This is a genomic window from Pseudomonas chlororaphis (genome assembly GCF_001921865.1).
GTDB classification, from domain to species: Bacteria; Pseudomonadota; Gammaproteobacteria; order Pseudomonadales; family Pseudomonadaceae; genus Aquipseudomonas; species Aquipseudomonas chlororaphis_D.
Genome location: NZ_MSCT01000017.1, coordinates 1 through 56630 on the forward strand (window position 1 = coordinate 1; position 56630 = coordinate 56630).

Annotated in this window: 50 protein-coding genes (1 of these 50 running past the window's edge); 23 read left to right on the forward strand and 27 right to left on the reverse strand. The window is 64.2% G+C overall.

The window, feature by feature from the left end; translation table 11 throughout:
- Together cysS and BTN82_RS18585 are read right to left on the reverse strand one after the other, a co-directional pair.
- Positions 1–1090, reverse strand: a 1090-nt coding sequence (gene cysS, locus BTN82_RS18580; protein WP_075120577.1) for a cysteine--tRNA ligase, incomplete at its 3' end; no start/stop codon positions are given.
- A gap of 18 nt (positions 1091–1108) precedes the next feature.
- On the reverse strand, positions 1109–2809 hold the full coding sequence (locus tag BTN82_RS18585; protein WP_075120578.1) for a glutamine--tRNA ligase/YqeY domain fusion protein: 1701 nt from the start codon (positions 2807–2809) through the stop codon (positions 1109–1111).
- Positions 2810–3078: 269 nt separating this feature from the next.
- On the opposite strand from BTN82_RS18585, the gene BTN82_RS18590 reads away from it, so the two are divergent.
- Together BTN82_RS18590 and lpxH are read left to right on the forward strand one after the other, a co-directional pair.
- Entirely contained in the window at positions 3079–3582 is a 504-nt protein-coding gene (locus tag BTN82_RS18590; protein ID WP_075120579.1) for a peptidylprolyl isomerase, read from the forward strand.
- Positions 3579–4325 carry a UDP-2,3-diacylglucosamine diphosphatase gene (gene lpxH / locus BTN82_RS18595; protein WP_075120580.1) on the forward strand — a complete coding sequence of 249 codons (747 nt, stop codon included), beginning with the start codon at positions 3579–3581 and terminating at the stop codon, positions 4323–4325. Before BTN82_RS18590 ends, lpxH begins: the two co-directional genes overlap by 4 nt.
- 120 nt (positions 4326–4445) lie before the next feature.
- On the opposite strand, the gene BTN82_RS18600 is transcribed toward lpxH, so the two are convergent.
- The 7 genes from BTN82_RS18600 to BTN82_RS18630 all read right to left on the reverse strand — a co-directional run bounded on the left by BTN82_RS18600 (position 4446) and on the right by BTN82_RS18630 (position 15519).
- Positions 4446–5975, reverse strand: coding sequence for a DHA2 family efflux MFS transporter permease subunit (locus BTN82_RS18600; RefSeq protein ID WP_075120581.1), 1530 nt, complete (start codon positions 5973–5975; stop codon positions 4446–4448).
- A gap of 65 nt (positions 5976–6040) precedes the next feature.
- Positions 6041–7243 (reverse strand): efflux RND transporter periplasmic adaptor subunit, encoded by a 1203-nt coding sequence (locus tag BTN82_RS18605; RefSeq protein WP_075120582.1) that lies wholly within the window; start codon positions 7241–7243, stop codon positions 6041–6043.
- A 15-nt stretch (positions 7244–7258) separates the two neighbouring features.
- Positions 7259–8728: an efflux transporter outer membrane subunit gene (locus BTN82_RS18610; protein ID WP_075120583.1), complete on the reverse strand. Its 1470-nt coding sequence runs from the start codon at positions 8726–8728 to the stop codon at positions 7259–7261.
- A complete protein-coding gene (locus BTN82_RS18615) occupies positions 8729–9202 on the reverse strand; it encodes a MarR family winged helix-turn-helix transcriptional regulator (RefSeq protein WP_075120584.1) in 474 nt (157 codons plus the stop codon).
- 204 nt (positions 9203–9406) lie between these two features.
- A complete protein-coding gene (locus tag BTN82_RS18620; protein ID WP_075120585.1) occupies positions 9407–13081 on the reverse strand; it encodes a translocation/assembly module TamB domain-containing protein in 3675 nt (1224 codons plus the stop codon).
- A complete protein-coding gene (locus BTN82_RS18625; RefSeq protein WP_075120586.1) occupies positions 13078–14805 on the reverse strand; it encodes an autotransporter assembly complex protein TamA in 1728 nt (575 codons plus the stop codon). Before BTN82_RS18625 ends, BTN82_RS18620 begins: the two co-directional genes overlap by 4 nt.
- A gap of 63 nt (positions 14806–14868) precedes the next feature.
- The gene (locus BTN82_RS18630) at positions 14869–15519 is read right to left on the reverse strand and encodes a GNAT family N-acetyltransferase (RefSeq protein WP_075120587.1); all 651 of its coding nucleotides are present in this window, start codon (positions 15517–15519) and stop codon (positions 14869–14871) included.
- Positions 15520–15932: 413 nt separating this feature from the next.
- On the opposite strand from BTN82_RS18630, the gene BTN82_RS18635 reads away from it, so the two are divergent.
- From BTN82_RS18635 to xthA, 3 genes are all read left to right on the forward strand, one after another.
- Positions 15933–17051 (forward strand): polymorphic toxin type 44 domain-containing protein, encoded by a 1119-nt coding sequence (locus BTN82_RS18635; protein ID WP_075120588.1) that lies wholly within the window; start codon positions 15933–15935, stop codon positions 17049–17051.
- Positions 17038–17454: a hypothetical protein gene (locus BTN82_RS31610; protein WP_075120589.1), complete on the forward strand. Its 417-nt coding sequence runs from the start codon at positions 17038–17040 to the stop codon at positions 17452–17454. The genes BTN82_RS18635 and BTN82_RS31610 overlap by 14 nt, the downstream gene beginning before the upstream one ends.
- A 282-nt stretch (positions 17455–17736) precedes the next feature.
- Entirely contained in the window at positions 17737–18549 is an 813-nt protein-coding gene (xthA, locus tag BTN82_RS18645; protein ID WP_075120590.1) for an exodeoxyribonuclease III, read from the forward strand.
- Positions 18550–18605: 56 nt separating this feature from the next.
- Here xthA and BTN82_RS18650 read toward each other — a convergent pair whose 3' ends face one another.
- Positions 18606–18932 (reverse strand): DUF1508 domain-containing protein, encoded by a 327-nt coding sequence (locus BTN82_RS18650; RefSeq protein WP_075120591.1) that lies wholly within the window; start codon positions 18930–18932, stop codon positions 18606–18608.
- A gap of 249 nt (positions 18933–19181) precedes the next feature.
- Here BTN82_RS18650 and BTN82_RS18655 point away from each other — a divergent pair, with 249 nt between their 5' ends.
- Positions 19182–20561, forward strand: coding sequence for a substrate-binding domain-containing protein (locus BTN82_RS18655; protein WP_075120592.1), 1380 nt, complete (start codon positions 19182–19184; stop codon positions 20559–20561).
- Positions 20562–20636: 75 nt separating this feature from the next.
- On the opposite strand, the gene BTN82_RS18660 is transcribed toward BTN82_RS18655, so the two are convergent.
- The gene (locus BTN82_RS18660) at positions 20637–21866 is read right to left on the reverse strand and encodes an acyl-CoA dehydrogenase (protein ID WP_075120593.1); all 1230 of its coding nucleotides are present in this window, start codon (positions 21864–21866) and stop codon (positions 20637–20639) included.
- 187 nt (positions 21867–22053) lie between these two features.
- Between BTN82_RS18660 and BTN82_RS18665 the strand changes: the two genes are divergently transcribed.
- The 3 genes from BTN82_RS18665 (at position 22054) to BTN82_RS18675 (ending at position 24592) form a co-directional block, all read left to right on the forward strand.
- Positions 22054–22989 (forward strand): LysR family transcriptional regulator, encoded by a 936-nt coding sequence (locus BTN82_RS18665; protein WP_075120594.1) that lies wholly within the window; start codon positions 22054–22056, stop codon positions 22987–22989.
- A 155-nt stretch (positions 22990–23144) separates the two neighbouring features.
- Positions 23145–23549, forward strand: coding sequence for a MerR family transcriptional regulator (locus tag BTN82_RS18670; protein ID WP_075120595.1), 405 nt, complete (start codon positions 23145–23147; stop codon positions 23547–23549).
- 143 nt (positions 23550–23692) lie between these two features.
- On the forward strand, positions 23693–24592 hold the full coding sequence (locus BTN82_RS18675) for a hydroxymethylglutaryl-CoA lyase (protein ID WP_075120596.1): 900 nt from the start codon (positions 23693–23695) through the stop codon (positions 24590–24592).
- 671 nt (positions 24593–25263) lie between these two features.
- Here the strand turns inward: BTN82_RS18675 and BTN82_RS18685 are convergent.
- A complete protein-coding gene (locus tag BTN82_RS18685; RefSeq protein WP_075120598.1) occupies positions 25264–26958 on the reverse strand; it encodes an AMP-binding protein in 1695 nt (564 codons plus the stop codon).
- A 224-nt stretch (positions 26959–27182) separates the two neighbouring features.
- Here BTN82_RS18685 and BTN82_RS18690 point away from each other — a divergent pair, with 224 nt between their 5' ends.
- From BTN82_RS18690 to BTN82_RS18705, 4 genes are all read left to right on the forward strand, one after another.
- Positions 27183–28346 carry an isovaleryl-CoA dehydrogenase gene (locus BTN82_RS18690; protein ID WP_075120599.1) on the forward strand — a complete coding sequence of 388 codons (1164 nt, stop codon included), beginning with the start codon at positions 27183–27185 and terminating at the stop codon, positions 28344–28346.
- 106 nt (positions 28347–28452) lie between these two features.
- Positions 28453–30057 carry a carboxyl transferase domain-containing protein gene (locus BTN82_RS18695; protein ID WP_075120600.1) on the forward strand — a complete coding sequence of 535 codons (1605 nt, stop codon included), beginning with the start codon at positions 28453–28455 and terminating at the stop codon, positions 30055–30057.
- Positions 30058–30074: 17 nt separating this feature from the next.
- Positions 30075–30890, forward strand: coding sequence for a gamma-carboxygeranoyl-CoA hydratase (locus BTN82_RS18700; protein WP_075120601.1), 816 nt, complete (start codon positions 30075–30077; stop codon positions 30888–30890).
- Entirely contained in the window at positions 30890–32836 is a 1947-nt protein-coding gene (locus BTN82_RS18705; protein ID WP_075120602.1) for an acetyl/propionyl/methylcrotonyl-CoA carboxylase subunit alpha, read from the forward strand. Before BTN82_RS18700 ends, BTN82_RS18705 begins: the two co-directional genes overlap by 1 nt.
- A 56-nt stretch (positions 32837–32892) precedes the next feature.
- Here BTN82_RS18705 and BTN82_RS18710 read toward each other — a convergent pair whose 3' ends face one another.
- Positions 32893–33558: a LexA family protein gene (locus BTN82_RS18710; protein WP_075120603.1), complete on the reverse strand. Its 666-nt coding sequence runs from the start codon at positions 33556–33558 to the stop codon at positions 32893–32895.
- Positions 33559–33688: 130 nt separating this feature from the next.
- Here BTN82_RS18710 and BTN82_RS18715 point away from each other — a divergent pair, with 130 nt between their 5' ends.
- On the forward strand, positions 33689–34030 hold the full coding sequence (locus tag BTN82_RS18715; protein ID WP_075120604.1) for a DUF6124 family protein: 342 nt from the start codon (positions 33689–33691) through the stop codon (positions 34028–34030).
- Positions 34031–34534: 504 nt separating this feature from the next.
- Positions 34535–35686 carry a M14-type cytosolic carboxypeptidase gene (locus tag BTN82_RS18720; protein ID WP_075120605.1) on the forward strand — a complete coding sequence of 384 codons (1152 nt, stop codon included), beginning with the start codon at positions 34535–34537 and terminating at the stop codon, positions 35684–35686.
- Positions 35687–35725: 39 nt separating this feature from the next.
- On the opposite strand, the gene BTN82_RS18725 is transcribed toward BTN82_RS18720, so the two are convergent.
- Positions 35726–36172, reverse strand: coding sequence for a winged helix-turn-helix transcriptional regulator (locus BTN82_RS18725; RefSeq protein ID WP_075120606.1), 447 nt, complete (start codon positions 36170–36172; stop codon positions 35726–35728).
- Positions 36173–36269: 97 nt separating this feature from the next.
- Between BTN82_RS18725 and BTN82_RS18730 the strand changes: the two genes are divergently transcribed.
- Positions 36270–37457 carry an MFS transporter gene (locus BTN82_RS18730; protein ID WP_075120607.1) on the forward strand — a complete coding sequence of 396 codons (1188 nt, stop codon included), beginning with the start codon at positions 36270–36272 and terminating at the stop codon, positions 37455–37457.
- A 93-nt stretch (positions 37458–37550) separates the two neighbouring features.
- Here the strand turns inward: BTN82_RS18730 and BTN82_RS18735 are convergent, their stop codons facing one another.
- Both BTN82_RS18735 and BTN82_RS18740 read right to left on the reverse strand, forming a co-directional pair.
- On the reverse strand, positions 37551–38090 hold the full coding sequence (locus tag BTN82_RS18735) for a cytochrome b (RefSeq protein ID WP_075120608.1): 540 nt from the start codon (positions 38088–38090) through the stop codon (positions 37551–37553).
- A complete protein-coding gene (locus BTN82_RS18740) occupies positions 38087–39172 on the reverse strand; it encodes a catalase family peroxidase (protein WP_075120609.1) in 1086 nt (361 codons plus the stop codon). The genes BTN82_RS18735 and BTN82_RS18740 overlap by 4 nt, the downstream gene beginning before the upstream one ends.
- A gap of 195 nt (positions 39173–39367) precedes the next feature.
- On the opposite strand from BTN82_RS18740, the gene BTN82_RS18745 reads away from it, so the two are divergent.
- Together BTN82_RS18745 and BTN82_RS18750 are read left to right on the forward strand one after the other, a co-directional pair.
- Positions 39368–39874: a sigma-70 family RNA polymerase sigma factor gene (locus BTN82_RS18745; protein ID WP_075120610.1), complete on the forward strand. Its 507-nt coding sequence runs from the start codon at positions 39368–39370 to the stop codon at positions 39872–39874.
- Complete coding sequence (locus tag BTN82_RS18750; protein ID WP_075120611.1) at positions 39871–40623, forward strand: anti-sigma factor family protein; 753 nt, start codon at positions 39871–39873, stop codon at positions 40621–40623. The genes BTN82_RS18745 and BTN82_RS18750 overlap by 4 nt, the downstream gene beginning before the upstream one ends.
- 130 nt (positions 40624–40753) lie before the next feature.
- Here the strand turns inward: BTN82_RS18750 and BTN82_RS18755 are convergent, their stop codons facing one another.
- From BTN82_RS18755 to BTN82_RS18785, 7 genes are all read right to left on the reverse strand, one after another.
- The gene (locus tag BTN82_RS18755) at positions 40754–41740 is read right to left on the reverse strand and encodes a spore coat protein U domain-containing protein (protein WP_075120612.1); all 987 of its coding nucleotides are present in this window, start codon (positions 41738–41740) and stop codon (positions 40754–40756) included.
- Between the two features lie 29 nt (positions 41741–41769).
- Complete coding sequence (locus BTN82_RS18760) at positions 41770–44127, reverse strand: fimbria/pilus outer membrane usher protein (protein WP_075120613.1); 2358 nt, start codon at positions 44125–44127, stop codon at positions 41770–41772.
- A 129-nt stretch (positions 44128–44256) separates the two neighbouring features.
- Positions 44257–45048: a molecular chaperone gene (locus BTN82_RS18765; RefSeq protein WP_075120614.1), complete on the reverse strand. Its 792-nt coding sequence runs from the start codon at positions 45046–45048 to the stop codon at positions 44257–44259.
- 27 nt (positions 45049–45075) lie between these two features.
- On the reverse strand, positions 45076–45576 hold the full coding sequence (locus tag BTN82_RS18770; protein ID WP_075120615.1) for a spore coat U domain-containing protein: 501 nt from the start codon (positions 45574–45576) through the stop codon (positions 45076–45078).
- A 4-nt stretch (positions 45577–45580) separates the two neighbouring features.
- Entirely contained in the window at positions 45581–46117 is a 537-nt protein-coding gene (locus BTN82_RS18775) for a spore coat U domain-containing protein (protein WP_075120616.1), read from the reverse strand.
- Between the two features lie 20 nt (positions 46118–46137).
- Positions 46138–46668 (reverse strand): spore coat U domain-containing protein, encoded by a 531-nt coding sequence (locus BTN82_RS18780; RefSeq protein WP_075120617.1) that lies wholly within the window; start codon positions 46666–46668, stop codon positions 46138–46140.
- Between the two features lie 99 nt (positions 46669–46767).
- On the reverse strand, positions 46768–47268 hold the full coding sequence (locus BTN82_RS18785; RefSeq protein ID WP_410002830.1) for a spore coat U domain-containing protein: 501 nt from the start codon (positions 47266–47268) through the stop codon (positions 46768–46770).
- Between the two features lie 302 nt (positions 47269–47570).
- Here BTN82_RS18785 and zapE point away from each other — a divergent pair, with 302 nt between their 5' ends.
- Positions 47571–48716 carry a cell division protein ZapE gene (gene zapE, locus BTN82_RS18790; protein WP_075120634.1) on the forward strand — a complete coding sequence of 382 codons (1146 nt, stop codon included), beginning with the start codon at positions 47571–47573 and terminating at the stop codon, positions 48714–48716.
- 93 nt (positions 48717–48809) lie between these two features.
- Positions 48810–50123 carry a leucine-rich repeat-containing protein kinase family protein gene (locus tag BTN82_RS18795; RefSeq protein WP_075120619.1) on the forward strand — a complete coding sequence of 438 codons (1314 nt, stop codon included), beginning with the start codon at positions 48810–48812 and terminating at the stop codon, positions 50121–50123.
- Between the two features lie 71 nt (positions 50124–50194).
- Here BTN82_RS18795 and BTN82_RS18800 read toward each other — a convergent pair whose 3' ends face one another.
- Together BTN82_RS18800 and BTN82_RS18805 are read right to left on the reverse strand one after the other, a co-directional pair.
- Entirely contained in the window at positions 50195–50899 is a 705-nt protein-coding gene (locus BTN82_RS18800; RefSeq protein ID WP_060840179.1) for a YebC/PmpR family DNA-binding transcriptional regulator, read from the reverse strand.
- 230 nt (positions 50900–51129) lie between these two features.
- Positions 51130–51993 carry a LysR substrate-binding domain-containing protein gene (locus BTN82_RS18805; RefSeq protein WP_075120620.1) on the reverse strand — a complete coding sequence of 288 codons (864 nt, stop codon included), beginning with the start codon at positions 51991–51993 and terminating at the stop codon, positions 51130–51132.
- 127 nt (positions 51994–52120) lie between these two features.
- Here BTN82_RS18805 and BTN82_RS18810 point away from each other — a divergent pair, with 127 nt between their 5' ends.
- From BTN82_RS18810 to BTN82_RS18820, 3 genes are all read left to right on the forward strand, one after another.
- On the forward strand, positions 52121–53230 hold the full coding sequence (locus BTN82_RS18810; protein WP_075120621.1) for a 2-aminoethylphosphonate--pyruvate transaminase: 1110 nt from the start codon (positions 52121–52123) through the stop codon (positions 53228–53230).
- 121 nt (positions 53231–53351) lie between these two features.
- Entirely contained in the window at positions 53352–54179 is an 828-nt protein-coding gene (phnX, locus tag BTN82_RS18815) for a phosphonoacetaldehyde hydrolase (protein WP_075120622.1), read from the forward strand.
- A gap of 174 nt (positions 54180–54353) precedes the next feature.
- Positions 54354–54902 (forward strand): cytochrome b, encoded by a 549-nt coding sequence (locus tag BTN82_RS18820; RefSeq protein WP_075120623.1) that lies wholly within the window; start codon positions 54354–54356, stop codon positions 54900–54902.
- Here the strand turns inward: BTN82_RS18820 and BTN82_RS18825 are convergent.
- Together BTN82_RS18825 and BTN82_RS18830 are read right to left on the reverse strand one after the other, a co-directional pair.
- Positions 54899–55834, reverse strand: coding sequence for a 1-aminocyclopropane-1-carboxylate deaminase/D-cysteine desulfhydrase (locus BTN82_RS18825; protein WP_075120624.1), 936 nt, complete (start codon positions 55832–55834; stop codon positions 54899–54901). The genes BTN82_RS18820 and BTN82_RS18825 overlap by 4 nt on opposite strands.
- A 210-nt stretch (positions 55835–56044) precedes the next feature.
- Positions 56045–56630: the 3' end of an NADPH-dependent 2,4-dienoyl-CoA reductase gene (locus BTN82_RS18830; RefSeq protein ID WP_075120625.1), read on the reverse strand. The gene runs 1454 nt beyond the window's last position; 586 of the gene's 2040 nt are visible here — the last part of the coding sequence; its start codon lies off the right edge, out of view; the stop codon is at positions 56045–56047.

Sequence of the window (56630 nt, forward strand, 5' to 3'; positions counted from 1 at the left end):
CGCGCACCATCTCGAACAGCACCGCGCAGGCTTCCGGAGTGCCGAAGTCGTCGTTCATCACTTCGGTGAACCGCGCGACGAAGGCTTCGCCACCGGCCGGCGCCACGTTCGGCAGGCCTTTCAACGCGTGGTAGAAACGCTCGAGGGCGCCTTTGGCGTCCTTGAGGTTGTCTTCCGAATAGTTGATCGCGCTGCGGTAGTGGCTCGATACCAGCAGGTAACGCACCACTTCCGGATGGTACTTGTCGAGCACGTCGCGGATGGTGAAGAAGTTGTTCAAGGACTTGGACATCTTCTCGCCATTGATGCGGATCATGCCGCAATGCATCCAGGCATTGGCGTAGGTCTTGCCGGTGGCTGCTTCGCTCTGGGCGATTTCGTTTTCATGGTGCGGGAACTCGAGGTCGCTGCCGCCGCCGTGAATGTCGAAGGTTTCGCCCAGGCAGCAGGTGGACATCACCGAGCATTCGATGTGCCAACCCGGACGCCCGGCGCCCCATGGCGACTCCCAGCTCGGCTCGCCCGGCTTGGCGGCTTTCCAGAGCACGAAGTCCAGCGGGTCCTGTTTCGACTCGTCGACCTCGATCCGCGCGCCGATGCGCAGGTCTTCGATCTTCTTGCGCGACAGCTTGCCGTAACCCATGAACTTGCCGACGCGGTAGTACACGTCGCCGTTGCCAGGGGCGTAGGCATAACCCTTGTCGATCAGGGTCTGGATCATTGCGTGCATGCCCGGGATATGGTCGGTGGCCCGCGGCTCCATGTCCGGCTTCTTGATGTTCAGGCGCGCTTCGTCTTCGTGCATCGCCGCGATCATGCGCTCGGTCAACGCCTCGAACGACTCGCCGTTCTCATTGGCCCGATTGATGATCTTGTCGTCGATATCGGTGATGTTGCGCACGTAGGTCAGGTCGTAGCCGCTGAAACGCAACCAGCGGGTCACCAGGTCGAAGGCGACCATGCTGCGGCCGTGGCCCAGGTGGCAGTAGTCGTACACGGTCATGCCGCACACGTACATGCGCACCTTGTTGCCATCCAGCGGCTTGAAGACTTCTTTGCTCTTGGTGAGCGTGTTGTAGATCGTAAGCACGTTAATTCCTTGACTGAATCACTGACCCCAGGAGTCGCGCAGGGTCACGGTACGGTTGAATACCGGTGCGCCCGGTTTCGAGTCCTTGATATCCGCGCAGAAGTAACCTTCGCGCTCGAACTGGAAACGGTCTTCCGGCTGTGCGTTGCCCAGCGAGGGTTCGGCACGACAACCAGTGAGGACCTGCAGGGAGTCAGGGTTGATGTTGTCCAGGAAACTTGCGCTGTCTTCGGCCTTCTCCGGGTTCGGCGAACGGAACAGGCGGTCGTACAGGCGCACTTCGCACTCGACGCTGGCGGCGGCCGGCACCCAGTGCACGACGCCTTTGACCTTGCGGCCCTCAGGGTTCTTGCCCAGGGTGTCCGGGTCGTACGAGCAACGCAGCTCGACGATGTTGCCATCGGCGTCCTTGATCGCTTCATCGGCACGGATCACGTAGCTGCCGCGCAGGCGCACTTCGCCGTTCGGCTCCAGGCGCTTGTAGCCCTTCGGCGGCTCTTCCATGAAGTCGTCGCGGTCGATGTAGATTTCCCGCGCGAACGGCAGCTGGCGTACGCCCAGTTCTTCTTTTTGCGGATGACGCGGCAATTCGAGGTTCTCGACCTGCCCCTCCGGGTAGTTGGTGATCACGACTTTCAACGGACGCAGTACGCACATGGCACGTGGTGCGTTCTGGTCGAGGTCCTGGCGGATGCTGAACTCCAGCATGCCGAAGTCCACCACACCGTCGGAACGGTTGGTGCCGACCATGTCGCAGAAGTTGCGGATCGACGCCGGGGTGTAGCCGCGACGACGGAAACCCGACAGCGTCGACATGCGTGGGTCGTCCCAGCCATGTACGTGCTGTTCATCGACCAGTTGCTTGAGCTTGCGCTTGCTGGTGATGGTGTAGTTCAGGTTCAGGCGGCTGAACTCATACTGACGCGGGTGCGCCGGGACCGGCAGGCTGTCGAGGAACCACTCGTACAGCGGACGGTGGCTTTCGAATTCCAGGGTGCAGATCGAGTGGGTGATGCCTTCGATGGCGTCCGACTGCCCGTGGGTGAAGTCGTAGTTCGGGTAGATGCACCACTTGTCGCCGGTCTGGTGGTGATGGGCATGACGGATGCGATACATGATCGGGTCGCGCAGGTTCATGTTCGGCGAAGCCATGTCGATCTTCGCGCGCAGCACCCGTGCGCCGTCCGGGAACTCGCCGGCGCGCATGCGGGCGAACCAGTCCAGGTTCTCTTCCACCGAACGCTCGCGGAACGGGCTGTTCTTGCCAGGCTCAGTCAGGCTGCCACGGTATTCCTTGGCCTGCTCGGGGGTCAGGTCGTCGACATAAGCCTTGCCAGCCTTGATCAGTTCCACCGCCCAGTCGTGCAACTGGTCGAAATACTGCGAGGCATAGCGCACTTCACCGGACCACTCGAAGCCCAACCACTTGACGTCGCTTTCGATGGCGTCGATGTACTCCTGGTCCTCCTTGGCCGGGTTGGTGTCGTCGAAACGCAGGTGGGTGACGCCGCCGAATTCCTGGGCCAGCCCGAAGTTCACACAGATCGACTTGGCGTGACCGATGTGCAGGTAGCCGTTGGGCTCCGGCGGGAAGCGGGTCACGATCTGCGTGTGCTTACCCGAGTCCAGGTCCGCCTGGATGATCGGGCGCAGGAAGTTGACCGGAACGGCCGGTCCGGTCTTGGAATTCGCGGTAGGGTCGACAGTGGGCTTGCTCATAGGATCCTTGAACGTACAAGTGCGCGGCCGGTGCGGCCTGATAAATCAAAACGGATATCATAGCCGATGCGGTCAAGCGCCTGACAGAGCGCAGCTTTAAAACTGCGGCTATTAATAGTGGGCAAGTGAAAAAACAGCCTCGAAATTCGTGGCTGTCACGCTAAACTGCGCTCCTTGGCCGCAGGATGGCCAAATCGGTCCGGAGCGCGTGCGTGTTCCCAGACCCCGGATTTTCTTGAAATGCTTCTCCTTAATAAAGAGTACCGATCATGACTCAAGTCAAACTGACCACCAACTTCGGCGAAATCGTGCTGGAACTGAACACCGAGAAGGCCCCGGGCACCGTGGCCAACTTCGTCGAATACGTCAAAGCCGGTCATTACGAAAACACCGTATTCCACCGCGTCATCGGTAACTTCATGATCCAGGGCGGCGGTTTCGAGCCAGGCATGAAAGAGAAGAAAGACAAGCGTCCAAGCATCCAGAACGAAGCCGACAACGGTCTTTCCAACGACAAGTACACCGTCGCCATGGCCCGTACCATGGAGCCGCATTCGGCGTCCGCGCAGTTCTTCATCAACGTCGCCGACAACAGCTTCCTCAACCACAGCGGCAAGACCGTGCAGGGCTGGGGCTACGCGGTCTTCGGCAAAGTGGTCGAGGGCACCGACGTGGTCGACAAGATCAAGGCCGTGGCCACCACCATGAAAGCCGGCCACCAGGACGTGCCAGCAGACGACGTGATCATCGAGAAAGCCGAGATCGTTGAGTGATATTGCTGATTTCAGATCTGCATCTGGAAGAGGAACGCCCGGACATTACCCGGGCGTTTCTGGATTTGCTCAGCGGACGTGCCCGCGCGGCTGAGGCGCTGTACATCCTCGGAGATTTCTTCGAAGTCTGGATCGGCGACGATGCCATGACCCCCTACCAGCTTTCCATATGCCAGGCACTGCGCGAACTCAGCGACAGCGGCACGCAGGTTTTCCTGATGCATGGCAATCGCGACTTCATGCTCGGCAAGGCGTTCTGCAAGGCCGCCGGCGCCACCCTGCTCCAGGACCCGAGCGTCGTCGACTTCTATGGCGAACCAGTGCTGCTGATGCACGGCGATAGCCTGTGCACCCGCGATGAAGCCTACATGCGTATGCGCCGGTACCTGCGCAACCCGGTTTCGCTGTGGATCCTCAGGCACCTGCCGCTGCGCACCCGGCACAAGCTGGCGCGCAAGCTGCGCAACGAAAGCCGCGCGCAAACCCGCATGAAGGCCAACGACATCGTCGACGTGACCCCCGACGAAGTGCCGCGGATCATGCAGGCATTCAAGGTGCGGACCCTGGTTCACGGCCACACGCACCGCCCCGCCATCCACAAGTTGCAGATCGGCGACCAGGCCGCCAAGCGTATCGTGCTGGGCGACTGGGACCGCCAAGGCTGGGCGCTGCAGGTGGATCAGCAAGGCTTCCAGCTGGCGGCTTTCGATTTTGTGCCGCCGCTGGCGCTGCCCCGCTCATGACCTGTAGCCGCTGAACGAACGCTGCGCGTTCTATCGCGAGCAAGCTCGCTCCTACAGGGGGATATGCAGTCCTTGTAGGAGCGAGCTTGCTCGCGATACTTCCCCTGCCCTACCGCGCTATCAATGCCCCGCCGACGCCGGCCCGGCCTTGGCGGCGAACGGCGGCTTGGCCAGCCACACCAGCAGGATCAGGCCTATGAACACCCAGCCCAGCAGCGTGAAGTAGTCCACGGTCGACATCATGTACGCCTGGCTGGTGAGGATCTGGTCCAGTTGCGCGTAGGCCTGGTTGCCGGCGCCGCCCAGGGTCGTCAGGGCGTCACGGGTGGCCGGCTCGAAGGTGCTGATGTTTTCGCTCATGTAGGCATGGTGCTCGTTGGCCCGGCGAATCCAGATCCAGGTGGTCAGCGAGGCGGCGAAACTGCCGCCCAGGGTCCGCAGGAACGTGGCCAGGCCGGCACCGTCGGCGATCTCGTGCGGCGGCAGGTCCGACATCAGGATGCTCAGTGTCGGCATGAAGAACAGCGCCACGCCGATGCCCATGAACAGCTGCACCATGGCGATGTGCTGGAAATCCACCTCGTTGGTGAAACCGGCGCGCATGAAACAGCTCAGGCCAATCGCCAGGAACGCCAGCCCGGCCAGCAGGCGCAGGTCGAACTTGTGCGCGTACTTGCCGACGAAAGGCGACATCAGTACCGGCAGAATGCCGATCGGCGCCACCGCCAGGCCGGCCCAGGTCGCGGTATAGCCCATCTGGGTCTGCAACCACTGCGGCAAGATCAGGTTGATGCCGAAGAAACCGGCATAACCGCCCACCAGCACGATGGTGCCGATACGGAAGTTGCGGTGGGCGAACAGCCGCAGGTTGACCACCGGATGCCGGTCGGTCATTTCCCAGATCACGAACACCGCCAGGGCGACCACCGAGATCAGCGTGCCGATGACGATAAAGTTGGACTCGAACCAGTCCAGGTCGTTGCCCTTGTCGAGCACCACCTGCAAGGCCCCAACCCCGACGATCAGGCTCAGCAGGCCGATGTAGTCCATCGGCTGGCGACTGGTCACCACCGGCCGCGCCTTCAGTTGCTGCTTGACCACCCAGGCGGCGAACAGGCCGATCGGCACGTTGATGAAGAAGATCCACGGCCAGCTGTAGCTGTCGGTGATCCAGCCGCCGAGAATCGGCCCGGCAATCGGCGCCACCACTGTGACCATCGCCAGCAGCGCCAGGGCCATGCCCCTTTTCGCCGGCGGATAGACCGCGATCAGCAGGGTCTGGGTCATCGGGTACAGGGGACCGGCCACCACCCCTTGCAGCACCCGAAAGCCCACGAGTTCGGGCATGGAGGTGGAAATCCCACAGAGAAACGAGGCCAACACGAACAGCAGCGTGGCCCAGATAAACAGCTTCACCTCGCCAAAGCGCCGGCTCAGCCAACCGGTCAGCGGCAAGGCGATGGCGTTGCTCACGGCGAACGAAGTGATCACCCAGGTGCCCTGCTCCGAACTCACCCCCAGGTTGCCGGAAATGGTCGGCAAGGCCACGTTGGCGATGGTGGTATCGAGCACCTGCATGAAAGTCGCCAGCGACAGGCCGATGGTGCTGAGCACCAGGCTGGGCGGCGTGAAAGAGGCGTTATTGCTCATCGCGAATCCTATGAAGCGAAGCAGGCGCCGCGGCCGCTAACGGCCACGGCAAGGGGATCGGCGAATCAGCGCTGCACGGTCTTGCCGACGGCGGCGCTGTTGTCATGGATCAGCCGGGCGATCAGCGCATCGGCTTCGCCCAACTGGCGGTCGTAGACGCTGGTGGTGAACGAGGCCTTTTGCGGCGGCTGCTGGGCCAGCACCGGGCCGCTCTGGTCATGCAGGTCGACATTGACCACCGTCGACAGGCCGACCCGCAGCGGGTGCTTGGCCAGCTCTTCGGCGTTCACGTGGATACGTACCGGCACCCGCTGCACGATCTTGATCCAGTTGCCGGTGGCGTTCTGCGCGGGCAACAGGGCAAAGGCACTGCCGGTGCCGGCGCCCAGGCTGTCGACGGTACCGTTGTACTTGACCTCGCTGCCGTAGATATCGGCCTCGATGTCCACCGGCTGGCCGATGCGCATGTCACGCAGCTGGGTTTCCTTGAAGTTGGCGTCGATCCACAGCTGGTCCAGGGGGATCACCGCCATCAACGCGGTGCCTGGCTGGACCCGCTGGCCCAACTGCACGGTGCGCTTGGCGACATAGCCGGTCACCGGCGCGATCAGGGTGCTGCGGGCGTTGGTCAGGTAGGCCTGGCGCAGTTGCGCGGCGGAAGCCTGCACGTCCGGATGGTTGGAGACCACGGTGTCGTCCACCAGCGCGTTGGTGGTATTGAGCTGCTGCTGGGCATTGGCCAGGGCGTTCTGCGCCGAGGTCAGGTCGTCGCGGGCGTGGGACAGTTCTTCCTGGGAAATCGCCCCGCTGCTCGCGAGGGTCTTGCGCCGGCTGAAGTTGTCCTGGGCTTTCTGCACTTCGGCCTTCTGCGCCGCCACCTGGGCCCGCATGCCGTCGACGTTGCTGTACAAGCCGCGGACCTGGCGCACGGTGCGCGCCAGGCTGGCTTCGGCGCTCTGCAGGCCGACCTCGGCGTCGTTGGGGTCGAAGTTGACCAGCACCTGGCCTTCGTGGACCAGGTCGCCGTCGTCGGCGCCGATGCTCACCACCGTACCGGTGACCAGCGGGGTGATCTCCACCACGTTGCCGTTGACATAGGCATCGTCGGTGTTTTCGTTCCAGCGCCCGTAGAGCTCGTACCAGGCAAAGACCCCCAGGCCGCCCAGGGCGATCAGCGCGACCAGGCCCAGCAGCATGAGCTTGCGTTTGCGCGGGTTAGCGGTGTCCGCGGTGTTTTCAGCAGCGTTGTTGGTGTCGGCAGTGGCCATGATGAGTACCTTGAATTATTGGTTACGCGAGGCTGGAGTCGGGGTGGCCGCGGCCAGGTCGTCGGTCTTGAAACCACCGCCCAGGGCTTGCATCAGTTGGATCGACAGGTCGATCTGCTCGGCATTCAGGGTCGCCAGCTGGCGCTGGGCCTGCAGCAGTTGCTGCTCGATGCTGAGCACGTCCAGGTAGTTGCCGATACCCGATCCGTAGCGCTGGACCACGGTGTCGTAGGATTCCTGGGCGATATCGGTGGCGTGTTGCTGGGCGCCGATCTGCCGGCCGATGTCACGCAGTTGCGAAAGGGTGTCGCTGACATCCCCCAGGGCACTCACCAAGCTCTTGTTGTATTGCGCCACGGCCAGGTCGTAGTCGGCGTCCCGGGCATCCAGGTCGGCGCGCAGGCGGCCGCCGTCGAAGATCGGCAGCGACACGGTCGGGGCAATGTTGAAGAAGCGGCTGGCCGAACCGAACATCGCGTCCCCGAGCAACGCCTGGGTGCCGGCGGCGGCGCTCAGGTTGAGGTTGGGGTAGAAGTTGGTCTTGCCGGCGTCGATGCTCTTGCTCGCCGCCTCCACCCGCCAGCGCGCGGCCACCAGGTCCGGACGGCGGCCCAGCAGTTCCGCCGGCAGCACCGACGGCAGCGCCACCGCGCTGGCTTGCAGCACCTTCGGCCGGGCGATTTCGTTGCCGCGGTCGGGGCCTTTGCCGAGCAATACCGCCAGGGCGATCTTGGCGCTCTGCAGTTTTTTCTCGGCGTCGATCAGCGAGGCTTCGGAGCTGGCCTCCAGGCTTTCGGTCTGCTGGTACTGATACTGGCTGTCGATGCCCGAGCTCAGGCGCCTCTGGCCCAGGTCGAGCATCTGCCGGGTGCGCTTGAGGTCTTCGTCGGCCAGGTCATGGACGATATGCGCCTGGCCCAGGTCGCTGTAGGCCCGGGCCACGTCGGCGGCCAGGGTCAATTGCGCGGCCTGGCGGTCGATTTCGGCGGCGCGGGCCTGGCCCAGGGCGGCTTCCCAGGTATCGCGCTGGCCGCCCCAGAGGTCGAAGGTGTAGTTGAAGTTGCCGCTGAGGCTGCGCAGGGTGCTATAGGCCCCGCCCTCGCCGCGCGGGTCCTGGTCCCGCGCCAGGCGCGAACGGCTGGCGCCGCCGCTGGCATCCAGGGTCGGCATGCGTGCCGCGTCGGCGGCATAGGCCGCGGCGCTGGCCTGATGGGCCCGGGCACTGGCGATCTGCATGTCGGGGCTGTCGTGCAGCGCTTCGCGGATCAGCCCGTCGAGTTGCGGGTCGCCGAGGCTTTTCCACCAGTCGCTCTTCGGCCAGGCCGCCGGCGACAGGGTCACGCCATTCAGGGATTGTCCGGCCTTGAGCGTCTTGGCATCGAGGCTGACGCCCTGGGTATTCAGGCCGCTGTAATTGGCACAACCGGCCAGGCTCATGGCCAACAACACCAGGCTCAGACCGCTACGCAAGGTTCTATTGCTCATTTATTTGTCACCTACCCGCTGCACGGTGATCGGGTCGCCGGCCGCCAGCAAAATTTTCTTGAGGATCCGTTCCAGGCTTTTCAACTCCTCGGGGGTAATGGCGCCCGCCAGTTCGTTCATCGCGTCGGCGCCGATATGCGGCAGGCGGTCGGCGAGCTTCTGGCCTTCTTCGGTGAGCACCAGCCGCACTTGCCGGCGGTCGTGCTCCGAGCGTTTGCGGTCGAGAAAATCCTTCTGCTCCAGGCGGTCGAGCATGCGGGTCATCGAACCGCTGTCCAGAGACAGGTGGCGGCACAGTTCGGCCGGAGTGTCGACGCCGAACTGGGCCATGATGATCAGCACCTTGAACTGCGCGGCGGTGATGCCGTGCGGCTCCATGTGGGTGTCGAGGATCCGGTCCTTGAGCAGGGCCGCGCGGCCCAGCAGCAGCCCGAGGTGGCAATTGTGGAAATCGTCCGGCGTGAAATGCTTCATCTGACCACCTGTTAGCTGCCCAGGCAGCGAAAGTATGTCGAGATGTTACTGCCTAGGCAGCCAATATCCAAACAATAATTAGCATGCTTACTATCAAGCCAATTGATTTTGTCCGGAAGACGCCTGGCCCGGTGATGGACAAACGGTGGAAAAAGACCGAACGCGGAAGGAAAAAGACCGCAAAAACTGCGGTCTTTTCAGTGCTCAGAAGTCGCGTTTGTAGAAGATATCCAGCGAGCTGGCGACGCCGCTGGCCGCCTCCAGATAGACCTTTTTGCTCAACTTGTAGCGCAAGGCGATGGTGTTGGCCGGCTCAAAGACCCCCACTCCGTAACGCAGGCTGAGCTTCTCGGAGATATTGCCGCTGGCCACCACGCTGGTGGTGTTGCCGCTGCCCTGGGTGTCGAGCTGGAAGTCGTCGATCCCCAGGTCCTTGGCCAGGCCGCCGGTGATGTTCGAGCTGCCCATCAGGCCCAGGCCCAGGGCGGCTTGCGCCAGCATGTTGTTGTCTTCGCCGGTGGTGCTCAACGGCCGTCCGAGCACCAGATAGGACAAGGCCTGTTCCTGGCTCATGGCCGGTTCCGAGAAGATCTGCGTGGTCGGCTGTTCGGCGCTGCCGCTGAGGCGGATACCGGCGATCACGTCGTCGGTCTGGCGGATCGCCTCGATGTCCAGGTACGGCTGGTCGATCGGCCCGGCGAACAGCAGCCGTGCCCGGCGCACGTTCAAGCGCTGGCCATAGGCCCGGTAGCGGCCGTCGTTGAGCCACAGCTCGCCGCGGGTGTCCATGTTGTCGCCGATGTGCACATGGCCTTGCAGGTTGGCGGTCAGGCCGAACCCGGCAAAGCTGAGCTTGTCCTCGCCGACCACCACGTCGATGTCCATCGCCATGGCCATCGGCGCTTTGCCCTCTTCGGTCTGGTGCCCGACGATTACCGTGTCGTCGGAAACCTTGACTGTCGACGGCGGCAATTCACGAATGGTGATTTCGCCCTTGGGCACCTGGACCTTGCCGGCGATCGCCAGCTTGTCGTCCTTCATCGATATCTTCAGGTCCGGCGCCACTTCCAGCGCCGCATAGGGTTCGACGGTGACCGGCAGTTGCGAGCCCTTCAGGCTCAAATCCACCACCAGCGCCTGGCCCCAGGCGATATGCCCGCCCAGGCTGCCCTGCCCGGTCTTGCCGCTCTTCCAGCCACCGCTCAACTGCACGCTTTCGCCGGCGATCAGCGCCTGGACTTGCAGGTCCTGGAGGCTGATGGGCAATTCCGGCCCCGAGACTTCGCCGCCGCTGAGGGCCAGGTTGCCGTTGACCTGCGGCGCCAACAAACCGCCGGAAATGCGCCCGCTGCCGTTCAGGGTACCGGCCAGCTTCTCGACCATCGGTACGAACGGCCGCGCCACCGCCAGGTCCAGGCCGCTGAGGCGGAACTCGCCGGACAGCGGTTTGTTTTTCGGCAACGGATTGATCTGCGCCTGGAGCATCAACTCACCGAGCTTGCCGCCGCTGAACGCCAACTGCGTATCGATGCGCTTGGGGCTCAGCGTGGTGTCGAGCTTCAAGGCCTGATAGGGGAAATCCAGCCACTGCTGCTTTTCCTTGACCCGCAAGGTGCCGCCGCTGGCATCCAGCACAATCAGCCCCTGCGGGCCGGCGGCCGGTACGTCCAGCTTGATATCGGCATTGAGCCGGCCTTTCCAGGCGAAATCCTTGGGCAGCCACTGCGCCAGGCTGTCGATCGGGAACTGCTTGAGCTGGTAGCGCAACTTCGGCTCGGGCATCAGCCGCTGATCCTCGCCGCACAGGCTGGCATCACCGCTGGCCCAGCAATGGGCGCCGAAGTTGAGCTTGCCGTCGGCCAGGTATTCAAGCTTGGCCGGCGCTCGCAGCTTCCAGTCCTGGCCACCCGTCTGGATATCGCCACTGGCCAGGCGCCCGCGCCAGTTGCCCTGGTTGAGGTTGCCGTCCAGGCCCAGCGCCAGCTTGAGCTGCGGGCCTTGCAGGTCCAGCTGCAGCTTCTGGTTCTTGATATCGCCCTGGCCCGCGACGGTCAGCGTACCCAGCGAGGTTTCGCCGACCTGGATACCGCTGCCCTTGAGATCGATCCGGGCCCGCTGCGCGCTGTCCAGGTTGGCGTCGAGCGTAAGGTTTTGCAGGCGATTGTCGGCGAATGCCAGTTGCTGGCCCTGCAGGTCGAGTTTGCCCTGCGGTGCTTTCAGCGTGCCGGCCAGATCGAACCGACCATTGAGCTGGCCACGCAGTTCGGGCCACAGCTGGCCGAGGCGCGGCAACTTGATGTCGAGCTGCCCGGCCAGGCGTTGCTGCAGTCGCCCGGAGCCGTTGATGCGGTTGTCGCCCAGGCGGATCTCCAGGGCGCTCAGGTTCCACTGCTCGCCGCCGCCATCGGCCTTGGCTTGCAGGATCACCGGCTGGCCGCGCAGTTTGCCCTTGAGGTCGAGGTCGGCATTGAGTTTGAGTTGCTGGTTCTTCATTTCACCCTGGCTGCGCAACGGGCCGGCCAGCGTGCCGGGCAATTCGGCGACCCAGTACGCCGGGTTGATCGCCGACAGGTCCAAGGCCGTATCCCAGGCGATGCCGTCGGCGAATTGCAGGTTCAGGTGGCCTTCGGCCTTGCCTTGGCCAGCCGCCAGCTTGAACTCGGGCAGGAAGATTTTCGTCAGGTCGCCGCTGAACGGGCTGCCGAGGCTGAAGGCGCCCGCCGGGCCATCGAGGTCGCCCTTGAAGTTGCCCAGGTAATTGCCATCGCGATAGGCGACTTCGGCGTTGAAACGCCGCACCGCCACCGCCGGCTCCTCGATCAGCGGGTACAGCCGGTGCCAGGGGAAATCCAGCCAGTCGACCTTGGCCTCGGCATTCAGGCCCTGGCTCCAGTCCAGTTGGCCGCTGAGCTTGAGGCTCTGTTTGTCGTTGGCGGTCAGGTCCAGCGCGGCGATCTGCGCGCCCTTGGCATCGACCTTGCCTTGCAGCGTGAGCGCCACCGGCCCTTGCTCGGCTGGCAGGCTGGCCTTGCCCAGCAGTTGGTAACCGGCCTTGAGGTCGCCTTTGCCGCTCAGTTCCAGCTGGTTGAGCATCAGGGTATCGGGCAGCTCGGCGCTGGCCTTGAAACCATCGGCGGTGATCCGCAGCTCGGCCGGCAGGTTCTCCACCAAGGGCTGTAGCTGCGCGCTCAAGCGACCTTGCAGGTAACCGCTGCTGTCGGCCGCGAGCGTGAGGGTTTTCAGCAGATCGCCGTCGACCTTCAGCGCCAGCGCCCACGGCTCGCCGCCGGGCGCCGGCAGGGTCAGGGTGCCAGCGGCGCTCAAGGGCCAGTCGCCGCTGGGCGACAGCAACCCCGAGAGGTTGAGGCCAAGGTCATCGCGCTGCAGGTTCAGCGAGTCGATCTGCAAGCCCTTGGCCGTCCACTGCGCCGCCAGTTGCAAGCCCTTGAGTTGCTCGCTGCCGTTGAACGACAGGCTACCGACCCGCACCTGCCCCAGCTCGATGGCCAGGGGCAATTGCACGTCGGGCAGGCTGATCGGAGCGCTGCTTTCTTCTTCCGCAGCCGGAGGAAATTGCAGGCTGACCTGCTCCACGTCCAGCTGTTCGATGCACAGGGTCATACGCATCAGGCACGCTGGCGACCAGGAGAATGTTGCTGCCTGGAGTTCGACCCGGCTGCTGTCCTGCTGCCACAACAGGTGATCAGCACTCCACTGCCCGCCCAGGCGGCCGGCAAAGTTCTCCACCGTCAGCCCCGGCACCAGACCCAGCGCCCAGCGGCTGCCGGCCTGGGTGCCGAGCAGCGCAACCAGGGCCAATACCACCACTGCCACCAGTGCCAGCAGCGTCGCCGCCGCGATCTTCAAACCACGCTTCACAGCTCTGGCCCCATGGAAAAGTGCAAACGAATGCCGCCGTCATCGTCCAGCGCATGGGCCAGGTCCAGGCGGATCGGCCCCACCGGGGACACCCAGCGCACGCCGACGCCGACGCCGGTCTTCAGGTTCGGCAATTCAAGCGTGTCAAAGGAGTTGCCCTGGTCGACGAAGGTCGCCAGGCGCCATTTTTCCGCGATCGAGTATTGGTACTCGACACTGCCGGCCACCATGTAGCGCCCGCCGATCCGGTCGCCGTCGGAGTTCTCCGGCGACAGGCTCTGATAGTTGTAGCCACGCACGCTCTGGTCGCCGCCGGCGAAGAAGCGCAGCGACGGCGGGATTTTCTTGTAGCCATTGGTGGCGCTGCCGCCGAATTGCACCCGCCCGAGAAAGCGATGGTTGTCCCATACCGTGGTCAAGCCTTTGAGCATGACGGTGCCATATAAAAGGTTGGTGTCCGAACCCAGCCCTTCCTTGCCCACCTTGGTGTCGAATTGCAGGCGATAGCCGTTGTGCGGGTCGATGCGGTTGTCGCTGCGCAGGTAGGAATAGCTGATGCCGGGCATCAACAGGGTACTCAGGCCCGAGTCGTCGCCGAGCCGGTATTCCTCGCGCTGCCATTTCAGCGAGATGACCCGTTGCCAGCCGCTGGGCAACTTGCTGTGCCACTCGGGGCCCAGGGTGAGCAACTTGCTCAAGGTATCGGTATTGGCGATTTCTTCGTTCTGGTAACCACCGGCAAATCGCAGCTTGTCGGTCAGCGGCGGGTCCAGCGGGATGTCGTAGAACAAGCCGACGTTCTGCCGCGGCGCGGAGACTTCCGCCTCCCAGCCGTAGCTGTGGCCTTCGGCGTTTACCCAGTGGCGGGTCCAGTTGGCCTTGGCCCGCGGCCCGACGTCGGTGGAAAACCCCAGGCCCAGGCCCATGGTGCGCGGCTTGCGGGTTTGCAGCTGGACCGCCACTGGGATCACTTCGGCAGCGGCCGCGGTAGGCGCCGCGTCGACCCGCACGCCTTCGAAATAACCGCTCGATTGCAGCGCCTGATTGAGCTCGGCGATCAGTTCGGAATCGTAGGGCGCGCCAGCCTTGAACGGCACCATGCGCTGCAGCAGGTCCTCGTCGAACGGCGTATCGCCGGCAAAGCTGACCTTGCCCAGTGCATAGCGCGGGCCGCTTTCGTACACCAGTTCGATATCCGCAACCCCGGCCTGGGGGTCTACGGACAGTTGCTGGCGGGTGAAGCGCCCGCTGAAAAAACCATAGCGCGAGGCCTGGTTCTGGATCAGGCGCTTGGCGTCTTCGTAAGTGCCATGATTGAGGATCGCGCCGCTTTTGAGCTGGTCGCTCTTGGGCACGCGAAAATTCTTGAGGGTGGCCGCCGGGCCGTCGACGCGAATGGTGACGTTGCGCAGATGCACCGGTTCGCCGGGGTCGATGTTGAGCACCAGGCGCGGTTTTTCGCCGCCTTTGACTTCACTGCTGATCTGCGGCTGGTAGTAGCCCAGGGCCTGGGCGGCCTTGCGCGCCTGCTCCTCGGCGCCGCGACTGAAGCGCAGCAACGCCTCCTCATCGCGCTCGCCCACGCCGCCAATGTAGCCTTCCACATTGGCCTTGAGCTCGTCGTTAGAGGGTTTGACCCTGACGTCCAATTCGCTTTGCGCCAGCGCCGCACAGCTTGTGAACAGCAGCAACAAGCCGCTGGTGAATCTTCCTGAAAACTTCATAGGCGCGAATGCTATCACGAGCGGGGAACGTGATAGAGCGCGCAAATGCGAGGAAAGTTCTGTTCAGCCGCTCGCCCGTTGCAGAACCTGTGGGTTGGCGTGGAAAAAAACATGTTCGCGGATCGGCCCGACGGCAATCTCGCCGATTTCTTCGTAGCCTTGGCGCTTATAAAACTCCAGGTAACGCGGGTTGCCGGTGTCCAGCACCACGCCCTGGGAATGCTCGTCCACCGCGCACCAGTTGTGCACGGCCTCCAGCAGTTGTTCGCCGAAGTGCTTGCCCTGGAATTGCGGATGGATCCCCAGCAGCGGCAAGACATGCACCGCCTCGCTGGGCAGGCAACCCAGCACCGCCGCGTGATACTCCAGATAGCGCCGGGTACAGCGTAAACCGGTACTGAGCACCATGCGCAGGCGCCAGGCCCAGCTCTCGGTAATGCCCAGGCGGCGCTGGGGCGGCGCGATCAGAGCGATACCGATCAACCGATCGTTGACCAGCAGGCCGATGGCCGGCAGGTCCTGAAGGAAATGCTGCTTGACCAGCTCCCGCACCGTGGCTCGCACCCGTTGCTCGTAACCCGGGCGATCGGACTCGAACAGATAACCGAAAGTCGGCTCGTGGCGATACGCCTGATACAACAGAGAACGGGCTTCACGGGCGTAGCCGCCGTCGAGCCTGTGAATGTCGGCGATGGCGGTCGAAGTTTCAGGCATGGCGATAGCTCTCCCCTGAGCCTGGCTTGGCTGGCCACGCGGCGTGCCGGCGCCCCCCCTGCCAGTGCTTGGTGTGCGTTATAGCTACGAGCCTCGAAAGCCCGCGTTCGTTCACTGCCCAAGGACCTTAGCAGCGCATCCACCCCGCCGCCACGCGGGTCGCGGCCCGACTCGTCGGCGGTTCCAGGACGGCAAGAACTCTTTACGCCCCCCAATGAATAAGGCTCAGTCGCGCAGCCCTATGGGGGAACCTGCGCCTATGCTGAGTACTGCACTCAGATTTTTCTGCCGGATTCTCGAAGAGGCCTCATCCAAGTTCAGAACCGTCCTACAGAGTTGCTTAATCATCCTTGATAGGTTCGCGAAGCTCTGCAACGAGCCATGGATCAGTCAATGCACAAGGATGATGCTCAATGCTTTCTTCTGCTCGCCTGGGCGACAAACACGTCTGCCCTCTTCCCGGCCACGGTACAACCCCTGTCGTTGCAGCGTCTGACGACATAAATATCAACTTCATGGGAGCCGCCCGCGTCGGTGACACGTGCGGTTGCGGTGCGGTCATCACGACGGGGTTTCCCTCGATCGTCCTGAATGGCCGCCCCATGGCCCACCTGGGCAGCCCTACCAGTCACGGCGGGACAATCATCAGCGGCTCCCCCGATACCTTCGGTGGCTTTGTCATGGGCTCCACGCCTGGCGCCGTGATCGTTAACTTCGCAGCCCTCGGTGCGTTTCGCCCAGACGGCTCGGTAGATGATGAAAAGATGGCGACCTTGTTAGCCGACCCGAGGCTGATCGAGAAGGCTACCGCTGCAAATGCCTTGATCGATCCCACTACGGCTTCCAAGACACCTGAAGGGAAGGTCTGTAACGACCCTGACCAGATGGAAGAACTGGCGGCCTATATTGCGGGCGAGATGAATAGCAACATCAATAGCCCGCCTGTGCGACAGATGAAGGACTTGAACAGCTTCGACCCTGCAGCGGAAACACGAAAGTACGCTGAGCTGCCGTTCTATATGCGACTTGGTCCTGGCCCGGACTTCTACAGCTTGGCCCTGGGGAAGAAAGCCAAGGCTTTTACTATCTGGACTGAGCGAGTCGGTCAGGGTCGCCCCTGGGACCACAAGCCAATACTGCAAAAACTCTTTGGTGAATACCCTTGGCACAAGCAAGGCGCCTATGAGTATTTTTACGATATTTGGTCGAACATCCATTACGGATATGTGGGTGTCGCAGGTGGGTTTTCCGAGAGTGTCCTATTGGACGGTGCTGGTGTAGAGCAAATAGGGTCAGACACCTGGCGCTTCATCAAAAACCCTAAGAGATTTGATGGTCCGCAAAGGACTGAGGGGGTTGATGGCATGCGCGCATGGGATGATGTGCCCGATAGGGTCTCGATCATTATCGGGATGAACCTATACAAGGAATATCCAAAGGGTGGCCTCACAGGGAAGATCATTATGGAAAAAGTATTGGCAATCCCCATAAGCGAATGGGCGAAAGGGGTTCAACCACATGCCTGCAAGTGAGAAAAAACTCCATTTAGGGCGGTGGCTTACAGGATTCGTTTGCTTACTTGTTGCTTGCTGGTATCTGGCTTTGCCAAGGGTCGTCATTTACTACTCAGATGAGGGCTCAGAAGAGTTCAAATACGTCTTCAATACACAGCATTCAATATTTCGACGGGACTTGATGCCGGGTGAGACAACCGGAGATGCAGGACATATTTTCCCCGATAAGGATTTCTTCATGATGTTCAATTGGTGGGCCGGTACGATCCCGCCACGGTGCATCTACATCACACCAAAACGGTGGAGAACAATGGACATTTACCTTGATGGGAACGGTAGGATCGACATCACTAAAACAGCCCCTGACGTTATTGCCCACCTGCAACAGTGTCCCGATCAACCCGATCCTTTTCGGCCCTAACGTTTCTGCCAGTGCCGCCATGAGGTAAACCTAACGATATCGTTTGCAGACAGCATTGCGATTGCCTAGGAAGTAGACCGCAAGGATACGCAGAGGGTGTCTTTCAGGGAGCCTTTAGCGAGTAGCCCCCGCTACGCCTATGCAGAGTAGCGGGCAAACCTACATATTCTTGGTACACGGTTGCTACACTGTGTCGCGCTCATCTGCGTAGATGTACCTCAAAGACCCTAGACGACTGACTCGAAGGGTCATTCAGACACCGCTTTGCCAGGACTGCCGACCATGAAGATCGTCTCGTTCAACATCAACGGGCTGCGTGCCCGCCCCCATCAGTTGGCGGCGCTGATCGACAAGCATCAACCGGACGTCATCGGCCTGCAGGAAACCAAGGTCGCGGACGAGCAGTTCCCCCTGGCCGACATCGAGGCGCTGGGGTATCACGTGCATTACCACGGGCAGAAAGGCCACTACGGCGTGGCCCTGCTCTCGCGCCAGGCGCCGCTGGCCCTGCACAAAGGCTTCGACGGCGACGAGGAAGACGCCCAGCGACGTTTTATCTGGGGCACCTTCGCCGACGCCAACGGCACCCCGGTGACCATCATGAACGGCTACTTCCCCCAGGGCGAAAGCCGCGACCACCCCACCAAGTTCCCGGCCAAGCAGCGCTTCTACAGCGACCTGCAACACCTGCTGGAAACCCGCTTCAGCAACGAACAGCCGCTGGTGGTCATGGGCGACGTGAACATTTCCCCGCAAGACTGCGACATCGGCATCGGTCCGGACAACATGAAGCGCTGGCTGAAAACCGGTAAATGCAGCTTCCTGCCGGAAGAGCGCGAGTGGATGGAACGCCTGAAGAACTGGGGCCTGGTGGACAGTTTCCGCCACCTGAACCCCGAGGTCGCCGACCGTTTCAGCTGGTTCGACTACCGCAGCCGCGGCTTCGAGGACGAGCCCAAGCGCGGCCTGCGCATCGACCTGATCATGGCCTCCCGGGGCCTGCTGCCACGGGTCAAGGACGCCGGCGTCGACTACGACCTGCGCGGCATGGAAAAACCTTCCGACCATGCGCCGATCTGGCTCGAACTGAGCTGATCGCCAGGCACAAAAAAGCCCATCCTCTGGATGGGCTTTTTTATGCGTTCAACGGCTCAACACAGCTCGACCCGAGTACTGGCGCCGGCCTGCATGATCGCCTCGATGGCCGCCTCGCGGGTCGGCTCCGAGTCGTACAGGTGGCTGACCAGGATCACCTCCTTGCCCGCCTTGAGGTTGAAGTAGGACTTTCCGCCGGGGGCGATCTTCTTTTCGTAATGATTCGCGGACACGCAGTGGGTACGAAACAGCGCAATGGCTGCCTCGGCGCTGTCGCGGCAAAGGTAACGGCCGCTTTGAAGCATGGTCTGCGCGTCCCTGGATTTCAGCAGGAACCTGAAACCCCCGCTGCCATATTGCTTCAGCTCGAACCAGCTACTCATTTCATACTCCTTCGACACAAGAAATTGCAGCCGACGCTGCATCGACGCCTGGTAACGACGAGTCCTGGCCTGCGCCGATTCCCCTCCAGACAAAGTTTTCAACTCTACTGAGCCGGCCGCGCCGGGTCTTTAGGAGCATTCCGAAAAGCCCAAGGAAGACTCTGTTCGCACTCACGAACTGTCACATCCCGGTCACGTCCCCGACTTAATCTCGCCACACTTGCCCCTGCCATAGAAGGCCATCGCCGCATGCCACGCGTTTCATCCATCAACGAACGGCATCTCTGGTGCCGTACGCTCTGCCTGCTGCTGGTCGGCTTCATTTGCTACGCCTTGCCCTGGACGGTATTCGCCGCCCTGCCGACGACCGGCGACAACCAGACGGTCCTGCGCATCCAGGGCTCGAACACCATCGGCGCGGCGCTGGGCCCGGCCCTGGTCAAGGGGTTGATGGAGGAACAGGGTCTGCTCGATATCCGGATCGAAGCCTCGGACGCCGACAATGAGCGGCGAGTCAGCGGCAAGACTGCCCAGGGCCAACGCGTCTTCGTCGAGATTGCCGCCCACGGTTCCAGCACCGGCTTTGCCGCGCTGAAGAACGCCAGCGCCGACCTTGCCGCCGCCTCGCGACCGATCAAGGACAGCGAACTGGTGGACCTGGAAGCCCTTGGCGACCTGAAGGACCCCGACGCCGAACAGGTGATCGCCATCGATGGCCTGGCCATCATTCTTCACCCGCACAACCCGCTGACACGGCTGGACACCGAGCAACTGGCGCGGCTCTTCAGCGGCGAAGTGAAAACCTGGGAAGAGCTGGGCGGTATCGGCGGCGCGATCCACCTGTACGCCCGCGACGACCGCTCCGGCACCTACGACACCTTCAAGGAACTGGTGCTGGCCCGCCGCGGCAAGCACCTCAGCGCCGCGGCAAAACGTTTCGAGTCCAGCGAGCAATTGTCCGATGCGATCAGCCGCGACCCCCAGGGCATCGGCTTTATCGGCCTGCCTTATGTACGCCAGGCCAAGGCCGTGGCGATCGTCGACGGCGGCTCGCAGGCAATGCTGCCCCTCAACAGCCTGATCGCCACCGAGGACTACCCACTGTCGCGGCGCCTGTACTTCTACCTGCCGCCCGACCACAACCCCTGGGCCACCGCCCTGGTGCGTTTCGCCCAGAGCGCCAGGGGCCAGGCCATCGTCGCGCTCAACGGTTTCATCGCCCAGACCGTACAGGCCATGAGCGTCGCTGCCGCGCCGCAGATGCCCGAGGGCTACCAGAACATCGCCCGGCAGGCCCAGCGCCTGACCGTGAATTTTCGCTTCGAGGAAGGCAGCGCCACCTTGGACAACAAGGCCCGCCAGGATCTGGCTCGCGTCGTGGACTTCCTCAAACAGCACGACAAGCTGGACAAACGGGTGATCCTGGTCGGCTTCGGCGATGCCAAGAACGATCCGGCACGGGCGGCGCTGCTGTCCAAGCTACGGGCCATGGCCGTGCGCCGGGAACTGGCGAGAAACGGTGTGGTACCGCGCGAGATCCGCGGTTTCGGGGCGCAGATGCCGGTGGCGGCGAATACCGCGGACGAAGGCCGGATCAAGAATCGACGGGTGGAAGTCTGGGTGTATTGAGGGGCTATTTGAGGACGCTATCGCGAGCAAGCTCGCTCCTACAGGTGCAGGAGCGAGCTTGCTCGCGATGGGCTATCAGTGCCCGCTGCGGAGCATTTCCTTGGGCACGTACTTGCCGATCTCGAACTTGCCGATGGCCGCGCGGTGCACTTCATCCGGGCCGTCGGCCAGGCGCAGGGTGCGCTGCATGGCGTACATGTAGGCCAGCGGGAAGTCATTGGACACCCCCGCCCCGCCATGGATCTGGATGGCCCGGTCGATCACCTTCAGGGCCACGTTCGGCGCCACCACCTTGATCTGGGCAATTTCGCTTTTCGCCACCTTATTGCCGACGGTGTCCATCATGTACGCCGCCTTCAGGGTCAGCAGGCGCGCCATGTCGATCTCCATCCGCGAGTCGGCGATCTTGTCGACGTTGCCCCCCAGGCGCGCCAAAGGCTTGCCGAACGCGGTGCGGCTCACCGAACGCTTGCACATCAGTTCCAGCGCGCGCTCGGCCATGCCGATCGAACGCATGCAGTGGTGAATCCGCCCCGGGCCCAGGCGACCCTGGGCGATCTCGAAACCGCGCCCCTCGCCCAGCAACACGTTCTCGTACGGCACCCGCACGTTGTCGAACAGCACCTCGGCATGGCCGTGGGGCGCGTCGTCGTAACCGAACACCGGCAGCGGCCGGACAATCTTCACGCCCGGGGCGTCGACCGGCACCAGGATCATCGAGTGCTGTTGGTGGCGCGGTGCGTCCGGGTTGCTCAGGCCCATGAAGATCAGGATCTTGCAGCGCGGATCGCAGGCACCCGACGTCCACCACTTCTTGCCGTTGATCACCCACTCGTCGCCGTCGCGCACCGCGCGAGCCGCCATGTTGGTGGCGTCGGACGAGGCCACGTCCGGCTCGGTCATGGCGAAGGCGGAGCGGATCTCGCCGCGCAGCAGCGGCTCCAGCCAGCGTTGTTTCTGCTCTTCGTTGGCGTAGCGCACCAGCACTTCCATGTTGCCGGTGTCCGGCGCCGAGCAGTTGAACGGCTCGGGGCCCAGCAGGGAGCGGCCCATGATCTCCGCCAGCGGCGCGTACTCTAGGTTGGTCAGGCCGGCGCCGAGTTCCGACTCGGGCAGAAACAGGTTCCACAACCCCTCGGCCTTGGCCTTGAGCTTGAGCTCTTCCATGATCGCCGTCGGCTGCCAGCGATCGCCTTCGGCGACCTGGCGCTCGAACACCGCTTCAGCCGGATAGACATAGGCGTCCATGAATGCGGTCACGCGCTCGCGCAGTTCCTGAACCTTGGGGGAGTAAGCGAAATCCATGGGCAGCTACCTTCTAGACGAGGTGGTTGAGGGCATGGAACCGATGCTAGATCAGCTTACGAAAATTTACCTAGCCTATTCTCGGCGTGTATTAACATTCATCACCGATATATGATCGACGAATCGAAGCAGCCCAGCCCTGGCAATCAGCCTCTAACCATCGCCCTAACAATAAGAGTGCAGCGCAATGAATCTGAGCAAGGTCGACCTCAACCTTTTCATCGTCTTCGACGCGATCTACACCGAAGCCAACCTGACCCGCGCCGGGCAGATCGTCGGCATTACCCAGCCCGCGGTGTCCAATGCCCTGGCCCGCCTGCGCGAGACGTTCAACGATCCGCTGTTCGTGCGCACCGCCCAAGGCATGGTGCCCACCCCCATGGCGCAGAACATCATCGGGCCGGTGCGCAATGCCCTTTCGCTGCTGCGGGTCTCGGTGCAGGAAAGCCGCATCTTCAACCCCCTGCAAGCGGTCAAGACCTACCGTATCAGCATGACCGACCTGATCGAGGCGGTGATCCTGCCGCCGCTGTTCCAGCGCCTGCGGCGCCTGGCGCCCACGGTGATCATCGAGAGCTTCTTGTCCAAGCGCCGGGAAACCACCAAGGAACTGGCCGCCGGTCGCCTGGATTTCGCCGTCGACGCCCCGCTCAATACCGACCCGCAAGTGCGCCACGTCAAGTTGATGGAAGACCGCTACGTGTGCGCCATGCGCAAGAGCCACCCCCTGGCGAACAAGGACAAACTCAGCCTCGACGACTACCTGTCGCTGACCCATATCCATATTTCCAGCCGCCGCAGCGGCCTGGGCTATATCGACCTGTCGCTGGGCAAGATGGGCATCCAGCGCAAGATCGCCCTGCGCTCCCAGCATTACCTGATGGCTTCGCAAGTGCTGCAACAGACCGACATGGTCATGACCGTGCCGGAGCGCTTCGCCCGGCGCCATGACCTGCAGGCGTTCCACCTGCCGGTCAACGATGTGCCGCCGCTGGAAACCCACCTCTACTGGCACGAAAGCACCGACCAGGACCCGGCCAACCGCTGGATGCGCGAGCAGATGATCGAGCTGGCCCAGCAGGTGATGGCCCATGAGAAGAAGCTGGAACAACCGGCCGGGTGAATGATCGCGCGCCGGCTCGCACCTGCAAGGCGACAAGGCCCCTGCAGGAGCGAGCGGGCTCGCGAATAATCCATGCTACGCCACCAGCGCATCGTCCTTGACGTATACGTCAACCTCGAATTAGCTTAGCGCCAAGACCTTTTTCGAGCGCCTCCATGAGCAGCCAGACCTACAGCATTTCCGACCTCGCCCGCGAACTCGATATCACCACCCGGGCTATCCGCTTCTATGAAGAACAAGGCCTGCTCGCCCCCGAACGCCGTGGCCAGGAACGCATTTACTCGCCCCGGGACAAGGTCAGCCTGAAGCTGATCCTGCGCGGCAAGCGCATCGGCTTTTCGCTGGCCGAGTGCCGCGAACTGATCGAGCTCTACGACCCTTCCAGCGGCAACCTGAAGCAATTGCACAGCATGCTGGCGAAAATCGCCGAGCGCCGCGAACAGCTGGAACAGCAGTTGCTGGACATCGAACAGATGAAGTTGGAACTGGACACCGCCGAAGAGCGCTGCACCCAGGCGCTGGAGCAGACCATCAAGAGCCAGCGAAGCAGCGCGCAATAATCACCGTCCAGCAGCCCCAGGCCGGCGACCGCCACGCACTCTTCCAGACAGCCCCCAGCGCCTGGTTTTACGACGACTTCGTCGCCGATCGCAGCCTGCGGCAGCGGCTACATCGGCGGCCCTACATATAAAGGTAAAGCCCCATGTCCCTCCCCACTCATGTCCGCCTGGTCGAAGTCGGTCCTCGCGACGGCTTGCAGAACGAAGCCCAACCCATCAGCGTCGCCGACAAGGTACGCCTGGTGGATGCCCTGAGCGCCGCCGGACTCGGTTATATAGAAGTCGGTAGTTTCGTCTCGCCCAAATGGGTGCCGCAGATGGCCGGGTCGGCCGAGGTGTTCGCGCAGATCCAGCGCCAGCCGGGGGTCACCTACGGCGCCCTGGCCCCGAACCTGCGCGGCTTCGAGGACGCCCTGGCCGCCGGGGTCAAGGAAGTCGCGGTGTTCGCCGCCGCCTCCGAAGCCTTCTCCCAGCGCAATATAAATTGTTCCATCAGCGAGAGCCTGGAGCGCTTCGTGCCGATCATGGAAGCGGCGAAGCAACAGGGCGTTACCGTGCGCGGTTACGTCTCCTGCGTGCTGGGCTGCCCTTACGAAGGCACGGTGGCGCCGGAACAGGTCGCTGCGGTAGCGCGCGAGTTATACGCCATGGGCTGCTACGAAGTGTCCCTGGGCGACACCATCGGCACCGGCACCGCTGGCGCTACCCGGCGGATGTTCGAGGTAGTCGGCGCCCATGTCCCCCGGGAAAAACTCGCCGGGCACTTCCACGACACCTATGGCCAGGCCCTGGCGAACATCTACGCCAGCCTGCTGGAAGGTATCGCGGTGTTCGACAGTTCCATCGCCGGGCTGGGCGGCTGCCCCTATGCCAAGGGCGCCAGCGGTAACGTCGCCAGTGAAGACGTGCTGTACCTGCTGAACGGCCTGGGCATCCAGACCGGCATCGACATGGAACAGTTGATCCTCGCCGGCCAGCAGATCTGCTCCGTACTGGGGCGCGCCACCGGCTCGCGCGTCGCCAAGGCCCGTTACCCGGGTTGAGGGGCAAACCTGTCGCAGGGTGTTACCGAGTGCTCTGGCAAACGGCCGAAACGGGTAACACGGAAACAGTTTGTCGATTTTCTAGCGGTACAGATGCAACGCAAATTTTATCAAGTCATTGATTTTAAACGATTTTAAAAAGTTGGCACGGCAACTGCTATATCTCTGGCATAACAAGAATAAAAAGCAGCAAAGCTAATAAAAATAAGACGAAACGACTCTGACATAACAAAAACAACACGGCAGAGACGCAGCTAACAGATTTTTTTGGAGAGGATGTGTTTTCCAGGGTGTCTTCAACAACAAGAGCCACCCGCAACCGGGCAGAGAACAATAAAACTACCCCAAGGTAGCTCCCGAACTGGTTGGTCGCTCACGCGAGAAAATAGATCAGCGCTCAAAAAAATACGTTTGCTCTTGATCCCGGATGGGGATCGCCAAAAACAGCGGTAAAGGGTAACGGTTGCCAAAAACAACAACAGACCGCCCCTCAATAATAAAAAAAGAGCACGCAACGACAAAATTAAAGGGGAGCTTCGGCTCCCCTTTGTGCTTTCCGGCGTTTACCTTTTCCCGCCCGGCCTTCAAAGCTCGCTCCTACAGGCGGACCATCGGCCCTTGTAGGAGCGAGCTTGCTCGCGATGACGCCATCCGTCACACCGCAGAAAATATCAGGTACGTCCGTGCAGTTCCTCGATGCTGATTTCGCGCATCCTGAACTTCTGGATCTTGCCGGTCACGGTCATCGGGAACTCCTCGACGAACTTGAAGTAACGCGGGGTCTTGAAGTGCGCGATGCGCTCCTTGCACCAGGCCTGCAACTCCCCTTCGCTGGCTGCGTGGCCGGGATGGAACTTGATCCAGGCGACGATCTCCTCACCGTATTTCGAGCATGGAATGCCGATCACCTGCACATCGGCCACCGCCGGGTGGGTGAAGAAGAACTCCTCCAGCTCCCGCGGATAAATGTTTTCGCCGCCGCGGATGATCATGTCCTTGTTACGCCCGGCGATGCATACGTACCCCTGTTCGCTCATGGTCGCCAGGTCGCCGGTATGCATCCAGCCCGCCGGGTCGATGGCCTCCGCGGTGCCCTGCGGGTTGTTCCAGTAACCGAGCATCACGCTGTAACCGCGGGTGCACAGCTCGCCGATGGTGCCGCGCGGTACGACATTGCCTGCCTCGTCGATGATCTTGCTTTCCAGTTGCGGCTGAGTGCGCCCGACCGTGGTCACCCGCAGTTCGAGTTCGTCCGCCGGCCCGGTCTGCAACGACACCGGGCTGGTTTCGGTCATGCCGTAGGCGATCTGTACTTCGCTCATGTGCATCTCGCTGATGACCCGGCGCATCACCTCGATCGGACAGGTGGCCCCGGCCATGATCCCGGTGCGCAGGCTCGACAGGTCGAACTCGGCCCGCCGGGGCTGATCGAGCATGGCGATGAACATGGTCGGCACGCCGTAGAGCCCGGTGGCTTTTTCCTCGGCCACGGCGCTCAGGGTCAGCAGCGGGTCGAAGGCATCGTTGGGGTAGATCATGGTGGTGCCGTGGGTCACGCAGCCCAGGTTGCCCATGACCATGCCGAAACAGTGATACAGCGGCACCGGGATCACCAGGCGATCCTCGTGACCCAGGCCCAGGCTCTCGCCGACCATGTAGCCGTTGTTGAGGATGTTGTAGTGACTGAGGGTCGCGCCCTTGGGAAAACCGGTGGTGCCGGAGGTGTACTGGATGTTCACCGCCTGGTCGGGGTCCAGGCTGTCCTGGCGTTCGCGCAGCGCCTCGACGCTGACCCCCGCCCCCAGATCGGCCAGTTGCGACCAGGGCAGAAAGCCCGCGGGCGGCTGCCCATCGAGGCTGATCACGCCGCGCAAGTCCGGCAGGCGTTCGCTCTGTAACTGGCCGATGGGCTGCTGCGCCAGCTCGGGCGCCAGGCCCTGGAGCATGGCGTGGTAGTCGGAGGTCTTGAACGCCCCGGCACACACCAACCACTGGCAGCCAGACTGCTTGAGCACGTACTCCAGCTCGGAACTGCGATACGCCGGGTTGATGTTCACCAGGATCGCGCCGATCTTTGCGCTGGCGAACTGGCTGATGCACCACTGCGCGCAGTTGGGCGCCCAGATGCCCAGCCGATCGCCGGTCCTGAGCCCCAGGGCCAGCAGCGCCCGGGCATGCAGGTCGACGGCTTCGGCCAGTTGCTGCCAGCTGTAACGCAACTGCTGGTGGCGCACGACCAGGGCTTCGCCCCGGGGGTATGACGCGACCGTACGATCGAACGCCTGACCGATGGTCAGCGCCAGCAAAGCCTTGTCCTGCGTGCCGCGGGTATAGCTGCGCCCCGGCGCGGATGCGGGTTGATCCATGACGACCCCTATTGTCTTTATTAGTGGGCAAGCATGAGCCAGGCATGTAGCGAAGGAGCCTGGCCCCCAGCGAAAGCGCCCCTACTCTGGCGCAAGTTGACGTTTACGTAAAGGGTGATTGACAGCCACCCGTCGCAGGCTTACGTTAACGTAAAGGTGAGAGCTGGAACACCCGCTCTCCACAGCCCGACTCCCTTAATAAAAACAAGTTTGAAGGTGCCCCCATGAGCTATCCGACCCTGAACTTTGCCCTCGGCGAAACCATCGACATGCTCCGCGACCAGGTACAGGCCTTCGTCAAGGCCGAGCTGGCGCCCCGGGCGGCACAGATCGACGTCGACAACCTGTTCCCCGCCGACATGTGGCGCAAATTCGGCGACATGGGCCTCTTGGGCATCACCGTGCCGGAAGAATACGGCGGCGCCGGCCTGGGTTACCTGGCCCACGTGGTGGCCATGGAAGAAATCAGCCGCGGCTCGGCTTCGGTCGCCCTCTCCTACGGCGCCCACTCCAACCTCTGCGTCAACCAGATCAACCGCAACGGCAACCACGAACAGAAGAGCAAGTACCTGCCCAAGCTGATCAGCGGCGAACATATCGGCGCCCTGGCCATGAGCGAACCCAACGCCGGCTCCGATGTGGTCTCGATGAAACTGCGCGCCGACAAACGTGGCGACCGCTACGTGCTCAACGGCAGCAAGACCTGGATCACCAACGGCCCGGACGCCAACACCTACGTGATCTACGCCAAGACCGACCTGGAAAAGGGCCCCCACGGCATCACCGCGTTCATCGTCGAGCGCGACTGGAAAGGCTTCAGCCGCAGCAACAAGTTCGACAAGCTGGGCATGCGCGGCTCCAACACCTGCGAGCTGTTCTTCGATGACGTGGAGGTGCCGGAAGAAAACATCCTTGGCATGCTCAACGGCGGCGTGAAAGTCCTGATGAGCGGCCTGGACTACGAGCGCGTGGTGCTCTCCGGCGGCCCGACCGGGATCATGCAGGCTTGCATGGACTTGGTGGTGCCCTATATCCACGACCGCAAGCAATTCGGCCAGAGCATCGGCGAATTCCAGCTGATCCAGGGCAAGATCGCCGACATGTACACCCAGCTCAACGCCAGCCGCGCCTACCTGTATGCCGTGGCCCAGGCCTGCGAGCGCGGCGAAACCACCCGCAAGGACGCCGCCGGGGTGATCCTCTACAGCGCCGAACGCGCCACCCAGATGGCCCTGGACGCGATCCAGATTCTCGGCGGCAACGGCTACATCAACGAATTCCCCGCCGGCCGCCTGCTGCGTGACGCCAAGCTGTACGAGATCGGCGCCGGCACCAGCGAAATCCGCCGCATGCTGATCGGCCGCGAACTGTTCAACGAAACGAAGTAGGAGCAACTGCACGTTGCGAGCTACAAGCGGCAAGCCATAACTGCCGTAACGCCGATTGACTCTTGCAGCTTGAAGCATGTCGCTTCGAGCTGCGCTGGGAGCCCCAATGATTCTGAAGTCTCAGCTCAACCCAAAATCACCAGAGTTCGCGCAGAACGCGGCCGCCATGGCGGCCCAGGTCGACGCCCTGCACACCCTGCTCGCCCAGGTCCAGCAAGGCGGTGGCGCCAAGGCCCAGGAACGGCACACCTCACGCGGCAAGCTGCTGCCCCGCGAACGCATCAACCGCCTGCTCGACCCGGGCTCGCCCTTCCTCGAAATCAGCCAGCTGGCGGCCTATCAGGTGTATGGCGAAGACGTGCCGGCCGCCGGGGTGATTGCCGGCATCGGCCGGGTGGAGGGCGTCGAATGCATGATCGTGGCCAACGACGCCACGGTGAAAGGCGGTTCCTACTACCCGCTAACGGTGAAAAAACACCTGCGCGCCCAGACCATCGCCCAGCAGAACCGTCTGCCCTGCATCTACCTGGTGGACTCCGGCGGCGCCAACCTGCCGCGCCAGGACGAAGTGTTCCCCGACCGCGAACACTTCGGGCGGATCTTCTTCAACCAGGCCAACTTGAGCGCCCAGGGCATCCCGCAGATCGCCGTGGTCATGGGTTCCTGCACCGCCGGCGGCGCCTATGTGCCGGCCATGGCCGACGAAGCGATCATGGTCCGCGAGCAAGCCACCATCTTCCTTGCCGGCCCGCCGCTGGTGAAGGCCGCCACCGGCGAAGTGGTCAGCGCCGAAGACCTCGGTGGCGCCGATGTGCACTGCAAGATTTCCGGCGTCGCCGACCATTATGCCGACAGCGACGAACATGCCCTGGCCCTGGCCCGGCGCAGCGTGGCCAACCTCAACTGGCGCAAACAGGGCGAGCTGCAGCAACGCGCCCCCATCGCTCCGCTGTATGCCAGCGACGAGCTGTACGGGGTGATTCCGGCGGACGCCAAGCAACCTTTCGACGTGCGCGAAGTCATCGCGCGGCTGGTGGACGGTTCGGTCTTCGATGAGTTCAAGGCCCTGTTCGGCACCACCCTGGTGTGCGGCTTCGCCCACCTGCACGGCTACCCGATCGCCATCCTCGCCAACAACGGCATCCTCTTCGCCGAGGCCGCGCAGAAAGGCGCGCACTTCATCGAACTGGCCTGCCAGCGCGGCATTCCGCTGCTGTTCCTGCAGAACATCACCGGCTTTATGGTCGGGCAGAAATACGAAGCCGGCGGCATCGCCAAGCACGGCGCCAAACTGGTGACTGCCGTGGCCTGCGCCAAGGTGCCGAAGTTCACGGTGATCATCGGCGGCAGCTTCGGCGCCGGTAACTACGGCATGTGCGGGCGCGCCTACGACCCGCGTTTCCTGTGGATGTGGCCCAACGCGCGGATTGGCGTGATGGGCGCCGAACAGGCCGCCGGGGTGCTGGTGCAGGTCAAGCGCGAGCAGGCCGAACGCGGCGGACAGGCGTTCAGCGCCGCCCAGGAAGCCGAGATCAAGCAGCCGATCCTCGATCAGTACGAGCACCAGGGCCATCCGTATTACTCCAGCGCCCGGCTGTGGGACGACGGCGTCATCGACCCGGCGCAGACCCGCGACGTGCTGGCGCTGGCCTTGTCCGCGTCCCTCAACGCCCCTATCGAACCGAGCCGCTTCGGCGTGTTCCGCATGTAATCCTGCGCGAGACTGACATGAACGACTTCAACACCCTGGAACTGCTGAAGGACCCTCGTGGTTTCGCCACCCTGTGGCTCAGCCGCGAGGACAAGAACAACGCCTTCAACGCCGAAATGATCCGCGAACTGATCCTTGCCCTGGACCAGGTGCAAAGCGACCCGGGCCTGCGTTTCTTGCTGGTGCGCGGCCGCGGCCGGCACTTCAGCGCCGGCGCCGACCTGGCCTGGATGCAGCAATCGGCGGAGCTGGACTACAACACCAACCTCGATGACGCCCGCGAGCTGGCCGAACTGATGTACAACCTGGCCAAGCTGAAGGTCCCGACCCTAGCCGTGGTGCAAGGCGCGGCCTTCGGCGGCGCCCTGGGCCTGATCGGTTGCTGCGACATGGCCATCGGCGCCGACGACGCGCAGTTCTGCCTGTCGGAAGTGCGCATCGGCCTGGCCCCGGCGGTGATCAGCCCGTTCGTGGTACAGGCCATCGGCGAGCGCGCGGCGCGGCGCTATGCCCTGACCGCCGAGCGTTTCAGCGGCCAGCAGGCCCGGGAAATCGGCCTGCTCTCGGAAAGCTACCCGGCGGCCGAACTGGAGCAGAACGTTGCGTTGTGGATCGACAACCTGCTGCTCAATAGCCCGCACGCCATGCGCGCCAGCAAGGACCTGCTGCGCGAAGTCGGCAACGGCGCCCTGACCCCGGCCCTGCGCCGCTACTGCGAAAACGCCATTGCCCGCATCCGCGTCAGCCCCGAAGGCCAGGAAGGCTTGCGCGCCTTCCTGGAGAAACGTCCGCCGAGCTGGCAGTCCGCCCCGACCACCAAGGAGTCGCGTTGATGAGCGCCCCTGTCCTGACCACTCTGCTGGTGGCCAACCGCGGCGAGATCGCCTGCCGCGTGATGCGTACCGCCAAGGCCCTGGGCCTGACCACCGTGGCCGTGCACAGCGCCACCGACCGTGACGCCCGCCACAGCCGCGAAGCCGACCTGCGAGTCGACCTGGGCGGCAGCAAGGCCGCCGACAGCTACCTGCAGATCGACAAACTGATCGCCGCCGCCAAGGCCAGCGGCGCCCAGGCGATCCACCCGGGCTACGGCTTTCTCTCGGAAAACGCCGGCTTCGCCCGCGCCATCGAAGCCGCCGGCCTGATCTTCCTTGGCCCGCCCGCCTCGGCCATCGACGCCATGGGCAGCAAGTCGGCGGCCAAGGCCCTGATGGAAACCGCCGGCGTGCCGCTGGTCCCGGGTTACCACGGCGAAGCCCAGGACCTGGAAACCTTCCGCGTCGCCGCCGAACGCATCGGTTACCCGGTACTGCTCAAGGCCACCGCCGGCGGCGGCGGCAAGGGCATGAAAGTAGTGGAAGACGTCAGCCAGTTGGGCGAAGCCCTGGCCTCGGCCCAGCGCGAAGCGCAGTCGTCCTTCGGCGACTCGCGGATGCTGGTGGAAAAGTACGTGCTCAAGCCGCGCCACGTGGAGATCCAGGTCTTCGCCGACCAGCACGGCAACTGCCTGTACCTCAACGAACGCGACTGCTCGATCCAGCGCCGCCACCAGAAAGTCGTCGAGGAAGCCCCAGCCCCCGGCCTGAGCGTCGAGCAGCGCCGGGCCATGGGCGAAGCCGCGGTACGCGCGGCCCAGGCCATCGGTTACGTCGGCGCCGGCACCGTGGAATTCCTCCTGGATTCGCGCGGCGAATTCTTCTTCATGGAAATGAACACCCGCCTGCAAGTGGAGCATCCGGTCACCGAAGCCATTACCGGGCTGGACCTGGTGGCCTGGCAGATCCGCGTGGCCCAGGGCGAAGCGCTGCCGATCAGCCAGGAACAAGTGCCGCTGCTCGGCCATGCGATCGAGGTGCGGCTGTACGCCGAAGACCCGGGCAATGACTTTCTCCCGGCCACCGGGCGCCTGAACCTGTATCGCGAGTCGGCGGCGGGCCCTGGCCGGCGGGTCGACAGCGGCGTCGAGGAAGGCGACAGCGTGTCGCCGTTCTACGACCCGATGCTCGGCAAGCTGATTGCCTGGGGCGAAAACCGCGAGCAGGCCCGTTTGCGCCTGCTGGGCATGCTCGACGAGTTCGCCATCGGCGGGCTGAAGACCAACCTGGCGTTCCTGCGGCGCATCGTCGCCCACCCGGCCTTCGCCGCCGCCGAGCTGGATACCGGGTTTATCCCGCGCTATCAAGACCAGTTGCTGCCGCCGGCGACCACCCTGGACGACGAGTTCTGGCAGGCCGCCGCCCAAGCGTTCGCCCAAAGCCAGCCTGCACAGGCGCGCGCCGATGACCGCCATTCGCCCTGGGCCAAGGCCAGCGGACTGCGCATCGGCCTGCCGCGGGAAACCGCGCTGCACCTGGAATGCGAAGGACAGGACCGGGCGATCACGCTGAAGGCCAGCGAGTCGGCCATCGTCCTGCGCGGCGAACAACTGTCGATCGACCATAAAGGGTTGCGCCAGCAGCACCGGGCGATTCGCCAGGGCGACAGCCTGTACCTGCAGTGGCAGGGCGAAATGCGCTGCGTCACGGTCTACAACCCGATCGCCGCGGTAGAGGCCAGCCACAGCCATCAAGGCGGCCTGACCGCGCCCATGAACGGCAGCATCGTGCGGGTCCTGGTGCAAGCCGGGCAAAGCGTCGAGGCCGGGGCACAACTGGTGGTACTGGAGGCGATGAAGATGGAACACAGCATCCGCGCACCGCAAACGGGGGTGGTCAAGGCGCTGTATTGCCAGGAAGGCGAAATGGTCAGTGAGGGAAGTGCCCTGGTAGAGCTGGAATAAGCTCTTGAGGGAAAAGATCGCTCCCGCGGCATTCCGGGAGCGATCGTATTTTTACGTCAGAATTTAGCGGTAGCCTGCACCACTACACCAATAATCCGACACTCATCGCTGTAAAGAGCCTTCGGGTAAGTCGGATTGAGCGGCATCAGATAACGCTGCCCGCCCTCCTCCACCAGCTTGCGGAAAATCGCTTCGGTACTGCCCGGGCATTGCACGATCACCAGCTTGCCAGGCACCGCCTCCACCGCCGGATCGACCAGGATCAACATGTCCTGGGCGATGCTCAGACCGCTCGGGGCAAGCATCGCGTCGCCCACCACGACCAGCCAGAACGCCGAGCCTTCGGCCTGGTAGTCGGACAGTTCGTAGCGCTGACCGGCGTAGCCTGCGCCACCGGCCTCGCGAACCTCGCCAACGCCCCGCCAGTCGCTGACCGGGTAGCGGAAGTACGGGTTGTATTTCTGCACCGCCGAGGGCCCTTCCAGCAGCAGTTGGCCCTCGTCATCCACCTGGGGCTTCTCGCGGATCACCAGCGCCACCTCGAGGAAACCCAGGCCGATTTCTTCCAGCACGCGGTTCATGTCTTCGAGCTTTGGCTGGCGCCGTTTGCTCAGCCAGTGGCCGATGCCGCCCTGGGACATGCCCAGGCGTTCCGCGAGCCTTTCTTGTGTGACCTTGCGGTCCTTCATGTTGGATTTAACCAACTCGATCCATTTGTCCATGGGCGGAACAATACGTTGTGTATTCCGCCCCTCAACACACAACTTGTAGTATTTGAAACCTAGTCACAAATACATTAAGTATTACCATTCTTCAGACCCTCTCATTCCACGTCAAAGGATGGAACCGCCCATGAACAGCATCAGCAAAGACGCCCCGGAACTGGAAACCGACCTCGACTTCGGCGCCCTCAAGGACAGCGAAGCCGCCCGCCGGGCCATGGACTATTACTTGAAACCGGTTGTTTCAGAATCGGCCCTCGACGAGAAATTCTTCGAGATCAAACACAACATCAGCGGCGAGGAAGCGATGATCCATGCCTCCGACCTGCTGCGCTGCGCCGCGGCCAGCGCCTACGAGGCGGCCGACCACCTGCGCGGGACCCGTCGCGACCTGGCGTTTTCCGTGGTGCACATGATCGACATGGCCAAGGCGTTGGTAGACCGGTCGCTGGACAGCCACCGTCAGGAATGAGCAATAGCAGGACTCGCCCACGGCTCAACCGCCCGCTGAACAAGCCATGGGACGCGAGAAAGGAAATTTTTTCTATTGGGCGAAGAAAAACATTTGACTTGCAAATGATAATGATTATTATTGCAAGCAACTGGTCGCGAGATCAGTTGATAACCCAAGAGACCTTAGGTCGGACTCTTGGATTATCTCCTCATCAGGCTAATCACGGTTTTTGACCCGGCTTTTTGCCGGGTCTTTTTTTTCTGCCAGTTTTTCTGGCTTGGCTTCAGGCTAATGAAGACTGGGTACCGCTGAAATTGGCGGCGATGATAGCAAAAGAATGCCTCATTGCAAGCCGACGCCCACTGCAACGGCTCGCAAAATAAAAAAACAGCGCTTGAGAATCAATCGCATAGCTTCTAAGCTGCTTTCGCGTCACGGACGACGCCCCCCTCCCGCTGAAATTGCGCCCCTGTCATTCCCCACCTTGCTACAGTAACGGCCATAAAAATCCTGATCAGGAAGATGACCGTGGCCCAAAGTTCGTTTCAAATCTCTGCCAATTTCGACAGCGGCAACATCGAAGTACTGGACTCCAGCAACCCGTCCCAGGTCTTGCTGGCCATCAAGCCCGACACCCGCAGCGCACATTTCCAGTGGTTTCATTTCAAGGCCAGCGGCCTGCATGTCGGCCAGGAACACTGGTTCCGCCTGAGCAACGCGAGCAAATCCTCCTACAACAAGGCTTGGACCGGTTATCAGGCAGTCGCCTCCTACGACCACGTCAACTGGTTTCGCGTGCCGACGATTTTCGAAGGCGACTCCCTGCGTTTCTGCCTCGAAGCCACCCAGACCCACGCCTGGTTCGCCTACTTCGAACCCTATAGCCGCGGCCGGCATGACTGGCTGATCGAGCAGGCGCTGAACAAGGCCGGCACCGAGCTGCTGGCCACCGGCAAAAGCGTCGAGGGTCGCGACATCCAGCTGCTGCGCAAAGGCAACGGCGGCGAAGGCCAGCGCAAGGTCTGGATCATCGCCCAGCAGCACCCCGGCGAACACATGGCCGAATGGTTCATGGAAGGCGTGATCGAACGCCTGCAGCAGCGCGACGACGCCGAGCTGAACCGGCTGCTGGCCAGCGCCGACCTGTACCTGGTACCGAACATGAACCCCGACGGCGCCTTCCACGGCCACCTGCGCACCAACGCCATGGGCCAGGACCTGAACCGCGCCTGGCAAAGCGCCAGCCAGGAACTCAGCCCGGAAGTGCTGTTCGTCCAGCAGCAGATGGAAACGTACGGCGTCGACCTGTTCCTCGACGTGCACGGCGACGAGGAAATCCCCCATGTATTCACCGCCGGCTGTGAAGGCAACCCCGGTTACACGCCGCGGCTGGCCCAGCTCGAGGAGCATTTTCGCAGCCACCTGAAACACCAGACCCGGGACTTCCAGACCACCCACGGCTACACCAGGGACAAACCCGGCGAAGCCAACATGACCCTGGCCTGCAACAGCGTCGGCGAGAAGTTCGATTGCCTGTCGCTGACCCTGGAGATGCCGTTCAAGGACCACGACGACAACCCCAACCCGCTCACCGGCTGGTCCGGCAAACGCTCGATGCAATTGGGCAAGGACGTGCTCAGCACCGTGGCCGACATGGTCGGCGTCCTGCGCTGAACCTGCTGCGCTGGCTGCGGATCGGCCCGCAGCCAGCCACTACTCCACGGGCACCCGCCGGCAATCCTCGGGGCCAAGCAGACGCCCGTCCGCCGAGCGCAGTTCCAGCGGCCGCACCGGCTGCCCCTGCTGGCGGTCGACCATCAGCGAATGCGCCTCCCCCGCCTCGTAGAAATACGCCTCGCCCCACTGCCGCAAGCCGATGATCAGGTTGAACAGGCCGTTGCCCTTCTCCGTCAGCACGTATTCCTGGTAGGCGCTGCCGTCGGACGCCGGCACCACCTCGAAGATCCCGTGCGCCACCAGGGTCCGCAGGCGTGCGGCGAGGATGTTCTTGGCCATCCCCAGGTTGCGCTGGAACTCGCTGAAGCGGCGGATGCCGTCGAAGGCATCGCGCACGATCAATAGCGACCACCAGTCGCCGATCGCGTCCAGCGAACGGGCCACCGGGCATTCGGCGCCTTCCAGGCTTGTGCGTTTGACCATGATGCTGACTCGCGGCAGAAAAGTGGTTGCAATATAAAACCAACGTCACTACCGTACAACTGGTTTCATAAAGCAACCACAAATCACGGAGCCGAGCATGACCGCCGCCATCGCCCCTTTACCCGTCGCCACGCTCTCGGCGCCGGTCGTGCTGCTCTTCGCCCTGGCCTGCGGGCTGGCGGTGGGCAACGTGTATTACGCCCAACCCCTGCTCGATGCCATGGCTCATAGCCTGGACATGCCGGCGGCGACCATCGGCCTGGTGATCACCCTGACCCAGGTCGGCTACGGCCTCGGCCTGGTGTTCCTGGTGCCGCTGGGCGACCTGCTGAACCGACGACGCCTGATCGTCGGCCAGATGACCTTGTCGGTCGGCGCGCTGCTGATGGTGGCCCTGGCGACGGACAGCAGCTGGTTGCTGCTGGGCATGGCCCTGACCGGACTGCTGGCGGTGGTGACCCAGGTGCTGGTGGCCTACGCCGCGAACCTGGCGGCGCCCGGCATGCGTGGCCAAGTGGTGGGCAGCGTGACCAGCGGCATCGTGCTGGGGATCCTGCTGGCGCGTACCGTCTCAGGCACCATGGCCGACCTGGCCGGCTGGCGCTCGGTGTACCTGCTGTCGGCCGGGCTGACCCTGCTCATGGCGCTGCTGTTGTGGCGGGTGCTGCCCAAGGTCGAGCAGCCAGCCGCCCTGCACAGCTACGCTCAGTTGATCCGCTCGCTGTTCGGCCTGTTCCGCGAAGAAAAGGTACTGCGCGACCGCGCGGTGCTGGCGATGCTGATCTTCGCTGCCGGGACGGTGTTATGGACCCCGCTGGTACTGCCCCTGAGCGCCCCGCCGCTGTCGTTGTCGCACACCGAGGTCGGCCTCTTTGGCCTTGCCGGCGCGGCCGGGGCCCTGGGCGCGGCGCGTGCCGGGCGGCTGGCCGACCGCGGCCTGGGCCAGTGGACCAGCGGCCTGGCGCTGAGCCTGATGCTGGTGTCCTGGTTGCCGATCGCCTACACCCAGTCGTCGCTCTGGGCGCTGTTGCTGGGGGTGATCGTCTTCGACCTGGGGTTGCAGGCGGTGCATGTCACCAGCCAGAGCCTGATCTACAGCACCCGCCCCGAAGCCCAGAGCCGCCTGGCCGCGGGGTACATGCTGTTCTATTCGATCGGCAGCGCCAGCGGTTCGATCGGCGCCACGGCCCTGTACGCCTGGGCAGGCTGGACGGGGGTGTGCCTGCTCGGTGCCGCGATCAATGGCGTGGCGCTGGGGTATTGGTGGTGGAGCATGAAATCCTGATCGCGAACAAGCTCGCTCCTACAGGGCCGCAATGCGCTGCTTTTGTGTAGGAGCGAGCTTGCTCGCGATCAATCCTCGACTCTCCCGTCACCCTCAATCCTTGCCCCGCAGCATGCTCTCCAGCACCCCGTCCCGGCGCACCCAGCCATGGAACAGCGCCGCCGCCAGGTGCAGCAACACCGTCAGGAACAGCAGGTAGGCGAGAACGCCGTGGGCTTTGCGCAACGCGGCGAACAGCGAGGCATTGGCCGGCAGGATCGACGGCAACTGCAGGGAGCTGGTGAGCATCACCGGGTCGCCCGCCGCCGAAATCATCGCCCAACCCAACAGCGGCAAGACCAGCATCAGCGCGTACAGCAGTACATGAGAAGCCTTGGCCGCGAGCACCTGCCAGCGCGGCAGGTCGGCCGGCAACGGCGGCTGCCGGGTGGCGAAGCGCACGAACAGACGCACGATCACCAGCAGCAGAATGGCGATGCCCAGCGGCTTGTGCAGGTGGAGCAGCCATTCGTGGCGCGCGGACACCGAGGCCACCATGCCGGCGCCGATAAACAGCATGGCGACGATCAGCAGCGCCATCAGCCAGTGCAGCAGGCGCGCCAGAGGCGCGAAGTGGTTCGGTTGGGCGCTCATGGGCGAGCCTCCTGGGCGGTGCCGGGCAATTGATCGACTTCACTGGTGCGGCGCAGGTAGGAGCTGGCGTAGGCCGCCGAACGGGCCGCCAGCAGCGGGTCGTCGGACGCGGCAATGCCGCTCGGCAACACCAGCGGGTCGTAGTTGATGTCGCGGCAATCGCCGTCGTTCTGCGGTTGGCTGCGCTCCAGCACCAGGGTTCCGGCATTGACGACCTTGCGCTCGCTCGGCCAGGCCTTGCTGGCGTCGTCGGTCGGATCGCCCGGGTCAGCCAGGGTGAGGTTCAAACGCCAGCGCAGCGGCCCCGCGGCCAGACGCTGCACCAGGTCTTTTTCAAGAAAATCGCTGCCTGGCGGGGCCACCGCGCCGGGGGCATCCTGGGTCAACGGCACCACGCCCCAGCGCACCGCCTGGCGTTGTCCGCTGGCGCTCACCAGGTAAAAGGCGTTGATGCCGTTGTAGGTTTCGCTGGCATAGCTGGCCGACGGCTTGGCGCCCTTGATCCATTGCAGGAACGGCATGGCTTCGGGGTGAGCAGCGAAAAACGCCGGCACGCTGGCCGGGTTCGGCTTGCCGGTCGCCGGGTCCGGCGAGCTGGCCTGCTGCAACTGATAGAACGCCTCGGGGGTGCCTACCGGAAACACCGGCATGCTGTTCATCCCGGTACGCCACTGCTGGCCGTTGGCCTGGGTGAAACGCAGTGCCAGGCTGCGGATCGGTACGCTGGCATCGGGCGCATACGGGTTGCCCGCCGGCAAGGCGAAGCGCCCGACCACCGGGGTGCGCGCCTCGTTGAACACTTGGGCGCTGGAATAGGAACGGGCCTCGCCGCTGCTCTCGAAATAACCGGCCACGCAGACGCCCTTGGCGTGGTTGCGGCGGTAGCCCGGATGCACGCCGTTGTTTTTCTCCAGCACGTCCACCAGGGCCTTGGGGGTCAGCCGCTGCGGATCGAAAGTGCCATGTACATAGGCCAGGGCCCCGGCCAGCGCCGCGACGACCAGGCCGATCCCGGCCAGGCGCAGGCACAGGCTGGCGGCGCTCAAGGGCCCCCCCGCGGGCGGTGAAGGACGATCTACCATGAATAACTCCAGGGCCGTGGGCCGCAGGTGGAAAGGACCTGTCAGACGAGCCCCGCCAGGCTTTATTCCCAAACCCCGGTATTTATTTTCCGGGCGCGGGAATAACCTGCGCTGCCGGGCGTCTGGCTGTGGCAGGCGAACAATTGCAAGCGCGCTGCCCAAACCCCGTGACTGGCCGATGCCCCGCAGGACCCCATGAACGATATCGATGAACAGCTGCGTGAAATCATCCCCCGCTTGCGGCGCTTCGCCCTGTCCCTGAGCCGCCAGCCCAGCAGCGCCGACGACCTGGTGCAGGCCAGCCTGGAACGGGCGCTGTCGAGCTGGAACGAGAAACGCCCCGAGGGCGACCTGCGCGCCTGGCTGTTCGCGATTCTCTACCGGCAGTTTCTCGACGCCCATCGCCGCTCGCGGCGTTATGCCCGCATGCTGGAGTTCTTTACCGGGCGCGACGACGCCCAGCCCTCGGTGGAGCGCAGCGTCGTCGCGCAATCGACCCTGGAGGCCTTCGACCGCTTGCCCGACGAGCAGCGCGCGCTGCTGCTCTGGGTCTCGGTCGAGGGCCTGAGCTACAAGGAAGTCGCGAGCATCCTCGAGGTGCCCACCGGCACCGTGATGTCCCGCCTGTCGCGCGCGCGCCAGGCCCTGCGCCAGCTCAGCGACGGCGAAATCACCAGCCCTTCTTTGCGGATACTCAAATGATCAGCCTGCCCCCCAACGAACGCGACCTGCACGCCTACGTCGATCATCAGCTCAGCGAGAGCGACCGGCGCCTGCTGGAAACCTACCTGGGCAGCCACCCCGAGCTCGCGGCCCAGGTCCAGGCCTGGCAACAGGACGCGCAACAGCTGCGCGCGGCCCTCGGCGGCGCCCTGCGACAACCGGCCAACCCCGAGCTGGACCCGGCGCTGATTCGCCAGCGCCTCAAGCGCCAGTCGCGGCGCCAGCTGGCCAACGCCGCGCTGCTGTTACTCGCCCTCGGCATCGGCGGCCTGGGCGGTTGGCAGGCGCGGCAGGTGACCCTGGCCAGCAGCCTGCTACCGATGACCGACGCCTTGCAGGCCTACCGCCTGTTCGCCCAGCAAGGCATGCTGCCGGCCGACCTCCAGGTCCGGGACAACAGCGCCATGCAAGCCTGGCTCGACCGTTACTTCAGCCAGGCCGAACGCCTGCCAGACCTGCGCCAGGCCGGCTTCCAGGCAGTCAGCGGACGCCTGCTGAGCACCGAGCAAGGGCCGGCGGCGATGGTGCTCTACGAGGACCGGGATGGGCAGCGGATCAGTTTCTACATCCGTCCGCCAGGCCCGAAAAACTACCTGCTGCCCCGCGGCAGCCGCAGCGACGGCGAACTGCGGGCCGAATACTGGTCCGACAGCGGCTACAACTACGCCATGGTCAGCCCGACGAACTCGCCGGCGGCGCAATGGCTGCAAGACACCCGGACGTTCTGAGCGGCTCCATCGATCCGTTGGCCTTCGCCGCTCCCTGTAGCCGCTGGCGCAGCCTGCGCTCGGTCGCGCAGCGGCCGCACAATCTACGCCTCACCACGACACCCGAGCGACAGCCGCCTCCCCGTCGCCCCTAAAACCCCACATCCAGCACCACATTGTCGATATAGGTCCCCGCCGGCGGCGTGGCCTGGTCGGTGTAGATCTTCGCGTTGAAATTGAACACCTGGCTGCCGGTGCCCAGGCCGTTGCCCGGGTTCACCTCGGCGTCGGAACTGGCGCGCCGCGCCGCGCCCACGCTGCCCCAACGGGTGGTGCCGGCGCTTTTGAAAATGTCGTAGGCCAGGTAATTGCCCCCCGAGACCATCCGCCGCCGGCCGCCGACGCTGAGCGCTTGCTGGCCGTCGCCCAGGCCTACGGTGTAGGCACTGCCCTTGGTGCAGGCAAGGTTGATGGTCTGCCCGCTGAGCGTGGCGAAGGCGCTGATCACCGGCGCGCTGCCAAAACTGATATTGGGCGCGGTGATCACGCAGTCGTTGGCCACCGTCAGGTTGACGGTCAGGCTGGCCACGCCACTGCCGATATCGCGCCCCAGGCAGATGCCCAGCGCCCCGATGCCTGAGCAGTAGTTCCAGCTCCAGGCGATGCTCAGGGTTTCGCTGTAGACCCCAGCGGCCACGTTGCTGCCGGTGAGGCTGCTCAAGTAGAGCGGGATGGCCTTGGCCACGGTCGAGCTGCCCAGCAGCCCGAGCACATCGGCGATGGAGTTGCGCGCGAAGTCGAACTGCACGCCGCGGGTAATCGGGTAGCTGGTGCTGTTGTTGGCGTAGATCGTATAGCCGATGACATCGCCGGTCGGCCCCAAAAGGCCGCTCTGCGAAGAGGTGATGGTGGCGTAGAAGTGATCGTTGGTGGCCAGCAGGGTCAGCAACGAGCCGGTGCAGGCCAGCCCGGCGTTGGTACTGGACGCCGGCTGCGAGGTGGTCCGCACCAGGATCGAACTGAGGGTGCCGAAACCCGCCGGCGACGTGCTGACCACCGAACACAGGGCCTGGGCCTGGCCCGACCACAGCGCCGCCAGCAACAGCGCCAGGGCCCCATAACGACGCAACGTCTCCATGTTCCACTCCCGATTCCGTCCATGAATCCTTACTGACACACCAGCGGCCCGATCAGCGGCACCTGCTCCTGCTCCGGCGCCAGGGCGAAGCTCGCCTGGCAACTGCTGCCGTCGGCCAGGCTGACCCGCAGCGTGTTGTCCGGCGCCAGGTTCTCCAGGTAGACCAGGCCATCCCAGCCGACCACGGCCTGGGCGCCGCTCTGCTCGTGGGTCACCAGGCTGCCCAGGGGCAGCTCTTGCTGCCGGGCATCCACCAGGACCACGCTGGCGGCGACCATCCGGGTCAGGGGAAACTCCACCAGGTAGCCGCTGCCACGCCGCACCGCGACCCGCTGCTCGACCTGCGGGCTCTGCACGTTGGCCGGCAGGTTCAGCGGGTCGATCTCGTATTTGCCGCGGTAATAGGCGCTGCTCCAGGGCACCAGCAAGTGGCCGTTCTTGTCGGTGCGGCCCACCAACTGGTTTTCGTAACGCACCGGGATATCCCGGTAGCCGTCGGTGCTGACCACCACGAAGGCATCGTCGATACGGTTGGCGGCGAACACCTGGCGGTCCATCCACACCAGCGAACCGCTGGCGTCGGCCCAGCGGGTCTCGGCCTCGCTCGAACCATAGACCCCGGCCTGCAACTGCACCGACTGCAAACGCCAGGTCAGGTCGGCCTGACGATAGGTCGGCGCATCGCCCTGGGCGTAACCGAGGTTGAAGCCCACGCCGCCCTCGCTGGGCACCGCCCGGCTGTAGTTGACCCGTTGCTGGCTCTGCCCGTCCTTGCTGCGCTCGCTGCTGACGCTCAGGCTGCCATGGAGGTCGAAAGGCACCACCAGCTGGGCCTGGACCGCCCAGTTGCTGTCGCCGATCTCGCGGTTGGCCGACAGATAAAAACTGCTGCTACGCCACAACGGTTTGCTCCACGTCAGGTTGAGCAGGCGGGTGCGCGAGTCGTCGGCGGCGCGCACATCGAAATAGCCGACGCCCAGGCTGCCGTAGCGGTCGAGGTTGAGGCTCAGGGTCAGCTGCTCGCTACGCTGGCTGAGGCTGGCGTAGGGGCTGTCCACCACCGTCAGGTCGGCATAGCCGTCATGGCGCTGCATGCGCTGGTAGGACAGGCTGTAGCGCTGGCTGCTGTACTGATAACCGAGGCTCAGCTGCTGCCCGCCCCGCCCCTCGAAACGGCTCTGGCTGACGGCGCTGTTGAGCACCCCAAAGTTGCCCAGGCGCAGGTTGCCGCCGACCCCGCCGAGGCTCAGGGACTGCGCCGCTTCGGCATGGCCTTCCAGGGTCAGGTTGTCGCTCAGGCCATAGCGCAGGCTGCCGGAGGTGACGCCAGGGCCGTAGCTGAAATCCTTTAGCGTGTAGTCGCGGCGCAGGGTCCCGGCCGCCACCGAGAAATCGCTCAGGCCCTTTTGCAACAGGCTGCTGGTGACGTAGAACGGCACGGTGGTGGAGACCTGGCGCCCCAGGGCATCGGTGGTCACCACCACCGCTTCGCCGGCGCCGTTGATGAAGGGAATATTGGTCAGGGTGTACGGCCCCGGTTGCAAGTCGGCGCTGCTGGACTTGTAGCCGTTGATGAACAGGTCCACCGACGACGGCACCGCCGCTTCCCCGGCGAACTGCGGCAAGGGGTAGGTCACCAGGTCCGGGCGCACGCCAAAGTCGCGGGACAGTTGCACGCCGCCCAGGCGCACCGAGTTGCTCCAGGGCAAGGCGCCGCTGACCAGGTCGCCGGCTTCGTAGGTCAGCAGGCGGTCGTCGTCCGAATAGCGCCAGGTGGTGTCATAGCGCCGGTAGCCATTGTTCAGCGTGCCCCCGCCCAGGCCGGAAAAGGTCCGCCGGTACTGCCCGGTGTTGGACAACGTACCCCAGCCGTCGAACAGCCGTACCTCGTTCCAGGCCGCCAGGTAAGTGCCGGCATCGTCGGTGTCGTTGAGGTACAGATCGTAATTGAGCAAGGCGCCGAAACTGCTCAGCGCCGGCGTTCGCGGATAGGCCTGGCGGCTGCCGATCGATTGCTCCGGCAGCCAGTCCGGCGGCACCTTCAGCAGCAAGCGCTGGGACTGGCTGTCGTAATCGCTGTGCAAGCCCGGCAAGCTGTCGAGGGCGACCTGGGCGTCGAGCCCGGCGGGCAGCGTCATGCCGCTTTCCCGCAAGGTCTGGGCCGGTACGAACAGGCGCCCGGCGCGCTGCTCGACGGCAATCACCCGCCCGGTATTCATCTGGTTGACCACCAGTTCCAGGAACAGCTGCGCATCGCTGATCGCCTCCATGCCGCTGGGGGGCGGCGGCAGTTCCCCCGCCGGGCTGCCGGAGGCGAACATCCAGCAACACAGCCCGCTCGCCATCCACCTGGTACGCCGGGAACGACGAGCCGCGCCAAGACTCATTGCGGCTTTACGTCCATCGTGGACACCTTTCTTCCATGACCTGCGGTTGCTCCCGGTAGTGCTCAGCCCGAACCGTGGATCAACGGGCCGTTTCGCCACCTTCTTGCCTGTCTGCGCTGACAGGCCACCTCAGCGGGCCGGCGCAACGCTCTGCACCTGCGGCGCACCGTTGATTCGTACCTGCAACGCCGCATCCGCGGTGGGCGCAGCGGGCAGCGGCCAGCGCATGATCGCCCCCGGCAGCACGTAGCCCAGCAGCCCCTCCACCAGCGGCCGGGTCTGTCCCGCCTGCTTGAACGCCACGTCGGTCAGGCGCGCATGCACCGCGCCCTGGTTGCGCACTTCCACATAATTGCGTCCGTCCACGGCCACTTTGCGCCAGCTCAACTCAGGCACGCCGGCGCTTTTCGGGTCGCGCTGGCGGGTGCTGTCTTCCTTGCTCCAGAGCCCGGCACCGTAAGCGAACAACGGCACCGAATAGCGCATCTGGAAACGGATGGCCGCCGCCGTCTTGCCGTCGCTTTCGGCGCTCGGCGGCTGGGCCGAAGGGATTTCGTCGATGATGATCCGATACGCCAGCTCCTGCCCCGGGGGTATTTCCCGAGTGCGGGTCAGGCGTACCAGTTGCTTCTGCCCGGGCGCGACCTTCGCCACCGGCGGGCTGCCGATCACGTCGCGCTGGTTCTGGTACTGGTCCTCGAAGCCGTTCTGGCTCCAGGCAAAGACCCTGATCTGCAGGTTCGCGGTTTCCGTGCCGCGGTTCTCCAGCCACAAGGCACTGGCCTGCTGGTCGGCCTCCAGTACCGGGTCGATCGGCCAGATCAGCACCGAACTGGCCGCCCCCGCCTGGGCCGCCCCCAACAACGCCACGGCCACCCCTGCCCAACGAACGGCCCACAACCGCCGGGAAGTCGAATGCATACTGCTGCTCCTTATGGTCCTGCCCCCTCACCACGACAGCTGCACCTGCAGCACATCGCTGTACGTCCCCCCAGGCTGGTTGCCCGGTAACTGCACCTGACCGTAAATCGGCAGGCTGATGTTGTTCGCATCGCTGTAGGCCACCGCCACGCTCTGGCTGATGCCCAGGCTCTGGCTGAACCCGGCGTCGCGAAACAGCTGATAAGCCACCCGCGCACTGCCGCCATTGAGCTGCATGTGCCGCCCGCTGCTGTTGTACTGGCCACCGTCGACGCTCATGTTCAGGGTCACCCCCGGCGTGCACTGCAACTGCACGCTGCCCGCCAGCGCGACCTGTACCGTGCTGGTGGACAACGCCGACCGGCTGCCGAAATTCAGGCTGCCGTAATTGCTCGTCCCGCCCACCACCAGGCACCCGGCCACCACCGTGGCGCTGACCTGGAAGCTCTGGCTGGTCACCGCCGCCAGGGGCAGCGGCAGGCTGGCGGCGCAGAACAGCGCCAGCACCGCGCAGGCATGACGGGCCACGGCTTCAGAACGTCAGTTCGACGGCGACGGTGTCGGTGTAGGTCCCCGCCGGCAGCCCGGCCTTGCCCACCGCCTTGCCGTAGATGTTCACGGTCTGCGCCACGCCGGTGCTGGCCGACAGGTTGATGACCCCGTCGATGGCCAGGATCTGCGAGTGGCCGGAATCGGTGTACAGGTCGTACGGCACGAAGTTGCCGCTGCCGTCGGCCAGGGCCCGGGTGCCGCCGGCGGACTGGCCGTCATGGGCGCCCGCGCGGACTTTCACCGTCGGGCTGGTGCCGCTGGAACAGAGGATCGACAAGGCCCCGCCGCCACCGCCGAGCACCTGGGCCGAGGCCTGGGTGAACAGGCTGTCGGTGGTACCGAAGTTCAGGGCGCCGAAGTTCAGGCCGCTGCTGCCGCCCACGCCGTTGACCTGGCAACTGCTGGTGAGAATCAGGCTGGAAGTGATCTGGCCAGTGACCGTCGTGGCGGCCTGGGCCGTGGAAAACAGCGCCAGGCCAAGCAGTGACATGGCCATCCGGGATACAAGCAGGTGCATGACATTCATCCTCTGTGGGTTTACCAATCCAGCGTGACCGTCAGGGTGTCGGTGTAGACCCCCGCCGGCAGCGCGCTGGTATTCGCGACCACCGAACCAAATACCGGGATGGGTATTTGTGCCCCGCTGGTAACGGCGAAATTGTGTTGCTGACCGATGCGGTAGCTGTCGCTGCCGGATGCATCGAGGAACAGCCGATAGGGAATGGTCTGGCGACCGTTGCTCAGGCGCCGGGTGCTGCCGTCGCCATGGACGCCGCCGTCGATACTCACGGTAAAACCGGTCACCGACGGGTTGCAGGCGACTTCCAGGCGGCCGTTGCCGGCGCCGCTGACATTGGCATTCAGGGGGGTGGTCCAGGTCGGGCCCTGCTGGCCGAAATCCAACTGGCCGAAATGGCTGGCCGGGCTCTCGGGCGAGCCATTGGTCACTTCGCAGCCGGCGATGATGGTCAGCCGCGCGTGGATCTGCCCACTGATCGCCGCTTGCGCGTCGTCGGCCAGCAGAAGCAAGGAACCCAGGGCAGTCAGCGCCCAGCTTGTGATTGTCATTGCACTTATCCCAGATCCTTCAGGACTGTCACTCTGGCCGCTTCACGCAAGCGACCTCCCTGCACTGCCCCGGTCCACCGGGCAGTTCCCGCGCGGCCACTACCAGGTGACCGTCACCTTCAGCAAATCGGTATAGCGGCTGACCCGCGGGATCTCGGCCAACGGCTCGATCCGTCCATACAAGGGCAGGTCCACGGAACCCGAGTCCGGCACCCGGCCGCTCACCGGCACATCCACCGGCAGCGGAATGCGCCGGGCCGCGTCCTGGTACAGGCGATACGGAATGGGTTGGCTGTGTTCGGTACTGCCGGCCAGGTAGCGCACTTCGCCGACGCCGCCGTGTTGCCCGCCGTCGACACGCAATTGATAGGGGGTGTCCGGGTTGCATTCGAGCCTGGGCAAGCGGGTATCGAGCAACGCCGCGCCGAGCGGGCCGGCGGGGTTGTCCAGGCGCGGGCCGCTGCCAAAATCCAGCACGCCCAGTTGCGCGATCCCGGCATCGCGCTGTTGCCCCACCAGCTGACAGCCGCGCTGCACGTTGACCCGGACCTCCACCTGGAGCTCCGCGGCCCATGCCGTCGCGTTGAGCGCGATGCCCATGACGGCGAAAACCAGCTTGCCATTCAATGCCTCAGTCCTTTTGAGGAACGTTATGTACAGCTCAGGTTAGCCAGCAGCAGGGAAATCGCCAGCAGCGCAGGGAAGTTGCTGCCCTGAAAACACCTGTCGAGCGCTCGATGCCCCCTTGTCGAACCCACTGGTGCGGGTAAAAAGCTATACCAACCAGAGTTTTTTGTAGAACCGATCGGCGGTCAGACGACGCTGGCTGCGTGGCCCGGGATTGGTTAGATTACCGCGCCGGTTCCAGGGGGAACTGGTCTGGAACCGTCGGGGTGAAACCATTGGCCGCGTTACCGCCAAACCGCTCGCTACGCCCATCGCGCTGGCCACGACTGCGCGCCTGGTTCGGTGCGGCCTTCACCCGGCCCGCCGCCAGTACCGGCCACGGGCGGGTCATCCACGAGTATTTCCGGCACAAGGCCCACGACCAGGGTTATACCCTGAGCCACAGCCAGCAACGGGTCATCGACTACATGGCCCAGCAGGCCAATGCCTTGCTCCAGGCGAACGCCAGGCCGCAGGCGGCCCGCGGCCTGTACCTCTATGGCGCGGTGGGACGCGGTAAAAGCTGGCTGCTGGACGGTTTCTTCCGCGCCATTCCCCTGGCCGAAAAGCAGCGTTTGCACTTTCACGACTTCTTCGCCCAGCTGCATCAGGGCATGTTCCGCCACCGCGAGCAGCCCGACGCCCTGCAAAGCACCCTCGACGAACTGCTCAAGGATTGCCGTGTCTTGTGCTTCGACGAGTTCCACGTCCACGACATCGGCGACGCGATGTTGATCACCCGGTTGTTCAAGGCGCTGTTCCAGCGCGGCATCCTGCTGCTGGTGACCTCCAACTACGCGCCCCGGGGCCTTTTGCCCAACCCGCTGTATCACGCGCGCTTCAAGCCGGTGATCGACCTGATCGACAGCCGCATGCAGGTGATGGAAGTCGGCGGCCCCCACGATTACCGCAGCCAGCCGCGCAGCCATTCGCAGCAAGTGTTTACCCAGGGCCGTTACTTGTGGCCCGGCAGCGATCGGCAGCGCCTGGACCTGCATCTGCCGCGGCGCGACGGCCCGACCTCGCCGCTGATGGTCGGCGCGCGCCAGTTGCAGACGCGGCTGTGCGAGGAACGCTGCGTGGGGTTTGCCTTCAACGACCTGTGCGAGCAACCCACCGCGGTCATGGACTATCTGGAACTGAGCCGGCGCTTCGACCACTGGATCATCGACGGGCTGCCGCTGCTGGGCGATTGCCCGATCGCCGTCCAGCAGCGCTTCATCAACCTGATCGATGTGCTGTACGACCAGGACAAACACCTGACCCTGATCGGCGAGCGCTCCCTGCGCGAGAGCCTGGGCGGCAACGCCATCGACCTGGCGCGGACCCGCAGCCGTCTGGGCCAGTTGCAGGAAATCGCCGCGCCTGCGCCGCGCTCCTGACAGCGGTCGCCACACGTCGCACCATGCCGCTATCATGGCGCCCATTTCCAGGGCCGCGCGCCCTTTCCCCCTGCCTGAGTGCCGAATCTGTCAATGGATACCCTTGCCCAACTGCGCGCCGGCCAATTGGCCGGGCTCAAGCGTCTGGACCTGTCTTGCGGGCTGACCGAGTTCCCCCGGGAAATCTTCGACCTGGCCGACTCGCTGGAAATCCTCAACCTCAGCGGCAACGCCCTGAGCAGCCTGCCGGACGACCTGCACCGCCTGACCCGCCTGCGCGTGTTGTTCTGCTCCGACAACCGCTTCACGCACATGCCCGCCTGCGTCGGCCAGTGCGCGCAACTGAGCATGGTCGGCTTCAAGGCCAACCGGATCGAGCACGTACCCGCCGCCGCCCTGCCGCCCCTGCTGCGCTGGCTGATCCTGACCGACAACTGCATCGAGGAGCTGCCGGACGAGCTGGGCCAGCGCCCGCACCTGCAAAAACTGATGCTCTCCGGCAACCGCCTGACCCGCCTGCCCGACAGCCTTGGCCAATGCCACCAGCTGGAACTGATCCGTCTCGCCGCCAACCGCCTCGGCGAGCTGCCGGCCTTCCTGCTGCGCCTGCCGCGCCTGACCTGGCTGGCCTATGCCGGCAACCCGCTGGAGTCCGAAGCCGACGCCGTAGCGCTGGAGTCGGTGGCGACCATTCCCTGGGCCGAGCTGGAATTGCAGCAACGCCTGGGCGAAGGCGCTTCCGGGGTGATCCACCAGGCCGGCTGGCAGCGCCCCGGGCAACCGCCTGTGGCGGTGGCCGTCAAGCTGTACAAGGGCGAGATGACCAGCGACGGCTCGCCGCTGCATGAAATGAACGCCTGCATCAGCGCCGGCCGCCACCCCAACCTGATCCGCGTAGAAGGGCGGATCGGCGGTCACCCGCAAGGGCAGAACGGCCTGGTGATGCAACTGATCGACCCGAGCTACCGCAACCTCGCGGCCCTGCCGAGCCTGGCCTCCTGCACCCGGGACATCTACGACGCAACCACTCGTTTCAGCGCCGACGCGGCCTTGCGCATGGCCCGCGGCATTGCTTCGGTGGGCGCCCACCTGCACCATCAGGGCATCACCCACGGCGACCTGTACGGCCACAATATCCTGTGGAACGCCCAGGGCGACTGCCTGCTGGGGGATTTTGGCGCGGCGTCGTTCCACGCCCTGGCCGACACCGAGGAAACGCGAGCGCTGCAACGCATCGAAGTGCGGGCCTTCGGCATTCTGCTGGAGGAATTGCTGGAACGTATCGATTCGGGCCTGGGCCCGGAGCGGCGCGAACGCCTGGCGGTGCTGGTCAGCGACTGCTGTCAGCCGCAGGTGCTGGCACGGCCTGGGTTTGCCGAGGTGCTAGAGGTATTGCGGGGGATTTGAAGCCCGCTCCTTGCAGGAGCGAGCTTGCTCGCGAAAAAATCGCTCAGACAACGCGACTCATAGGGCCAGGGTTAACCCGCCAGACCCACGAACATGTCCTGCACGTCGTCATGGTTGTCCAGGCCTTCGAGGAACGCCTCGACTTCCGCCATCTGCTCGTCGGACAGGCCGCTGACCGGGTTCTTCGGCTGGTAGCCAAGCTTGGCCGAAAGCACGGTGAAACCTTGTTCCGGCAGGGCTTTCTGCACGGCGTCGAGGTCCGCGGGTTCGGTCAGGAACAGGGTCGCGCCCTCTTCGCCCGGCTCGAAATCCTGGGCCCCGGCTTCAATGGCCGCCAGTTCCGGATCGGCGTCCGGACTGTCCGGCGAGGCTTCGATCATGCCGACATGGTTGAAGTCCCAGGACACCGAACCCGACGCGCCCAGCTGGCCCTTGCGGAAGGCCACGCGGATTTCCGCAACGGTGCGGTTGATGTTGTCGGTCACGCATTCGACGATCAGCGGCACCTGGTGCGGGGCGAAACCTTCGTAGGTCACGCGGTGGTACTGCACGGTCTCGCCGAGCTGGCCCGAACCTTTCTTGATCGCGCGTTCCAGGGTCTCGCGGGGCATCGAGGCCTTTTTCGCCTGCTCCACCACCAGGCGCAGGTGCGCGTTGGTGGCGACGTCCGCGCCGTTGCGGGCCGCAATGGTGATTTCCTTGACCAGCTTGCCGAAGATCTTGCCCTTGGCGTTGGCTGCTGCTTCTTTGTGTTTAACCTTCCACTGTGCGCCCATTACTCACTCTCTTTGATCGGTGGCGTCGAGTTGGATGTGGCCGACGCGATGGGCAAGTTTATACGGCCTGAAGGCACCAATCGACCAAAAACTCAGATCCGCGACCACCTGCCGCTGCTTTAGCCATGATGACCTCATCGCGAGCAAGCTCGCTCCTACAGCAATACGCCGCCCCCCTGTAAGAGAAAGCTCGCTCGGGATGGCGTCCGCCCAGACGCCACGAAAACCGCTCACCCACCCGGCGCCAACCCGAGGAACGCCTGGATCAGCCGCAGCTCGCGGCGCCGCTCCAGGCAGCCGAGCATGTGCCGGTTCAGCAGCCCCTCGCCGATGATCGGCACCGCCCGCACCCGCGGGTCCGGGCTGAGCTCCAGCGACGACACCACGCCCACCCCCAGATGCGCCGCCACCGCTTCGGTCACCGCTTCGCGACTGTCCAGCTCCAGCAGCACCTTGGGATTGACCCCAGCCTGGGCACAGGCCTGGTCGAAGGTGCGACGGGTAATCGAACCGGGTTCGCGCAAGACCATGATCACTTGGTCCAGGCGCTCCAGCCCGATGCCGTCGGGCTCGGCCAGCCACGGATGGTCCTGCGGCACCAGGGCGCAGATCCGCGATTCGCCGAGGCTTTGCAGGTACAGGCCCTTGCGCGGCTCGACCTCAGTCAGCACCGCCACGTCGGCATGCTCCGAAAGCAGCGCCGCCAGGGTTTCCTGGGCGTTGCCCAGGCGCAGGTTGACGGTAACGCCCGGGTACCGCGCGCGCAGGCTGGCGAGCATCGGCATGACCATATGCGGGCCGTCCGCCGCCACTTCCAGGCGCCCGGTAAGCAATTGCCGGTTGGCCTCGAGCATGGCCTGGGCCTCTTCAGCCAGGCCGAACATGGCGCGGGTGATCGCCGCCAGCCGGGTGCCCTCCTCCGTCAGTTCCACACGTCGCGCGGTGCGCCGCAACAGGGTGATCTGGTAATGCTCCTCCAGCGCCTTGATATGCCCGGTGACCGCCGGCTGGCTGATGAACAGCCGCGCGGCGGCGCGGGTGAAGCTGCCTTCGCGGGCCACGGCGTCGAATGCACGGAGTTGGAACAGGTTCATATCTATCGGTCTCACTTATGACTGGCATAACAACAAACAATTTGATTGATAACGCGCCAAACTGCAATTTAGGCCCCGTAGTTTTCAGCCCATGGCGCTTGCCATCACGCTTCTGCGAGGACCCCGAATGAGTACTGCCGCGCCCCTCCTGCTCACGCCCGGCCCCCTGACCACCTCGGCCCGCACCCGCCAGGCGATGCTGGTGGACTGGGGCTCCTGGGACGAGCGCTTCAACCAGCTGACCGCCAGCCTTTGCGAGCGCCTGCTGGCCATCGTCGACGGCGCCGCCAGCCACCACTGCGTGCCCCTGCAAGGCAGCGGCACCTTCGCCGTGGAAGCCGCCATCGGTACCTTGGTGCCCCGCGACGGCAAAGTCCTGGTACTGATCAACGGCGCCTACGGCAAGCGCCTGGCGACAATCTGCGAGGTCCTGGGGCGCGACTTCAGCCCCTTCGAAACCGCCGAAGACCAGCCCACCACCGCGGCCGACGTCGACCGCCTGCTGCGCGCCGACGCCGCCCTCACCCACGTGGCGCTGATCCACTGCGAAACCAGCACCGGCATCCTCAACCCGCTGGCGGAGATCGCCCAGGTAGTTGCCGCCCATGGCAAGCGCCTGATCGTCGACGCCATGAGTTCCTTCGGCGCGTTACCGATCGACGCTCGACAAGTACCGTTCGATGCGCTGATCGCCGCCTCCGGCAAATGCCTGGAAGGCGTGCCCGGCATGGGTTTCGTCTTCGCCCGCAAGGAAGCCCTGGCCGCGGCCACCGGCAACTCGCACTCCCTGGCCATGGACCTGCACGACCAGCACGCCTACCTGCTCAAGACCGGACAATGGCGCTTCACCCCGCCGACCCATGTAGTCGCGGCGCTGCATGAGGCCCTGCTGCAATACCACGAGGAAGGCGGCCTTGCGACGCGCCACCGGCGCTACGCCGCCAACTGCCAGGCGCTGCTCGACGGCATGGCGCAGTTGGGCCTGCGCAGTTTCCTGCCAGAAGCGATCCAGGCACCGATCATCGTCACCTTCCACGCCCCGAAAGACCCGCGCTACCAGTTCAAGGACTTCTACGAGCGGGTCAAGGCCAAGGGTTTCATCCTCTATCCCGGCAAGCTGACCCAGGTCGAGACGTTCCGCGTCGGCTGCATCGGCCACGTCGACCAGGACGGCCTGCGAGCGGCGGTGAAGGCCATCGGCGAAGCGCTGCGGGAAATGCAAGTACTGGATATCTGACTCCCACACACGACCTGTAGGAGCGAGGCTTGCCCGCGATTGCAGGCGCTGCGTTCCGTCAGGGTTACCTCATCACCGTTCATCGCGGGCAAGCCTCGCTCCTACAGATAGGCATCGACACATGAACTACAACACCCCCAACCAGCTGCAAGCCGCCATCCTCGACTGGGCCGGCACCGTGGTCGATTTCGGTTCCTTCGCGCCGACCCAGATTTTCGTCGAGGCCTTCGCCGAGTTCGACGTGCAAGTCTCCATCGAAGAAGCCCGCGGCCCGATGGGCATGGGCAAGTGGGATCACATCCGTACCCTGTGCGACCTGCCACCAGTCGCCGAGCGCTATCGCCAGGCGTTCGGCCGTACCCCGACCGACGCCGACGTCACCGCCATCTACCAGCGCTTCATGCCGCTGCAAATCGAAAAGATCGCCGAACATTCAGCGTTGATTCCCGGCGCCCTGGAGACCATCGCCCAGTTGCGCCGGCAAGGCCTCAAGATCGGTTCCTGCTCCGGCTACCCGAAACAGGTCATGGACAAGGTGGTGGAACTGGCCGCGAGCAACGGCTACGTCGCTGACCATGTGGTGGCCACCGACGAGGTGCCCAACGGCCGCCCATGGCCGGCCCAGGCCCTGGCCAACGTGATCGCCCTGGGGATCGACGACGTTGCCGCCTGCGTGAAGATCGACGACACCGTGCCGGGCATTCTCGAAGGCCGCCGCGCCGGCATGTGGACCGTGGCGCTGGTCTGCTCCGGCAATGCCCTGGGCCTGAGCTATGAAGGCTATCGGGCCCTGGCCAGCGACGCCCTGGCCCGCGAGCGCCAGCGTATCCACGGGCTGTTCGAGGGCGCGCGCCCGCATTACCTGATCGACACCATCGGCGACTTGCCGCCGGTGATCGCCGACATCAACAAGCGCCTGGCCAACGGCGAGACGCCGCAGGGCTGCTGATCGGCAGGCCTTTGCCACAAAAACGGCAGCCCCGATCCGGTGCTGCCGTTTTTTTATCGTCGCCCGCCCCGAACCGCGCATTTGCCCCAGGCAGAGCCTCGCAAACAGGATTACAGTTAAAGCACTCCGTCGCTCAAGAGCGGAGGCTACAGACCTGATAACGAGGAAGGCGCCATGCCCTGGAAGAACTCCGACAGCCGTTACAGCACGGTGTCGATTGCATTGCATTGGTTGATGCTGGTGTTGTTGATCGCGGTGTACGCCTGTATCGAATTACGCGGCATTTTTCCCAAGGGCAGCGGCGGCCGGACGCTGATCAAGGAAGCGCACTTCATGCTTGGCCTGACGGTGTTCGTGCTGGTCTGGTTGCGCCTGTTCGCCCGCAGCCTGGGGGTGGCGCCGAAGATCGTGCCGACTCCACCGAACTGGCAGGCGCTCCTGTCCAGGCTAATGCACACGGCCCTTTACCTGTTCATGCTCGCCATGCCGATTCTCGGCTGGCTGATTACCAGCGCCGAAGGCCATCAGGTGATGTTCTACGGCATCGACCTGCCGCTGCTGGTGGCTGAAAACAAAGCGTTCGCCAAACAGGTCGAAGGCTGGCACGTGCTGCTGGGCACCATCGGCTACTGGCTGATCGGGCTGCACGCGGTGGCCGGGCTCTATCACCACTACTTCATGCGCGACAACACCCTGCTGCGCATGCTGCCCAAGCGCGGCTAAGGTTGCGCCGGCGTGGCAAACCCCCGGCGGCCCTGCAAACCGCCGGTGTGCACGAAGATCAAGCGGCTGCCGACGGCAAAACACCCGGCCTCGACCTGCTGCTTGAGCGCCAGCAGGGCCTTGCCGGTGTACAACGGCTCCAGCGCGATGCCGCTGCTGCGTTCGCTCTCTTCGATAAACCCCAGTAACGTCGGGTCGACCTTGGCGAAGCCGCCGCGGCTGCCGTCGAACAGTTCATAGCGCGCCGCCGGCAGCCCGGCTTCTTGCACAATCGCTTCCACCTGTTGGGCGACGCCATGATCGTCCGGCACCGCCAGGGCGCCATACACCGGATGCGCGCCGGCCTCCCCCAGCACCAACCCGGCCAGGGTGGTCCCGGTACCGGCGGCCAGCCACCAGCCGTGATAGTCGTCCCAGCCCAGGGTATTCAGCTGGCTGCGCACCTGGCTCACCAGCGGTACGCAGCCGCTGGCCCCCAGCAACCCGCCGCCGCCCTCCGCCACCGGGAGCAACTCGGGGTATTGCGCCTGCCAGGGCTGCCAGAAACCCGGTTGATGGCGCGCCCGGTAGCCGGCATAACCGAGCCAGTGCAGGCGCATGCCGAAGGCCTGCAAGTCGAGCACGGTGGGCGTGTCCTGCGGATGGCCGCGCAGCAGCCCCACGGTGGCGAAACCGAAGCGTTTGCCGGCCGCCGCCAGCGCATGCAAGTGATTGGAGTGAGCGCCGCCCAGGCTGATAAGGCCCTGCGCGCCGACCGCGCGAGCCGCTTCCAGGTGCGGGGCGAGCTTGAACCACTTATTGCCGGAAATCAGCGGGTCGACGCGGTCCAGGCGCAGGATCGCCACCTCGACCCCGGCCCGGGCCAGCCAGTCGAGGGCAAGGGGTTGCAGGGGCGCTTGCAGCAACCCGTCGAAAGCAGGAGGAAACGCCATGGATCGGGGGCTCGGGCGGAATGAGGCGGGAGTCTATCAGCAAAACCGCAGAGCCCCTGACAGCGGGTCCTGCGGCCCCGAACACAGGCTTCGCCAGCGGCTACAACGACGCCCGGTATCATCGTATAGCCGCTGCGCTCGCCGTGCAGCGGACGTAACAAGGCCACCGCGATCGATAAACGAATCGCGGTGGCCTCGGTTAGCAGACCGTCAGATTTCAGCCGCCAGGCGCGAACCCTGGTTGATCGCGCGCTTGGCGTCCAGCTCGGCGGCCACGTCGGCGCCGCCGATCAGGTGCACGTTCTGCCCAGCGGCCAGCAGGCCGTCCTGCAGCTCGCGCAGCGGGTCCTGGCCGGCGCAGATCACGATGTTGTCCACCGGCAGTACCTGCGGTTCGCCGCTCTCGCCGATGCGGATATGCAGGCCGGCGTCGTCGATCTTCAGGTATTCCACGCTGTTGAGCATCTGCACGCGCTTGTTCTTCAAGCCGGTGCGGTGGATCCAGCCGGTGGTCTTGCCCAGGCCGTCGCCGACCTTGGAGGCCTTGCGTTGCAGCAGGAACACCTGGCGCGCCGGTGCATGGGGCTGCGCCTTGACGCCCGCCACGCCACCGCGCGCTTCAAGCTGGGTGTCGATGCCCCACTCCTTCCAGAACGCCTCACGGTCCTGGCTGGTGGCCACGCCTTCGTGAACAAGGAATTCGGAGACGTCGAAGCCGATCCCGCCGGCGCCGATTACCGCCACGTTCTTGCCCACGGGTTTGCGTTGCAGCAACACATCCAGGTAACTCAGCACC

Bases quoted from the DNA above. Each gene is read 5' to 3' on its own strand.
- BTN82_RS18585 (WP_075120578.1), bottom strand. From the start codon at position 2,809: ATGAGCAAGCCCACTGTCGACCCTACCGCGAATTCCAAGACCGGACCG.
- BTN82_RS18590 (WP_075120579.1), top strand. From the start codon at position 3,079: ATGACTCAAGTCAAACTGACCACCAACTTCGGCGAAATCGTGCTGGAA.
- BTN82_RS18600 (WP_075120581.1), bottom strand. From the start codon at position 5,975: ATGAGCAATAACGCCTCTTTCACGCCGCCCAGCCTGGTGCTCAGCACC.
- BTN82_RS18605 (WP_075120582.1), bottom strand. From the start codon at position 7,243: ATGGCCACTGCCGACACCAACAACGCTGCTGAAAACACCGCGGACACC.
- BTN82_RS18610 (WP_075120583.1), bottom strand. From the start codon at position 8,728: ATGAGCAATAGAACCTTGCGTAGCGGTCTGAGCCTGGTGTTGTTGGCC.
- BTN82_RS18615 (WP_075120584.1), bottom strand. From the start codon at position 9,202: ATGAAGCATTTCACGCCGGACGATTTCCACAATTGCCACCTCGGGCTG.
- BTN82_RS18625 (WP_075120586.1), bottom strand. From the start codon at position 14,805: ATGAAGTTTTCAGGAAGATTCACCAGCGGCTTGTTGCTGCTGTTCACA.
- BTN82_RS18630 (WP_075120587.1), bottom strand. From the start codon at position 15,519: ATGCCTGAAACTTCGACCGCCATCGCCGACATTCACAGGCTCGACGGC.
- BTN82_RS18635 (WP_075120588.1), top strand. From the start codon at position 15,933: ATGCTTTCTTCTGCTCGCCTGGGCGACAAACACGTCTGCCCTCTTCCC.
- BTN82_RS31610 (WP_075120589.1), top strand. From the start codon at position 17,038: ATGCCTGCAAGTGAGAAAAAACTCCATTTAGGGCGGTGGCTTACAGGA.
- xthA (WP_075120590.1), top strand. From the start codon at position 17,737: ATGAAGATCGTCTCGTTCAACATCAACGGGCTGCGTGCCCGCCCCCAT.
- BTN82_RS18650 (WP_075120591.1), bottom strand. From the start codon at position 18,932: ATGAGTAGCTGGTTCGAGCTGAAGCAATATGGCAGCGGGGGTTTCAGG.
- BTN82_RS18655 (WP_075120592.1), top strand. From the start codon at position 19,182: ATGCCACGCGTTTCATCCATCAACGAACGGCATCTCTGGTGCCGTACG.
- BTN82_RS18660 (WP_075120593.1), bottom strand. From the start codon at position 21,866: ATGGATTTCGCTTACTCCCCCAAGGTTCAGGAACTGCGCGAGCGCGTG.
- BTN82_RS18665 (WP_075120594.1), top strand. From the start codon at position 22,054: ATGAATCTGAGCAAGGTCGACCTCAACCTTTTCATCGTCTTCGACGCG.
- BTN82_RS18670 (WP_075120595.1), top strand. From the start codon at position 23,145: ATGAGCAGCCAGACCTACAGCATTTCCGACCTCGCCCGCGAACTCGAT.
- BTN82_RS18675 (WP_075120596.1), top strand. From the start codon at position 23,693: ATGTCCCTCCCCACTCATGTCCGCCTGGTCGAAGTCGGTCCTCGCGAC.
- BTN82_RS18685 (WP_075120598.1), bottom strand. From the start codon at position 26,958: ATGGATCAACCCGCATCCGCGCCGGGGCGCAGCTATACCCGCGGCACG.
- BTN82_RS18690 (WP_075120599.1), top strand. From the start codon at position 27,183: ATGAGCTATCCGACCCTGAACTTTGCCCTCGGCGAAACCATCGACATG.
- BTN82_RS18695 (WP_075120600.1), top strand. From the start codon at position 28,453: ATGATTCTGAAGTCTCAGCTCAACCCAAAATCACCAGAGTTCGCGCAG.
- BTN82_RS18700 (WP_075120601.1), top strand. From the start codon at position 30,075: ATGAACGACTTCAACACCCTGGAACTGCTGAAGGACCCTCGTGGTTTC.
- BTN82_RS18705 (WP_075120602.1), top strand. From the start codon at position 30,890: ATGAGCGCCCCTGTCCTGACCACTCTGCTGGTGGCCAACCGCGGCGAG.
- BTN82_RS18710 (WP_075120603.1), bottom strand. From the start codon at position 33,558: ATGGACAAATGGATCGAGTTGGTTAAATCCAACATGAAGGACCGCAAG.
- BTN82_RS18715 (WP_075120604.1), top strand. From the start codon at position 33,689: ATGAACAGCATCAGCAAAGACGCCCCGGAACTGGAAACCGACCTCGAC.
- BTN82_RS18720 (WP_075120605.1), top strand. From the start codon at position 34,535: ATGACCGTGGCCCAAAGTTCGTTTCAAATCTCTGCCAATTTCGACAGC.
- BTN82_RS18725 (WP_075120606.1), bottom strand. From the start codon at position 36,172: ATGGTCAAACGCACAAGCCTGGAAGGCGCCGAATGCCCGGTGGCCCGT.
- BTN82_RS18730 (WP_075120607.1), top strand. From the start codon at position 36,270: ATGACCGCCGCCATCGCCCCTTTACCCGTCGCCACGCTCTCGGCGCCG.
- BTN82_RS18735 (WP_075120608.1), bottom strand. From the start codon at position 38,090: ATGAGCGCCCAACCGAACCACTTCGCGCCTCTGGCGCGCCTGCTGCAC.
- BTN82_RS18740 (WP_075120609.1), bottom strand. From the start codon at position 39,172: ATGGTAGATCGTCCTTCACCGCCCGCGGGGGGGCCCTTGAGCGCCGCC.
- BTN82_RS18745 (WP_075120610.1), top strand. From the start codon at position 39,368: ATGAACGATATCGATGAACAGCTGCGTGAAATCATCCCCCGCTTGCGG.
- BTN82_RS18750 (WP_075120611.1), top strand. From the start codon at position 39,871: ATGATCAGCCTGCCCCCCAACGAACGCGACCTGCACGCCTACGTCGAT.
- BTN82_RS18755 (WP_075120612.1), bottom strand. From the start codon at position 41,740: ATGGAGACGTTGCGTCGTTATGGGGCCCTGGCGCTGTTGCTGGCGGCG.
- BTN82_RS18760 (WP_075120613.1), bottom strand. From the start codon at position 44,127: ATGAGTCTTGGCGCGGCTCGTCGTTCCCGGCGTACCAGGTGGATGGCG.
- BTN82_RS18765 (WP_075120614.1), bottom strand. From the start codon at position 45,048: ATGCATTCGACTTCCCGGCGGTTGTGGGCCGTTCGTTGGGCAGGGGTG.
- BTN82_RS18775 (WP_075120616.1), bottom strand. From the start codon at position 46,117: ATGCACCTGCTTGTATCCCGGATGGCCATGTCACTGCTTGGCCTGGCG.
- BTN82_RS18780 (WP_075120617.1), bottom strand. From the start codon at position 46,668: ATGACAATCACAAGCTGGGCGCTGACTGCCCTGGGTTCCTTGCTTCTG.
- BTN82_RS18785 (WP_410002830.1), bottom strand. From the start codon at position 47,268: ATGGGCATCGCGCTCAACGCGACGGCATGGGCCGCGGAGCTCCAGGTG.
- BTN82_RS18795 (WP_075120619.1), top strand. From the start codon at position 48,810: ATGGATACCCTTGCCCAACTGCGCGCCGGCCAATTGGCCGGGCTCAAG.
- BTN82_RS18800 (WP_060840179.1), bottom strand. From the start codon at position 50,899: ATGGGCGCACAGTGGAAGGTTAAACACAAAGAAGCAGCAGCCAACGCC.
- BTN82_RS18805 (WP_075120620.1), bottom strand. From the start codon at position 51,993: ATGAACCTGTTCCAACTCCGTGCATTCGACGCCGTGGCCCGCGAAGGC.
- BTN82_RS18810 (WP_075120621.1), top strand. From the start codon at position 52,121: ATGAGTACTGCCGCGCCCCTCCTGCTCACGCCCGGCCCCCTGACCACC.
- phnX (WP_075120622.1), top strand. From the start codon at position 53,352: ATGAACTACAACACCCCCAACCAGCTGCAAGCCGCCATCCTCGACTGG.
- BTN82_RS18820 (WP_075120623.1), top strand. From the start codon at position 54,354: ATGCCCTGGAAGAACTCCGACAGCCGTTACAGCACGGTGTCGATTGCA.
- BTN82_RS18825 (WP_075120624.1), bottom strand. From the start codon at position 55,834: ATGGCGTTTCCTCCTGCTTTCGACGGGTTGCTGCAAGCGCCCCTGCAA.